The 57,073-nt window shown below is 49.0% G+C and carries 55 protein-coding genes and 1 tRNA gene (1 of these 56 cut by a window edge); 29 read left to right on the top strand and 27 right to left on the bottom strand.

The features are described 5' to 3' along the window. From ACYVFD_RS17945 to ACYVFD_RS17930, 4 genes are all read left to right on the top strand, one after another. Positions 1–333 carry the 3' end of a RagB/SusD family nutrient uptake outer membrane protein gene (locus tag ACYVFD_RS17945; protein ID WP_461091733.1) on the top strand. The gene continues 1,236 nt to the left of window position 1, outside the view, so 333 of the gene's 1,569 nt are visible here — the last part of the coding sequence; the start codon falls outside the window, past its left edge; its stop codon occupies positions 331–333. A gap of 45 nt (positions 334–378) precedes the next feature. Next, positions 379–1,545, top strand: coding sequence for an IPT/TIG domain-containing protein (locus ACYVFD_RS17940; protein WP_461091731.1), 1,167 nt, complete (start codon positions 379–381; stop codon positions 1,543–1,545). Between the two features lie 134 nt (positions 1,546–1,679). Then, a complete protein-coding gene (locus ACYVFD_RS17935; RefSeq protein ID WP_461091730.1) occupies positions 1,680–2,807 on the top strand; it encodes a glycosyl hydrolase in 1,128 nt (375 codons plus the stop codon). A 183-nt stretch (positions 2,808–2,990) separates the two neighbouring features. Beyond that, positions 2,991–3,716 carry a DUF3891 family protein gene (locus ACYVFD_RS17930; protein ID WP_461091729.1) on the top strand — a complete coding sequence of 242 codons (726 nt, stop codon included), beginning with the start codon at positions 2,991–2,993 and terminating at the stop codon, positions 3,714–3,716. A 118-nt stretch (positions 3,717–3,834) separates the two neighbouring features. On the opposite strand, the gene ACYVFD_RS17925 is transcribed toward ACYVFD_RS17930, so the two are convergent. From ACYVFD_RS17925 to ACYVFD_RS17905, 5 genes are all read right to left on the bottom strand, one after another. Next, positions 3,835–5,190 (bottom strand): DUF3748 domain-containing protein, encoded by a 1,356-nt coding sequence (locus ACYVFD_RS17925; RefSeq protein ID WP_461091728.1) that lies wholly within the window; start codon positions 5,188–5,190, stop codon positions 3,835–3,837. 42 nt (positions 5,191–5,232) lie between these two features. Then, positions 5,233–5,880, bottom strand: a complete 648-nt coding sequence (locus ACYVFD_RS17920; RefSeq protein WP_461091727.1) for a gluconate 2-dehydrogenase subunit 3 family protein — start codon at positions 5,878–5,880, stop codon at positions 5,233–5,235. Then, on the bottom strand, positions 5,877–7,622 hold the full coding sequence (locus tag ACYVFD_RS17915; protein WP_461091725.1) for a GMC family oxidoreductase: 1,746 nt from the start codon (positions 7,620–7,622) through the stop codon (positions 5,877–5,879). Before ACYVFD_RS17915 ends, ACYVFD_RS17920 begins: the two co-directional genes overlap by 4 nt. A 227-nt stretch (positions 7,623–7,849) precedes the next feature. After that, positions 7,850–8,467 (bottom strand): DedA family protein, encoded by a 618-nt coding sequence (locus ACYVFD_RS17910; RefSeq protein WP_461091724.1) that lies wholly within the window; start codon positions 8,465–8,467, stop codon positions 7,850–7,852. Positions 8,468–8,618: 151 nt separating this feature from the next. Continuing rightward, positions 8,619–8,816: a hypothetical protein gene (locus ACYVFD_RS17905; protein WP_461091723.1), complete on the bottom strand. Its 198-nt coding sequence runs from the start codon at positions 8,814–8,816 to the stop codon at positions 8,619–8,621. 458 nt (positions 8,817–9,274) lie between these two features. On the opposite strand from ACYVFD_RS17905, the gene egtB reads away from it, so the two are divergent. The 5 genes from egtB (at position 9,275) to ACYVFD_RS17880 (ending at position 15,278) form a co-directional block, all read left to right on the top strand. After that, positions 9,275–10,453 (top strand): ergothioneine biosynthesis protein EgtB, encoded by a 1,179-nt coding sequence (gene egtB, locus ACYVFD_RS17900; protein WP_461091722.1) that lies wholly within the window; start codon positions 9,275–9,277, stop codon positions 10,451–10,453. Between the two features lie 7 nt (positions 10,454–10,460). Next, positions 10,461–11,429, top strand: a complete 969-nt coding sequence (gene egtD, locus ACYVFD_RS17895; protein WP_461091721.1) for an L-histidine N(alpha)-methyltransferase — start codon at positions 10,461–10,463, stop codon at positions 11,427–11,429. 137 nt (positions 11,430–11,566) lie between these two features. Continuing rightward, positions 11,567–13,426: a patatin-like phospholipase family protein gene (locus ACYVFD_RS17890; protein WP_461091720.1), complete on the top strand. Its 1,860-nt coding sequence runs from the start codon at positions 11,567–11,569 to the stop codon at positions 13,424–13,426. A gap of 593 nt (positions 13,427–14,019) precedes the next feature. Then, on the top strand, positions 14,020–14,574 hold the full coding sequence (locus ACYVFD_RS17885; protein ID WP_461091719.1) for an RNA polymerase sigma factor: 555 nt from the start codon (positions 14,020–14,022) through the stop codon (positions 14,572–14,574). A gap of 314 nt (positions 14,575–14,888) precedes the next feature. Then, positions 14,889–15,278 (top strand): DoxX family protein, encoded by a 390-nt coding sequence (locus ACYVFD_RS17880; protein WP_461091718.1) that lies wholly within the window; start codon positions 14,889–14,891, stop codon positions 15,276–15,278. A 51-nt stretch (positions 15,279–15,329) separates the two neighbouring features. Here ACYVFD_RS17880 and ACYVFD_RS17875 read toward each other — a convergent pair whose 3' ends face one another. Both ACYVFD_RS17875 and pdxH read right to left on the bottom strand, forming a co-directional pair. Then, positions 15,330–16,892: an MFS transporter gene (locus ACYVFD_RS17875; protein WP_461091716.1), complete on the bottom strand. Its 1,563-nt coding sequence runs from the start codon at positions 16,890–16,892 to the stop codon at positions 15,330–15,332. Between the two features lie 151 nt (positions 16,893–17,043). Continuing rightward, positions 17,044–17,685 carry a pyridoxamine 5'-phosphate oxidase gene (gene pdxH, locus ACYVFD_RS17870; RefSeq protein WP_461091714.1) on the bottom strand — a complete coding sequence of 214 codons (642 nt, stop codon included), beginning with the start codon at positions 17,683–17,685 and terminating at the stop codon, positions 17,044–17,046. A gap of 94 nt (positions 17,686–17,779) precedes the next feature. Here pdxH and ACYVFD_RS17865 point away from each other — a divergent pair, with 94 nt between their 5' ends. Both ACYVFD_RS17865 and ACYVFD_RS17860 read left to right on the top strand, forming a co-directional pair. Continuing rightward, positions 17,780–20,086 carry a DUF349 domain-containing protein gene (locus ACYVFD_RS17865; protein WP_461091712.1) on the top strand — a complete coding sequence of 769 codons (2,307 nt, stop codon included), beginning with the start codon at positions 17,780–17,782 and terminating at the stop codon, positions 20,084–20,086. 147 nt (positions 20,087–20,233) lie between these two features. Then, positions 20,234–20,317, top strand: a tRNA-Thr gene (locus ACYVFD_RS17860). A gap of 338 nt (positions 20,318–20,655) precedes the next feature. Here the strand turns inward: ACYVFD_RS17860 and ACYVFD_RS17855 are convergent. Further along, positions 20,656–20,952, bottom strand: coding sequence for a hypothetical protein (locus ACYVFD_RS17855; RefSeq protein ID WP_461091710.1), 297 nt, complete (start codon positions 20,950–20,952; stop codon positions 20,656–20,658). Between the two features lie 91 nt (positions 20,953–21,043). On the opposite strand from ACYVFD_RS17855, the gene ACYVFD_RS17850 reads away from it, so the two are divergent. Then, a complete protein-coding gene (locus ACYVFD_RS17850; RefSeq protein WP_461091708.1) occupies positions 21,044–21,964 on the top strand; it encodes a LysR family transcriptional regulator in 921 nt (306 codons plus the stop codon). Here ACYVFD_RS17850 and ACYVFD_RS17845 read toward each other — a convergent pair. The 5 genes from ACYVFD_RS17845 to ACYVFD_RS17825 all read right to left on the bottom strand — a co-directional run bounded on the left by ACYVFD_RS17845 (position 21,930) and on the right by ACYVFD_RS17825 (position 26,873). Beyond that, positions 21,930–22,109, bottom strand: a complete 180-nt coding sequence (locus ACYVFD_RS17845) for a hypothetical protein (RefSeq protein WP_461091706.1) — start codon at positions 22,107–22,109, stop codon at positions 21,930–21,932. The two genes, ACYVFD_RS17850 and ACYVFD_RS17845, sit on opposite strands and share 35 nt — an antisense overlap. A 9-nt stretch (positions 22,110–22,118) precedes the next feature. Beyond that, complete coding sequence (locus ACYVFD_RS17840) at positions 22,119–22,361, bottom strand: hypothetical protein (RefSeq protein WP_461091705.1); 243 nt, start codon at positions 22,359–22,361, stop codon at positions 22,119–22,121. A 73-nt stretch (positions 22,362–22,434) separates the two neighbouring features. Beyond that, positions 22,435–23,313 (bottom strand): DUF6671 family protein, encoded by an 879-nt coding sequence (locus ACYVFD_RS17835; RefSeq protein WP_461091704.1) that lies wholly within the window; start codon positions 23,311–23,313, stop codon positions 22,435–22,437. Beyond that, positions 23,262–25,529: a DUF2309 domain-containing protein gene (locus ACYVFD_RS17830; protein WP_461091702.1), complete on the bottom strand. Its 2,268-nt coding sequence runs from the start codon at positions 25,527–25,529 to the stop codon at positions 23,262–23,264. Before ACYVFD_RS17830 ends, ACYVFD_RS17835 begins: the two co-directional genes overlap by 52 nt. A 9-nt stretch (positions 25,530–25,538) precedes the next feature. Next, positions 25,539–26,873, bottom strand: coding sequence for a proton-conducting transporter transmembrane domain-containing protein (locus ACYVFD_RS17825; protein ID WP_461091700.1), 1,335 nt, complete (start codon positions 26,871–26,873; stop codon positions 25,539–25,541). Positions 26,874–26,976: 103 nt separating this feature from the next. Here ACYVFD_RS17825 and ACYVFD_RS17820 point away from each other — a divergent pair, with 103 nt between their 5' ends. Both ACYVFD_RS17820 and ACYVFD_RS17815 read left to right on the top strand, forming a co-directional pair. Then, on the top strand, positions 26,977–27,819 hold the full coding sequence (locus tag ACYVFD_RS17820) for a LysR substrate-binding domain-containing protein (protein ID WP_461091699.1): 843 nt from the start codon (positions 26,977–26,979) through the stop codon (positions 27,817–27,819). A gap of 71 nt (positions 27,820–27,890) precedes the next feature. Next, positions 27,891–28,112 carry a hypothetical protein gene (locus tag ACYVFD_RS17815; protein WP_461091698.1) on the top strand — a complete coding sequence of 74 codons (222 nt, stop codon included), beginning with the start codon at positions 27,891–27,893 and terminating at the stop codon, positions 28,110–28,112. Between the two features lie 84 nt (positions 28,113–28,196). Here ACYVFD_RS17815 and ACYVFD_RS17810 read toward each other — a convergent pair whose 3' ends face one another. The 4 genes from ACYVFD_RS17810 to ACYVFD_RS17795 all read right to left on the bottom strand — a co-directional run bounded on the left by ACYVFD_RS17810 (position 28,197) and on the right by ACYVFD_RS17795 (position 32,396). After that, on the bottom strand, positions 28,197–29,417 hold the full coding sequence (locus ACYVFD_RS17810) for a DUF1624 domain-containing protein (protein WP_461091697.1): 1,221 nt from the start codon (positions 29,415–29,417) through the stop codon (positions 28,197–28,199). 342 nt (positions 29,418–29,759) lie between these two features. After that, the gene (locus tag ACYVFD_RS17805; protein WP_461091696.1) at positions 29,760–30,134 is read right to left on the bottom strand and encodes a DUF3244 domain-containing protein; all 375 of its coding nucleotides are present in this window, start codon (positions 30,132–30,134) and stop codon (positions 29,760–29,762) included. A gap of 181 nt (positions 30,135–30,315) precedes the next feature. Then, on the bottom strand, positions 30,316–30,654 hold the full coding sequence (locus tag ACYVFD_RS17800; protein ID WP_461091695.1) for a hypothetical protein: 339 nt from the start codon (positions 30,652–30,654) through the stop codon (positions 30,316–30,318). Between the two features lie 152 nt (positions 30,655–30,806). Then, the gene (locus ACYVFD_RS17795) at positions 30,807–32,396 is read right to left on the bottom strand and encodes a glycoside hydrolase (protein WP_461091694.1); all 1,590 of its coding nucleotides are present in this window, start codon (positions 32,394–32,396) and stop codon (positions 30,807–30,809) included. 91 nt (positions 32,397–32,487) lie between these two features. Between ACYVFD_RS17795 and ACYVFD_RS17790 the strand changes: the two genes are divergently transcribed. Then, entirely contained in the window at positions 32,488–32,982 is a 495-nt protein-coding gene (locus ACYVFD_RS17790) for an OmpA family protein (RefSeq protein WP_461091693.1), read from the top strand. 57 nt (positions 32,983–33,039) lie between these two features. Here ACYVFD_RS17790 and ACYVFD_RS17785 read toward each other — a convergent pair whose 3' ends face one another. The 5 genes from ACYVFD_RS17785 to ACYVFD_RS17765 all read right to left on the bottom strand — a co-directional run bounded on the left by ACYVFD_RS17785 (position 33,040) and on the right by ACYVFD_RS17765 (position 38,436). Then, a complete protein-coding gene (locus tag ACYVFD_RS17785; RefSeq protein ID WP_461091692.1) occupies positions 33,040–33,258 on the bottom strand; it encodes a response regulator transcription factor in 219 nt (72 codons plus the stop codon). 110 nt (positions 33,259–33,368) lie between these two features. Next, positions 33,369–34,346, bottom strand: coding sequence for a tryptophan--tRNA ligase (gene trpS / locus ACYVFD_RS17780; RefSeq protein ID WP_461091690.1), 978 nt, complete (start codon positions 34,344–34,346; stop codon positions 33,369–33,371). A 108-nt stretch (positions 34,347–34,454) separates the two neighbouring features. Continuing rightward, positions 34,455–36,722, bottom strand: a complete 2,268-nt coding sequence (locus ACYVFD_RS17775) for an NADP-dependent malic enzyme (protein ID WP_461091688.1) — start codon at positions 36,720–36,722, stop codon at positions 34,455–34,457. 75 nt (positions 36,723–36,797) lie between these two features. Continuing rightward, positions 36,798–37,829 carry a hypothetical protein gene (locus tag ACYVFD_RS17770; RefSeq protein ID WP_461091686.1) on the bottom strand — a complete coding sequence of 344 codons (1,032 nt, stop codon included), beginning with the start codon at positions 37,827–37,829 and terminating at the stop codon, positions 36,798–36,800. Positions 37,830–38,019: 190 nt separating this feature from the next. Beyond that, the gene (locus tag ACYVFD_RS17765) at positions 38,020–38,436 is read right to left on the bottom strand and encodes a hotdog fold thioesterase (RefSeq protein WP_461091684.1); all 417 of its coding nucleotides are present in this window, start codon (positions 38,434–38,436) and stop codon (positions 38,020–38,022) included. A gap of 149 nt (positions 38,437–38,585) precedes the next feature. Between ACYVFD_RS17765 and ACYVFD_RS17760 the strand changes: the two genes are divergently transcribed. The 6 genes from ACYVFD_RS17760 (at position 38,586) to ACYVFD_RS17735 (ending at position 44,154) form a co-directional block, all read left to right on the top strand. Continuing rightward, positions 38,586–39,224: a histidine phosphatase family protein gene (locus tag ACYVFD_RS17760; protein ID WP_461091682.1), complete on the top strand. Its 639-nt coding sequence runs from the start codon at positions 38,586–38,588 to the stop codon at positions 39,222–39,224. A gap of 149 nt (positions 39,225–39,373) precedes the next feature. Further along, entirely contained in the window at positions 39,374–40,462 is a 1,089-nt protein-coding gene (locus ACYVFD_RS17755) for a sensor histidine kinase (protein ID WP_461091680.1), read from the top strand. A 104-nt stretch (positions 40,463–40,566) separates the two neighbouring features. Beyond that, positions 40,567–41,301 (top strand): LytR/AlgR family response regulator transcription factor, encoded by a 735-nt coding sequence (locus ACYVFD_RS17750; protein ID WP_461091678.1) that lies wholly within the window; start codon positions 40,567–40,569, stop codon positions 41,299–41,301. Positions 41,302–41,384: 83 nt separating this feature from the next. Beyond that, positions 41,385–42,182, top strand: a complete 798-nt coding sequence (locus ACYVFD_RS17745; RefSeq protein ID WP_461091676.1) for a DUF3298 and DUF4163 domain-containing protein — start codon at positions 41,385–41,387, stop codon at positions 42,180–42,182. A gap of 143 nt (positions 42,183–42,325) precedes the next feature. Further along, a complete protein-coding gene (locus ACYVFD_RS17740; RefSeq protein ID WP_461091674.1) occupies positions 42,326–43,864 on the top strand; it encodes a hypothetical protein in 1,539 nt (512 codons plus the stop codon). Further along, positions 43,861–44,154: a hypothetical protein gene (locus tag ACYVFD_RS17735; RefSeq protein ID WP_461091672.1), complete on the top strand. Its 294-nt coding sequence runs from the start codon at positions 43,861–43,863 to the stop codon at positions 44,152–44,154. The genes ACYVFD_RS17740 and ACYVFD_RS17735 overlap by 4 nt, the downstream gene beginning before the upstream one ends. Positions 44,155–44,164: 10 nt before the next feature. On the opposite strand, the gene ACYVFD_RS17730 is transcribed toward ACYVFD_RS17735, so the two are convergent. Both ACYVFD_RS17730 and ald read right to left on the bottom strand, forming a co-directional pair. After that, positions 44,165–44,647, bottom strand: coding sequence for a group II truncated hemoglobin (locus ACYVFD_RS17730; protein WP_461091670.1), 483 nt, complete (start codon positions 44,645–44,647; stop codon positions 44,165–44,167). Positions 44,648–44,795: 148 nt separating this feature from the next. Next, positions 44,796–45,929, bottom strand: a complete 1,134-nt coding sequence (gene ald / locus ACYVFD_RS17725; RefSeq protein ID WP_461091668.1) for an alanine dehydrogenase — start codon at positions 45,927–45,929, stop codon at positions 44,796–44,798. A 171-nt stretch (positions 45,930–46,100) separates the two neighbouring features. Between ald and ACYVFD_RS17720 the strand changes: the two genes are divergently transcribed. The 7 genes from ACYVFD_RS17720 (at position 46,101) to ACYVFD_RS17690 (ending at position 52,837) form a co-directional block, all read left to right on the top strand. Beyond that, complete coding sequence (locus ACYVFD_RS17720) at positions 46,101–46,562, top strand: Lrp/AsnC family transcriptional regulator (RefSeq protein WP_461091666.1); 462 nt, start codon at positions 46,101–46,103, stop codon at positions 46,560–46,562. 90 nt (positions 46,563–46,652) lie between these two features. Next, a complete protein-coding gene (locus tag ACYVFD_RS17715; RefSeq protein WP_461091665.1) occupies positions 46,653–47,369 on the top strand; it encodes a DsbA family oxidoreductase in 717 nt (238 codons plus the stop codon). Between the two features lie 177 nt (positions 47,370–47,546). Further along, positions 47,547–48,443, top strand: a complete 897-nt coding sequence (locus ACYVFD_RS17710) for a 3-keto-disaccharide hydrolase (protein ID WP_461091664.1) — start codon at positions 47,547–47,549, stop codon at positions 48,441–48,443. Positions 48,444–48,537: 94 nt separating this feature from the next. Beyond that, positions 48,538–49,704 (top strand): DUF1624 domain-containing protein, encoded by a 1,167-nt coding sequence (locus ACYVFD_RS17705; RefSeq protein ID WP_461091663.1) that lies wholly within the window; start codon positions 48,538–48,540, stop codon positions 49,702–49,704. Positions 49,705–49,839: 135 nt separating this feature from the next. Then, positions 49,840–50,595, top strand: a complete 756-nt coding sequence (locus ACYVFD_RS17700) for an SDR family NAD(P)-dependent oxidoreductase (protein ID WP_461091662.1) — start codon at positions 49,840–49,842, stop codon at positions 50,593–50,595. A gap of 195 nt (positions 50,596–50,790) precedes the next feature. Beyond that, complete coding sequence (locus ACYVFD_RS17695) at positions 50,791–51,984, top strand: sensor histidine kinase (RefSeq protein WP_461091661.1); 1,194 nt, start codon at positions 50,791–50,793, stop codon at positions 51,982–51,984. Between the two features lie 79 nt (positions 51,985–52,063). Beyond that, a complete protein-coding gene (locus ACYVFD_RS17690; RefSeq protein ID WP_461091660.1) occupies positions 52,064–52,837 on the top strand; it encodes a LytR/AlgR family response regulator transcription factor in 774 nt (257 codons plus the stop codon). A 306-nt stretch (positions 52,838–53,143) separates the two neighbouring features. Here ACYVFD_RS17690 and ACYVFD_RS17685 read toward each other — a convergent pair whose 3' ends face one another. Beyond that, a complete protein-coding gene (locus tag ACYVFD_RS17685) occupies positions 53,144–53,416 on the bottom strand; it encodes a hypothetical protein (RefSeq protein ID WP_461091658.1) in 273 nt (90 codons plus the stop codon). A gap of 26 nt (positions 53,417–53,442) precedes the next feature. Then, a complete protein-coding gene (locus tag ACYVFD_RS17680) occupies positions 53,443–53,646 on the bottom strand; it encodes a hypothetical protein (protein WP_461091656.1) in 204 nt (67 codons plus the stop codon). A 212-nt stretch (positions 53,647–53,858) separates the two neighbouring features. Between ACYVFD_RS17680 and ACYVFD_RS17675 the strand changes: the two genes are divergently transcribed. After that, positions 53,859–54,200 carry a hypothetical protein gene (locus ACYVFD_RS17675; protein WP_461091655.1) on the top strand — a complete coding sequence of 114 codons (342 nt, stop codon included), beginning with the start codon at positions 53,859–53,861 and terminating at the stop codon, positions 54,198–54,200. A 638-nt stretch (positions 54,201–54,838) separates the two neighbouring features. On the opposite strand, the gene ACYVFD_RS17670 is transcribed toward ACYVFD_RS17675, so the two are convergent. Continuing rightward, the gene (locus ACYVFD_RS17670; protein WP_461091654.1) at positions 54,839–56,881 is read right to left on the bottom strand and encodes a tetratricopeptide repeat-containing sensor histidine kinase; all 2,043 of its coding nucleotides are present in this window, start codon (positions 56,879–56,881) and stop codon (positions 54,839–54,841) included. Positions 56,882–57,073: the final 192 nt, after the last annotated feature.

Raw genomic sequence — 57,073 nt, 5'->3', positions numbered from 1 at the left:
GGTGGCGCTTCGACCTCCGATGCGAAAGCGCTGGAAGCGTTGAATAAAGTCAGAAACCGGGCGGGTCTGTCGCCGAAAACGTCGATTACGAACGATGACATTCTACACGAACGGCGCGTTGAGTTTGCCTTCGAGGGCGATTACTGGTACGACATTCAGCGACAGGGTTTTGCAAAAGCAAAAGCCATTATTGAGAAGCAGAATCGCGGAACGGTGACGGGCGCTACCTACCTGACCAATTTCACCGAGGACAAACTATTTCTACCGATCCCGGCTGGCGAGATTGTGCAGGACCCTGAACTGGGCAAAGACCCCGTGCCGTATTACAACTAAGTAGTTGGTCTGTTTGTATCCACGGGCTTCAGCCCGTGCGTGTTTATGCGAATCCAGACACGGGCTGAAGCCCGTGGATACAAACAGACCACAATGACCTTTATGAGTAGCAAGCCAATGAAATTAACGAACATACATCGAATAGCAGGCATAGCCCTTCTGACCGTAGCAACGGGTCTGGGCATGAGTTCCTGCACAAAAGACACGGACGGTAGCCCGCAGATTGCGCCCGGCAACCCCGTTGCGACGAAAATTATGCCGGATTCGGCGGCTGGCGGTGCCCTTGTCACCCTGACCGGGACCGGCCTGGGCGACATTCGGGCTATCGTCTTCGAGAAACAAAATGTACCGGCGGGTTTCCAGCCCACGCTCAATACCGATAACGTCTTGATTTTCCGGGTTCCGACCGAGGTATTAGGTGGCAAACAGAACATTACCTTTACCAACAGTGCGGGCAAAACGCTGACGGTGCCTTTTAAAGCGCTGGCCTATCCTACAGTCACCTCGGCGTCGAACTATAACTTTACGAAGGGAACCGTCATCACGCTTACCGGCAATAACTTCGACGATGTAACAGCGGTCGCTATTGCCGACTCCGTGAAGGGGATTTCGGATGCAGCTACCGTAGTATCGAAATCAAAAACGCAGTTGGTTGTCCAGATGCCGACCACGACGCTTACCCGTGGTACACTCAGTATTACGAACAGCACCGGGCGCATGCGAACCAGGCAGGAGTTCATAAACGTCGACAAAGCGTATCAGATCTTTACGGATGCCTACGGCACTGGCTTCCAGGATGGTTCCTGGGGTGATGCTGCCTCTATCTCGACTAAGGAGTTTTCTTCGGGAACGGCATCAATTGGCAAGAATTACCAGAAAGGAAACTGGCACCTGATTGGGTTTGCCAACTGGTCTGCCTCGGCTATCCCTTACTCGGCGGATTACACCTATGTAACGGGCTGGATCAAAGGCGCTTCGGCTGATTATTCGCTGTACCTGACTACGGATGCGGGCAAAGCTGCTTTTGGCGACTATGTAGAAGCGAATAAGATCGACGTGAAAGCAGGTGTTTGGAACTACTTCAAAATCAAGCTGTCGGACATGGATTTCTGGGTAGCGGGTAAAACCCTAAAGCAGATAGGCTTCCGCATCAAAGGCCCCGACAAGCAGGATGAGACATTCTATTTTGATGACATCATGCTGGTGAAATAACAGGCAGATTCTTAGATACCGAATTCTAGTAAAACCAACCTATAAAGTGAGTAGTCGCGTGGTGACGGGATGTTGTCAATGACGCCCGTTAGTACGCGGCTTTTTTATGAGTCAAGCCGAATAACCGATTTAGTATGACAACCAATAATCTGACTAGCCTTGGTCGATTTGCTGGTCTGCACCAGTATGTATGTACTTTTTTGCTGTGTTTATCGCTGGTTAACAATCTTTTAGCCTGTAAGGCGACTGAGTCGATTACAGCAACAGACACCTCTCAAAAAACACAACCATCAGGAACACTACTCAAACCAGCCGCTCAACTCATCGATACCAAAGCCACTGCATCCACAAACGGTTTATATTCTTATCTGATCGATCAGTATGGCCGCAAAATGATTTCGGGTCAGCAGGATGACGTGGAGTACATTCTCGAAAAAACCGGCAAAGAACCGGCCATCGGGGCTTTCGATTTAATGGACTACTCGCCCAGCCGGGTTCCGTTTGGCAGTAAACCATTACGAACCGCTGAGGACTGCATTCAATGGGCCAGGAAAGGCGAAGGTCGAGGCATTATCAGTCTATGCTGGCACTGGAACGCGCCTACCGATCTAATCAATCAGGGACCCGACAAATTTTGGTGGAGTGGCTTTTATACCCGAGCCACTACGTTCGATCTGGCGGCTACACTAGCGGATAAAAACAGCGAACGGTACAAACTCCTACTGCGCGACATTGACGCCATCGCAGAACAGCTCAAAAAGTTTCAGGCAGCCGATGTTCCCGTCCTCTGGCGCCCTCTGCACGAAGCATCTGGCGGCTGGTTCTGGTGGGGAGCTAAAGGGCCTACTCCTTTCAAAGAGCTCTGGCAAATCCTATATAACCGCCTGATGAATGACCACCAACTGCATAACCTGATCTGGGTTTATACCGGCACCGATACCATCAACACCGACTGGTATCCGGGCGATCAGTACGTCGATATTGTTGGTATGGACATTTACACGGACCCAAATGCCAGTCTAAATACCAACTGGACAACCGCGCAGACCCTTTTCAACGGAAAAAAGCTAGTAACACTGTCTGAAGTTGGCCACCTTCCGAATGTAGCCAACGTCCGCACAATCAATACGTGGTGGTCCTGGTTTGCCGTCTGGACCGGTGCTGACTGGATCAAAAAGCAACCGCTCGAGCGACTAAAATCGGTTTATACAGACACGGATGTGATCACCCGCGACGAATTACCGGATTGGCGTAACTATTGACTGCACCTCAACAGGCTGACCGGTTAGCCAAAATGTAAAAGGCGGGAGAGAGACCGTTTGCCTACTTATTGATCGAATCAATGGCTTCTGCCTGACATTTGTGTCTTCAGTTTCGTTGTTAGTAGGTCGTACTATTCCCAACAGGAATCTGTAGACATACGCTTCATTGCTAGTATATGGAATATGCTTATTACCCAAACTGAATCTGGCTGGCAACTCATTCACCAGCCCGCCCATGGCTTACTTGCTTTACAACTCGCCTTAGCCTGGACGATTGACAAACGCCCAGCCCATTGGGCCGAAACACTAATTGCCGTTGCTGAGCACGACGACGGGCAAGTCCCCTGGGAAGGCCGGAATCATCTGACGTCCTCAGGGGCTCCTCTTCATTTTCAATTAGTTGATTATTCTCTGGAGCAGTGTCAGAATCTCATTCAGATTGGCCTGCAAAAAAGTCGCTGGAATGCCTTACTGATGTCGATGCATACAGTTTTTCTGTATGAACCCAAACGGGGAAGTAGCCAACAGCTAGACGCATTTTTAGAGCAGCAACGGGTCAATCAGGCGCTTTGGCGAAAAGAAACAAAAACGACGAAAGCCGAAGCAACCTATGCCTATGAATTCCTGCAGTGGTGCGATGCCCTATCCTTAATTTTGTGTCTGCAACAAATACCACCTGAGGAACGGCGACTCGAAGTGAGCAAAGGGCCAGATGGAGTGTCGTATTATCTGCATCAGCGAGTCGATGGTTCATTAGTTCTCGATCCCTGGCCCTATGAACAATCAACTGTTGAGGTTCATGCGGAAACATTCCAACTAAATCAACTCGTTTTCAAATCCGACCAGCAGCTTTACAAAGCCATTCAGGAGGCTCCTGTGGAGGTCAAGCGGTGGACGTTCCGGCAGTAACTACCGCGTAAACTAAGTTATTTAATAGTTTTCTGTCATTCCTCCTTCGACTACGCGTCCCGGTCGGAATGACAGAAAACTTCTATTACAGTGTAATAACTAGCCTAGAAGTAACGGGTCAAAATCCTGTTAGCTGAAACACCTGTATATAACGCCCGGCAGCGGTTGAAACATACCGGTTGTACGCGATTCGATCTCCTTTATTGGACCACACTACGCCATTGATCGGTCGCTGCTCATCGGCCGAACGGGGAGTAAGCCGCCGGAATTCCCCACTCGTCAGATCACTCACAAAGATGCTGTTATCAGCCGCATAAGCAACCTGTTTCCCATCCGGACTGAAGTTGAACGTTGTCTGGATGGAGAACGGTTGGTGGGTCAGTTGACGAATGGGACCACCGTTGGGCGAAACCCCGAAGAGCTGGATCAGACCAGCAGCATCTTTCGCTAAGAAACCAATGAGGGTACCGTCGGGCAAGCTTCGCAACCAGTGCCGAGGACCTTCAATCCCGTGTTTGGTGAACGTAATCCGACGCTGCCTGACACCGGCGGGTGGATTGGGGCGGGTTGTTGCGGTGCCTTCCAGCGGTTTTCCGGGAACAGCCTTAGTCAGATCGTCGGGTAGATCAGCCACAAATACTTCCGTTACAAGTTGATTTTCCTTATTCCGAATATTACCCTGAAACGCTATGGTTCGTTTTTGCCAGCTACCATCGGCTTTACGGTATCCGTCATTACCAATCCAGGTTTCATCAAAAGCTCGCTCAATCTCGTCACTACCTGGCTTCGGCTGCTCAGTCACCTGAGCAATAACAGCAGCAAACCACTCTCCATCAAAACAGTCCGCATCATTCGAATCATGCACCTTTACAGAATGAGCTGGCACTAAAACTCCCACCGTCCGAAGATCCTTTACGGCTGGGTTGGTTTGGGAAAGCCGCTCCATGACTTCATCATTATACGTAAAGCTAATCCAATGTCCGTCTCCACTCCACTGATGCGCGTGCGTTCCCCCGCGTAGAGCACCCGGTACAAACGGAGCCGTAAGGCATCGGCCATCCAAAAAATGGGGTTTCTGCGGTTGATCGACAGCGACCAGCACACCGGTTCGCCGACTCATTGCATACGGGTAGCGGGCATCCGCGTTTCTAAGCCCATGTAAAAACAGAACCTTTGATTCGTTGGGCGAAAAAGCGACAGCACCCGCTCCTGGCCCATTTTCGGTTTGGCTGGGCGTTCGGTAAAGCTGGCGTATTTCTTTCGTGTTCACATCAACCAACTCAATGGAACTGGTCTGGCCTAAACCCGTATCGATGTTGCGCGTATCATACACAATCCAGTGATCGTCGGGCGAAAAAACCTGGTTATTATTCAGCGTATGACCTTTGGCCTCGAAAGTCAGTTGCGTTTCAATTGGCATTGTCGATTGTTCCCCTTCCAGTAAAAGTCCTAAAAGAAGGACCCAAGCGGGCATCAAGTTTGGTAAAAAAGACATGCAATTCCTGGTTTTCAGCCGTTAGCCCATATCCGCATAGTGGACATCGGAGTCAAAGCTTAGCCCAAACTGATCCAATACATCCTTCGGAGGGCCAGCCCACTGATGAGGAGTATTCCCCATATAGCCAAGATTGGCGATACCGGCTTTGCTGGTGAAGTACCCGGCTGCTGTCAGGTTGCGCATGCGTGAAAAGAAGGCTACGCCTGGCGACATCTCAGGCCTGGCTTTAGCCGGATAGGCGATATCATCCACTAAGGCAATGCGTTGGGGTGCTGTACAGTCTGTAAATGGCTTTCCAAAGCGGTGGCGGCATTCATGATCCAGCCAGCTCAGCCCACCGCGAACAGGCGTCTGCATATCGGGCTGGTCTTTGAGCATAAACTCAATAAACAGCGGCACACCTACCTGGGAAGCGCTAGGTGAATGGGCATCGGCTGGCAGAATAATATCGCATAGTAACGCAACCGTGGCCAGTTCATGAGCTGTCAGAAATTTTGCCGTTTGTAAAGAGCTGTCTCTGCGTTGCTCATCGGGCGACTTACCACCCTTAAATTCGGTTACCACTGGCTTAGGCAACGGGGCTGTTGGTGAAGCCTCTGAAGTTGTAGCAGCCGGTAAACTCAGCGTAGAAAGAGGAATTGCTTTTAGAATGTCCCGGCGGTTCATAGCGCTTTCGTTTTGATTTGATCGATGATATAGTCGGAAGTCCGCATGGAAGAGGCCAGAATGGTCCAGGTCAGGTTTTTATCGCCCTGTGATGGGAACGCAGCCGCATCGACGACAAACAGGTTTTTCACCTCATGCGCCTGCTGAAATGGGTTGAGTGCCGAGGTTTTGGGGTCTTTCCCCATTCGAATCGTTCCGGCTTCGTGAATGATCCGGCCGGGAGCTTCCAGCCCATAGTTCCGGTCGGCACCGGGAGCCGGGCCAATTCGCTGTCCACCCATCGCGTGAATAATTTCATCGAAGGTTTGCTGCATATGACGGGCCTGCTTTACCTCATAGTCCGACCATTTATAATGAAACCGCAAGGTCGGAATGCCGTATTGATCAACCCGATTTGGGTCAATTTCGCAATAGTTGCTTTCCAGCGGCACCGGCTCTCCCCGACCTGCCATCGAGACAAAAGCCCCATAGTATCGATGGTAATCTTCCTTCAAACTGGCACCATACCCACCGGCTTCTTTCTTTTTACCGCTCTTGTCAGTCATAAGACCATTGTAGGCTTCAATACCACTCATGAAGTTGTAATCGGGCATGCGCATCCCTCCCCCATATTCGATGTGGTACCCACGTGGGAAATCCAGCTTTTTGTTATCGAGCCACCAGGGAGTATAAATATGACAGCTCTGAGCCCCATCTTCATTGTATCGTTTGCGGTTCATCAGGGCGGGCACGAAGCCAGACATGGACGCTCCCGTTGAATCGTTCAGGTATTTACCGACCACCCCCGACCCATTGGCCAGGCCCTGCTGAAATTGGGAGGACTTCGAGTTTAACAGAAGTCGGGCCGACTGGCAGGTGCTGGCCGCCAATACGACTATCTTACCCTTAACGGTTCGTTCCTGTAAACTCGTTTTGTCGACATACGAGACACCCGTACACAAGCCGCTTTGTGGGTCCGTCAACACCTCACGGGCCATGGCATTATTGATGAGCGTAAGCTTACCGGTTTTCAGGGCCGGAATAACCAATGCCGACGACGATGAAAAATCGGCATAAGCCGAACAGGCCCGCCCGCACTGGGCGCAATAAAAGCAGGTTCCTCGTTCCTGATTGATGGGCTTGGTCAGTACCGCCAAGCGGGACGGGAAGACCGGGACACCAACGCTGCGAGCTGCTTTGGTAATCATCATTTCGTGCAGTCGAGGTTTCGGGGGCGGCAGAAAAAAGCCATCGGGCTCATTTGGCAACCCAACATTGGTACCAAACACCCCAATCAGTTTATCGACCCAGTCGTAGTAGGGCTTCATGTCGTCGTAGCCAATGGGCCAGTCGACACCAATTCCGGAAAGACTATAGCGACGGAAATCATCGGGTCCAAATCGCAACGAAATCCGCCCCCAGTGATTGGTTCGCCCCCCCAGCATTTGGGATCGGAACCAATGGAATTCGGTACCAGATTGAGCCGAATAGGGCTCACCCTCGATTTGCCATCCACCCCAGGCCGCGTCGAAATCACCGAACGGCCGAACGGTATTGGCCCCTCGCCGGGGTGATTCATAAGGCCATTTAAGTTGCGTAATATACTTGGGGTCGGCGGGGTCGAAATAGCCTCCTGCTTCCAGCAGACAGACCGTGGCACCGGCTTTGGTAAGTTGATAGGCGGCCATGCCTCCGCCAGCTCCAGAGCCTATGATTATTACATCATAAGCCGATAGCTCCTTTCCATTCAGATTACAAGACATATACTAGTTAGTGGCCTGACGAGATAAGGCCCTATACTGTATACTACTGACCTATGGGTTAATCGTACCTTTCTTTTGCCAAAAAAATTATCAACCCACAGCTGGGAGAGCTGGAGAGTATTCGTGTGGGCTTTAATCAGGCACGAAGGATCATACCCGTTGATCTTGACAAGGAGCGTCAATGGTACTGGGAAAGACCCAGCAGCACAAATAGGATCTTATTCAATTCAACTCTGCTCTAGCTGACTGGATGGGTACTCAACCATAGCGTTACCAATAGTTTGTTTTTTTAAGCGAGATCGTCTGGCTAGTTGAAAAATAAGACAGCCTCCCCCTACTACCACCAACACAGACAGGGCCATCATTTCGGAGGGTTGAAGACTATTGTAGAGTTGCTTAAGTCCCTGGACCAGGCTGTCTCCTAAAAGAGCCACTGTGATTGCCCAGACCAGCGCCCCCAGTGCGTTGTAGACCATAAACCGGCCCGACGAAAAGCCCGCCAGTCCCACAGCAGCGGGTATAGCTCCCCGTAAGCCATAGAGCGCCCGAAAGCCTACCACTAGACCCGTACCATAGCGATTCATTAGTCGCTCAATTCGCTGGTAACGATTCTGCCAACGAGGTCGTGAGCTGATAAATGTACTGCCGTAGCGATAGCCCAGCAAAAAACAGAGCTGCGTGACACAAAACGAAGAGAGAGCAGCCAGGCCAATGACGGCGGGCAGCGAAAAATATCCCTGGTGAGCCAAATAAACTCCGACCAATAAAAAGGCTTCACTTTCCAGTAGCACCCCAAGAAACAGAATGGGATAGCCATAAGTGAGCATGAGTTCCTGGAAATCCATAGTTCATTAGAAAGTTGTTCTCTAATAAAACCGACTAGATGTCAAATGGTTATTTCCAGGATGACTTTGCCTGCTATAGACTTTTCACTGGAAAAAATCCAGTATACTAAAACGCCGAATACTACTTACAAACGCGTACTTATAAAACGCGTCAAATTCCAACACGCACTCGTGAAAGCCGAATATCTGGCCGCTTGAACTGGCGCTGCATTTCGGCGAAGACCCAATCAATCGCTTCGTCTGGGTCCGTAGCCGCAATGGACACATCGCCATTTTGGCAGATCTGTTGATTCGTCCCATCCAGGACGTCAAATACAATGCGAAATAACTGTTTCTTCTTCGATCCCATACTATAATAATGGCTAAATGGACAGCTCAACCAATTACATCTGACCCTAAAAACATAGTGTTTAGTAAGGCTAGCGTACTATCGATCCTGATCCTGAAAACTACCGCTTGACAAACATACGAATCATATATTTCAAATAAAACATATAGCAAAATAATATCATAAAGTAAGAATCAGTATGAATTACTTATTTCCTAGACAAACTGGTGGCACTTATGCCAGTTAATAGTACCATGCGAGATATATTATGGCCTGACAGGCATCTCGCTAAGCGATTTGCTGGCCACACCCTTGTATGTATTTGTTACCTTTGAGAACAACACCTTTAGTTTAACGAATCAGTCCAAAGTACCGGATTGATCCATCAGTAGAGAACTGAAGCAGGCTGTTTTATGCCATTCAGCATTCAGGCTAGCGACTGACTGGGTTAGCCTATAGATTTAAGAAAAAAGAAGCAGATGGAGTTAGTACAACAATACAAACAAGTAAGAGCACGTAGTGAAGCGATTTGTCGGGGACTTCAGGCCGAAGATTTTGTAGTTCAGCCGGTAGTCGATGTTAGCCCACCCAAATGGCACTTAGGCCATACCACCTGGTTTTTTGAAACGTTTGTCCTGGTGCCCCATGCTGCCGGTTATCGGGTGTTTAATGAGCAGTATAATTACGTCTTCAACAGCTATTACGAAACAGTAGGCGCACGGGTAGTACGTACAGATCGAGGCAACCTCTCCAGACCCTCAGTGTCCGATGTGATGGCCTACCGGGCCTACGTCGATGCGGCTATGCAGGAGTTTCTGGCGGAAGAAAGTCAAATTTCAGAAGCCTTAAAAGCCATTATTGTATTGGGCTTTAATCATGAAGAGCAGCATCAGGAGTTGCTGATCACCGATATTAAATACATTTTGGGTAATAATCCGCTGTTACCCGCGTACCCAACCAGTTATCCCAAACCGGCTGTCCCCGACATCACTGGAGAGCAATGGATCAGCTTGCCGGAGGGTGTTTACACAATAGGTGCTGAAGGAACCGACTTCTGCTTCGACAATGAGTTGGGGCGGCATAAGGTGTACCTGGCCCCGTATCAAATCCGGCAACAGCTCGTCAGCAATGGTGAGTACCTGGCTTTTATGGAGGCTGGAGGTTATCAGGATTTCCGTTACTGGCACGCCGAAGGCTGGGATTGGGTCAAAACACAGCGGGTGCAGGCACCAATGTATTGGTTTCTGGTCGATGGCGTATGGCATCAGTATACAGCCGAGGGTCTCAAACCCCTCCCACTCGATCAGCCGGTCTGTCATGTGAGTTATTTTGAGGCCTGGGCTTATGCCGGATGGCGGGGTTTCAGGCTACCTACCGAAGCTGAATGGGAAACGGCCCAGGAACAGTTTGAGTGGGGTTCTCGTTGGGAATGGACCGAAAGTGCTTATCTGCCCTACCCAGGCTTTACCAAAGCCGAGGGTGCTATCGGGGAGTATAATGGTAAATTCATGGTCAATCAGATGGTGCTTCGTGGTGCCTCCGAAGCGACCACACCCGGCCACAGCCGCCCAACCTATCGGAACTTTTTCCATGCTCCCTTACGCTGGCAATTTACTGGTATACGACTAGCCCAATCGCTTTCATCAACACCTTTTTAAAACAGTAATGAATCAAACGCTTGTAGAAAGTCCTTTTCGAACCGATGTGCTAAAGGGGCTATCGGCTTCCCCTAAATACCTGTTGCCAAAATACTTTTATGATGCCACGGGTGACGAGCTATTTCAGCAAATCATGCACTGCCCGGAGTATTACCTGACGCGGGCTGAGGCCGAAATTCTTATGCTGCAAAGTGGGGCTATTCTCGAACGATGCGGCAAATCGATTCAAGGTCTGTTCGACATCGTTGAACTGGGGGCGGGTGATGGTTTCAAAACGGTTCATCTGCTGAGAGAAGCCCTGAGAATGGGGTACAGTCAACGGTATTATCCCATTGATATTTCCACAAGCATTGTAGACTATCTGAGCCATACCCTGAGAACCAAACTGCCCGACTTAGAGGTGATCGGAATGGCTGGTGAGTATATTGAGATGCTAGAGCAGGTACAAGCCCAGACAGAACTACCCAAACTTGTTTTGTTTCTGGGCGCTACCATCGGCAATATGCTGCCCCACGAAGCAGTTCAGTTTCTTCAGCAGGTAAAGGGAGTCTTACGGCCAGATGACTACCTGTTGATAGGCTTTGACTTAAAAAAGAACCCACAAACGATTCTGAACGCCTATCATGATAAAGGTGGCCTTACCAAAGCCTTTAATCTGAATCTACTGCACCGCATCAATCGGGAATTAGGGGCCGATTTTAAAACCCATCAGTTTGAACACTTTCCAGTGTATGACCCAATATCGGGTAGTTGTAAAAGCTACCTCATAAGTCGTTGCGCTCAACAAGTAACCTTTGATGACGGCACGGCGATTACCTTTGCGCAGGACGAACCGCTCTATATGGAAGTGTCTCAGAAATACAGCCAGGCGGAAATCCAGGACCTGGCTATAGAGGCAGGCTACGAACCGATCGACGCCTTTCTGGATTGTCGACACCAATTTACTGACGTACTCTGGCGTGTTGGCGATTACTGAAAAAGGGCTTATTTGGGTATCTACGAGGCAACATTAGACGAGATTTGTAACCTGCATCATGAAGGATTGATCGTTCAGGTTTGATTTTTGAGTTGGTAGTGCTTTCATAAATCTACTCACGTTACTACTTACAAAAAATGCGACAAGATGGGTTTCTGTATACCGCTTTGACCAGTGTTTTTGGCGAATTTGATGATCGTTATTTTGCGTTAATTGAACCTAAACTTGAATGGGTTCAGATCAGTGGGGGCGATGTGCTGTTTAACCAAAATGACCCCGGCGACGCTATGTATTTTGTCAGTAGCGGTCGATTGCAGGTTTTTGTGAATGATCGCGAAGGAAACCCAAGGATCATCGGCGAGGTGGTGCGGGGTGGTATTGTGGGTGAAATGAGTATTTTGGCCAATGAACCCCTTTGGGCTACGGTCGTGGCCTTACGTGATAGTGTCCTGATAAAGCTCTCGAAAGAGGTTTTTGAGCTACTCATTGCCACCTATCCAAAGGCGATGATTAATATCAACAAACTACTAATTGAGCGGCTTAAGTATGCGAATAGCCCCCATAAATCCCTGGCGAAGCGGGCAAACATTTGCCTGCTTGCCCTTCACGAAGGTATTAACCTTGAGCAGATAGGACACGATTTAGGGCAGTTACTCCAGCAGAAAAGTAGCGTTTACACCGCATCCAGTAAAATTGCGAACCAGGTGTTTCAGAACGATATAGCCCAGACGGCTAAAATAGACTGCGAAGAACACTGGCAACTTACCTACTGGCTTGAGGACCAGGAATTACAGCATAATTTTTTGATTTTGCTGGCCGATAAACCGATACCACACGCCGGGTTTAGCGAATGGACACGGCGGTGCTTACGGGAAGCGGATGAGATTGTGCTGATTGCCGATACACAACAATCTCCCCAGCTTACCCATGCTGAAAATCACCACCAGTTGGCGGAATTGGCTACTGATCGCAGGCAGACCTTGGTACTGGTACACCCCGCCCACACCATTATCCCCCACCATACAGCTGATTGGTTGCGGCACCGGCCATTGGTAAAACAGCATTATCATGTTCGACAGGGTTTGTCGCGTGATATAAGTCGTCTGGCCCGAATACTGAGTGGAACAGCCATCGGCCTTGTACTGGCTGGGGGTGGCGCTAAAGGATTCGCTCATCTGGGCGTCTTCAAAGCACTTCGGGAGTTTGATATTCCGGTTGATTTTGTAGGGGGCACCAGTGTAGGGGGCCTTCTGGCAGCTACTATCTCGTTCGATCAACCGCTGGATATCACACAGCAGTATTTACAGAAAGCAGCGTTTTTTAACCCTACCAAAGATTACAACCTGCTCCCATTGATTTCGCTTATTCAGGGAAAGCGAATCGACCAGATGATTCAGGACACGGTCAGGGCTTTTATAGGAACCACCGAAGCAGATATTGAAGATACATGGTTGCCCTTATTCACCATATCGAGTAATTACTCGTTAGCCCGCGAAGAAATCCACACACGAGGGCCGCTGGTTAAATACCTGAAAGCGACGACAGCTATTCCAGGCGTATTTCCCCCAATTATCGATGGCGATAATCTGCTGGTCGATGGGGGCATGTTCAATAATTTCCCGGTAGATGTAATGAGTCGAATGCCCATTGGCAAAGTAATTGGCGTTGATTTGAGTATCGATAAACCCCGTAAGATGACTATCGATGCCATACCAAGCTCAACCGAACTGCTGCGCGACCGGCTCCGCCCTAAAAAGCAGCGAAAATACCGACTCCCTTCGCTACTCTCGATCATGTTCAATGCGACCCTATTAAGTAGTCTGGCCCGGCGCAACGAAACCAAACAACACCTGGATCTCTACTTTAATCCTGACGTAACTCAGTTCGGGCTATTACAGTGGACATCATTCGATAACGTGGTCGAAATGGGCTATGAGCACGCCATAAATCTGTTGCGGCTAATGGACGAAGCAGAACTGGCCACCTTTCGGGGATAAATTCACCCGGAAGATGTGCTGTTCTTCCTGCCTGATCTTAAACCTGATTAGACTTTTGGTTCTGTAGAACCTGTAAGAATCTTTTTTGTCATTCCGAGGAACGAGGAATCTTCGGTTGAGGAGATGTTTGGTTTTCACCGAAGATTCCTCGTTCCTCGGAATGACAAAAATGGCTATTCCAGGAAAGTTTAAACCGCTTTCTTATCAAAATGACTGCAACAGCCCAAGCGATGAGGAATTTAATGTTTCAAAAAGCTCGATCAATCACAAAACAACCACACAAATTAACACACTGTTCAGGTAATTTTGTATACTAATTCTAATTATAGAGAGCTACAAATATCGTTTATCACCCCACTCCCGCTATTAGCTTCTCAATTTTCATTTTATCTAATAGAATATAAAAATAATAACCTTATTCATGTATTAATATACTATTATAAATTATCGTTACACAAAATGTGCTAATAATTAGATTAATGGGACACAAGTACCGGTTTTTGAGATAAAATTACCGGCCTTTTTACCATGGAAAATGGAGTTTTGTACATCGGTTTTTACTACCGTATCCCCGTAACTCCATTCATACTACCATGAATCATTTATCACGTATTGTAAGTTACAATCATCCTTTGCCCTGTACCACATTAACTCATGAACATTTCGAAACCATTTACATCCGCTATGCCAGCAAAGTCTACCAGAAATGCCTGGCAATGACAGCCGACCCTGACATATCCCAGGACTACACGCAGGATATTTTCATTAAAGTATTTCATAAGTTAGACACCTTTCAGCATCGATCAAACCTGTCGACCTGGCTTTATTCGGTAACTCATAATTATTGCCTGGACCAATTACGCAGTCGCCAACGTCGGCAAGTGCGGTCGCTCTCAGAAGAGGATGACTATACGAATGATCAGGAAGACGAAATCTCTCTAGAACAGCAGTTTTATCAACTACACCAGATCATTGAAACCCTGCCCAAACTTGAACAACGATTAATTCGCATGCGCTATGAGCAGGGGATGGATTTACAGTCGATCGCCAATCAACTGAAATTGAAACTGAGCGCGGTAAAAATGCGGCTGATGCGCAACCGCAGAAAGATCCAAAAGCTTTATAATGAGTTAAACCCGCAGAATTAATATATTTACTTACCCATTAAAGTTACTTAATAGAATTCTATTCGTCTAACTGGCTGAATGGAGTATGACTTGTGGCGCTCATTTATCAAACGATAATAAAGTAGTGTATCCACATAGTCATCACCTTAAAAACGGAACAAAGAGCTGCCAATTGGTGGCTCTTTGTCTTTTCCCTACGGATACAGAATCGCTTTCTTAAACCTATGCCGGTAAAACAGGTTAATCATTTTACCAGCATAAAGTTGTTGACATCAGCAGTACTGCTAAAAACAGCTCAACGGCTCTGATCACCAGACTCGATAACCAGAAAGGCGATGACCGATAAAACCCTAAAAAAAATAGCGAGAATTGCTTTAGGAAGCAGTTTAGTAGCGGCTGGCATCAGCCACCTCACCGTTGCCCGAAAGGAATTCCAGGCTCAGGTGCCCGATCCCATTCCTTTACCAAAGGATGATACCGTTGTGTATTCAGGCATTGCCGAAATCGCTTTGGGTAGCAGCCTGATTTTAACCGACAACGCCTATCAAGGGCCGGTTGGAAAAATTGCCGCCACTTTCTTCACTGCTGTTTTTCCCGGCAATATTTCCCAATACGTACACAAGCGCAATGCATTTGGCCTTAACACGGATACTAAACGATTTGTCCGCTTATTCTTTCAGCCTGTACTGGTTTATTGGGCACTGAAGAGTACCGACAATATCTAATCGTAGCGGTTGCGGCCCCTGTCCCAACAAAGCGCTGCGTTAGCCACTCGTTCACTCGTCCACTCGTTTATTCTTTAAGTAAATAACCCCAATCACCAGACAAACACTGGCAACCAGAATAGGATACCAGAGCCCTTCCAGATAAGGCTTAGGTACAGAGCCTGGCACTGCTTCGTTGGCTTTGGTAGCCGAAGCCACCAGGGCTGTTGCAATAAATGGGGTCAGCCCCCCGAAAATTCCGTTGCCAACATGGTAGGGTAACGACATTGACGTGTAGCGTATTCGGGTGGGAAACAGTTCGACCAGGAACGCAGCAATCGGCCCATACACCATGGTCACATACATCACCTGCACGAAAACCAGCAGGACCATTAGCCAGAAGCTATTATTGGGCAAAACAACCGATTTAGAAAGCTCGGACTTAGACGTTGCTGTGGTCGCATCAGGGCGGGTAACGGTCCGTTCGATATCTTTGGCAACGAGACCATCCGAATAAAAATGGGTGGTCGTCATCGTTGTAACCAGGTTCCCGTTGTCCTGCTTGGCCAGTTTCCGATCGATAGTACGGGCGTCCGTAAACTCTTCCCGCTGACTAAGATCAGCCAGATTAAACATTTTTTCGTAGATAGGCCGGTATGTCAGAACGCCCAGCGCCATGCCCGTCAGCATAATTGCCTTCCGGCCAATCCGATCGGATAGACGCCCGAAAATGACAAAGAATGGGGTAGCTCCCAGCAACGCAATGGCCACAATTACATTCGACTGAACGAACTCGACATTGCAGGCTTTTTGAAGAAACGACAACGCATAAAACTGCCCTGTGTACCAGATAACGCCCTGACCCGCCGTAGCGCCAAACAATGCCAGCAGCACCATTTTCAGGTTTTGCTTTCTACCAAAGCTTTCGGCCAATGGGTTTTTCGAGACTTTACCTTCGGTTTTCAATTTGGCAAATAGGGGTGATTCGGCCATACGCATCCGAATAACAATGGATACACCGACCAGCACAATCGATAGCAGAAACGGCACCCGCCAGCCCCAATCCGAAAATTTATCAACACCCAGCGATTCGCGGGTAAGCAAAATCACACCCAACGACACAAACAGGCCCAGTGTAGCGGTTGTCTGAATAAAACTGGTGTAATAGCCACGTCGTCCTTCGGGCGCATACTCGGCTACAAACGTGGCGGCCCCGCCATATTCTCCCCCCAGCGCCAGCCCTTGTATTAGCCGCAATAACAGCACTAACAGTGGAGCCCAGAATCCAATGGTAGCGTATCCAGGAATCAGTCCAATGGCGAAGGTTGACCCACCCATCAGCACCAGCGTGACCAGAAAGGTGTATTTACGACCGACCAGATCGCCCAGTCGCCCAAACACCAGCGCGCCAAACGGACGCACCACAAAACCAGCCGCAAATGTCGCCAAAGTCGATAAAAGCGCAGCCGTCGGGTTAGCGGTCGGGAAAAACTGAGTAGACAGAATAGCGGCTAAACTGCCAAAAATGTAAAAATCGTACCATTCGATCAGCGTTCCGACCGAAGAAGCCGAAATAACGCTGAATAAGGTCCGATTATCAACCGCCTTTTTGCTGTTGGCTTTCTTCGAATTCATGGAAGGAGTCTTTTGCCGAAAAGCAACCAATGGGTGGATTTTACCGTACTACTGATTGAATGATTGAATGATAGAATTGTTGAATGATTGAATTGCTGGAGCAGGTATTATTCAATCATTCAACAATTCTATCATTCAATCATTCAATCATTCATGGTGACAGCCGCTCAATGACCCATGCCCCATCTGCTTTTCGATACCGAATACGGTCGTGTAATCGGCTGGGGCGTCCCTGCCAGAACTCGATGGCGTCGGGTACTACCCGAAAGCCTCCCCAATAGGGCGGGCGCGGTACAGTCTGACCGGCAAATTGCGCTTCGAGTTCACGCTGACGGCTTTCCAGCACCGCGCGACTGTCTATCACCTCCGATTGGTGTGAAACCCACGCACCAATCTGACTGCCGCGAGGGCGAATGCTGAAATACGCGTCCGATTCCTCACTACTTACTTTTTCAACCCACCCTTCAATACGAATCTGGCGTTCGAGTTCGGGGTAAAAAAACGTAAGGCAGGCAAATGGGTGCCCGGTCAGTTCACGTCCTTTTCGGCTTTCGTAGTTTGTGTAAAAGGTAAATCCAGCGTCCGAAACGTCTTTTAACAGCACAATTCGCCCGTCGGGTCTCCCTTCATTGGTCACCGTGCTAATGTGCATAGCGTTCGGTTCGGGCACCTTCGCTTGTAAGGCCGCATCGAACCAAACGCGAAACTGAGCAACCGGATCAGGTAAAACATCCGCTATGTCCAACCCGTTCAGGGTGTATTCATTTCGTAAATCACTAATTGCTGAGGGCATTATATAAAGGTCATTAACGGCTTTTCAATGTCTGTACTACAAGAAAATCCGTATATTATCGTACTTTTGCAAAAGTAATCGGTACGTTCCCAACATGGCAAACCAAGAACAGGAAATTAACCAGCAACCAGAAACCACTAACCAGGCCACTGGATCGCTGGAAGTGAATACTCCCGAAGATACCAACTCTACCCCCGAAACCACCGTCGAGGGCCAGGAAACTACGCCCGAGAAGGCAGAAAATTCAACTACACCAACTGCTGAAAACCAATCAGAAACTGGAGTTGATAGTACGTCTGGTGCTGAACCAACAGCCGTAGCTACCACCGAAGATTCAGTAGAAGCTACGGATGAAACTCCATCTCCTTCTGCGTCAGTTGACGATACGCCCGCTGTGGAACCTCCTGTTTCAGAAACGGAATCGGTAGACGAGCCCGTTGTGGAATCGCCCGCTGTCACAGCCAGCGAAGTCCCCACTATTGATGAATTGCCGGCTGAAACCCTAGCAGCCCCGGTAGCCGAAACGGACGGAGCCCCGGTTGATCAAGAGCAACTCGCCAATGAGTATGCTGATGTGCCTGAGACCGATGAGGAAACCGTCGCTGCGCCAGAGGCCGATTATAGCCATTTCTCGAAACTGGATTTTGTTAACCTGCTCGAAACCCAACTGGCCACTGTTAGCCTGGCTTCGGTGACCCCTGGCGATTTCAAGAAGGCCGATCAGGTTCTTAAAGAGGTGAAACCGCTGTTCGATCAGATGAAACGGGCCGAGCGCGAAGCCGCTTTGCAAGCTTATATCACCGAAACAGGGGCAGATGAAGGATTTGAGTACAAATATGACGACGCGGTTTCGCGGTTCGACGAACTGTATAAGCAAATCAAGAGTCTGAAAAATACGTACTTCCAGAATCTCGATAAAGCAAAAGAAACCAACTTTGCCTCGAAAACGGACTTGCTTACCCGGCTTCGCGAACTGGTAGAAACCGACGAGAATAACGCGGGCGACCCTAAAGCTAGCTGGAATGAGTTCAAGAAAATCCAGGACGAATGGAAAGCGGCCGGGAATATGAACTCTCCGCATAATGCTACCCTCTGGGCTACTTACCACGCATTGGTTGATCGGTACTACAGCAACCGGAATATTTATTTCGAGCTGAAAGAGCTGGATCGGAAACGCAATGCAAGCCTGAAAGCGGAAGTTATTGAGAAGGTCGAAGCAATGGCTAAAGCTTCGGAAGAAACCCCCGTTACCCGGCAAACCATCGACGAGGCTAATGCCTTGTTCGAAGAATATAAACACATAGGGCCAGCCCCAAAGGCTGAGCAGGAAGTGCTGTGGGGCCGGATGAAGACTGCCCTCGATGTTCTCTACGAAAAACGCCGGGGACAAACCAACGAGCAACGGAAAGAGTCGGCGCAATTGTACGAAGAGAAGTCGGCCATCTATGAAGAGCTGGTCCCAATTACCTCCTTCACATCGAACAGCATTAACGACTGGAACGATAAAACGAAGGTCGTTATGGCGTTGCAGGATCGCTGGAATGCCATTAAGGGACCCATGCCCCGCGAAGAAGGTAAGGAACTTAGCAAGAAATTCTGGGCAGCCCTAAAAACATTTTTCCATAATAAAGGCGAATTTTTCCGGCAACTCGAAAGCAAGCGTGAAGAAAACCTTCGGGCTAAAACGCAGCTTTGCGAGCAGGTAGAAGCCATTCTGGCATCGGGCGAAGAATCACCCGAAATCACGCAAACGGTTATCGAACTCCAACGCCAGTGGAAAGCCATTGGTCAGGTACCTGAGAAGCAGAAAAATACCATTTTCGATCGATTCAAAGCGGCCTGCGATGCCTTCTTCAATAAGAAACGGTCGAAAAATCAGGAAACAGAGCGTGAATTTGAAGAGAATTTAGCGCAGAAAGTTGCCCTGATCGAACGAATCGAAGCGGCTGCCAGCGCCAATGCCGATCTTTCTGAGTTGAACGAGTTCAAAAAAGAGTGGAATTCGATTGGCTTTGTTCCGAAAAAGGACATGCAGGCGACCCAGAAACGCTATATCAACGCCATCAACGCGCTGGTTGGGGCCACTGGTAAGATTCCGGCCAAAGATAAAGAACGCATTATGCTTCAAAGCGAAGCTGAGGCTACCCGGTCGGGAAGTTCGCGTGGTGGACGTGATTTCAACCGTGGCGATCGCGATGGAGGGGGTAACAAACGAGAAAACGATATCCGACGAAAAATTACGGCGATCGAAAACGACATTGCTACCTATCGGAACAACATCGAATTCTTCGCCCGCTCGAAGAATGCCGATAAACTCCGGGCCGACATTGATAAGAAAATCTCCGAGGCCGAAAAGCAATTGGACGACCTTCGTCATCAGCTACGTGTAGCCCAGGCGTAAAAGAAGTTTCAAGTTTGAGATGTCAACTTTCAGGATGCTGGTTCATAATCTCTTTCGCGTCAGCAACCTGAAACTTGAAACTAAAAAATAAACTTGGGCTTGCATTAAATAGAAAATAACTCTATTTTTGCACCACAATTCAGGATCGCCAGTGTCGGATAGCGGTCGATTCCGCCTGATTTGTAATCAGGATGCGCAAGCGCGTCGGGGGTTCGAATCCCTCCACTGGCTCTCTCAAAATCAAGCACTTACGTTTTTAGCGTAAGTGCTTTTTTATTTCTGTTGCAAAACATATTTGCAGGTAAGGCCAAAGCTAATTATTCCCTTAACAGCTATTTGAAATCCAATCAAACTTCCGAGTACTTTGAGACTTATTGGTAGAAATGGTCTTTACTATAGGCAAGTCTTTGAATTGCGAAAGTAAACAGTAAGGATAGACCAAGCTCTTTTTATAATTTTTTGAATGTAATTGCTATTTTGATACATTCATATTGTTTGCCCTTATGCTACAGATACCGTATTGCATTAAGAATGATGGCCCTGAAGGTAATCCCCATCATAAAAAGTGCTTAGTAACTAAAGGCCAATTGCTCATTGCCTACGTATATCTTTATCTCGGACTGAATACGGATCGTTTCCCCACTTTCAATTCCTTTTAACCAGGCTAATACTCTGGCTTTATCAGCTTTTAAGACCTCCAATCGTTTTAAGGAATCGGTATGTTCTTTCCCTTTCCTTTCCATGTGTGAAAAGTTTTTCAAATCATGGAAGTTAATCTTATAGGTCAGTAAGCCGCATAAGATTTCTCGGGCATCCTCAGGTGTAAATACCCCCTCAATTAGTTTCAGATCAATTTTATGTTCCATAGTAAACGTTACATTAGGTATGGTACAAAGGTGGCTAGTTTATAATATAAATGAAAATTTATATTTTTGATAGAATCCATAAATTATTTTTATGAATTACACCTTACACCAACTACAGGTATTTCTCAAAATCGCACAAACGCAAAGTATCACTAAAGCGGCTGACGAGTTATACCTAACCCAACCGGCCGTTTCGATTCAGCTTAAAAACTTTCAGGATCAGTTTGATATTCCTCTGACAGAGATAATCGGCCGCAAACTGTATCTGACCGATTTTGGCCGGGAGATTGCCCAGGCCGCCGAAAAAATCGTGAACGAAGTCTATGCTATCAATTATAAAACCTTGTCCTATAAAGGTCTGCTGTTTGGCCGACTTCGCATCTCCGTGGTATCGACGGGCAAATATGTGATGCCTTATTTTTTGGCGGGCTTTATGCAGGCCCACGAAGGGATTGATCTGAAAATGGACGTAACCAACAAGCAGAAGGTATTGGAAAGTCTGGCCAGTAATGAAGTTGACTTTGCGCTTGTCTCGATAGTACCCCAGCAATTAGCCGTTCAACGCATCGAATTAATGCCCAATAAGTTGTATTTCGTGGGGGGAGCCAATAGCATTCAGCAAACCCAGGTGCTGGAGCCTCAAGCGTTAAAAAACCTCCCGTTAATTTACCGGGAGGCTGGTTCGGGAACGCGCTACATGATGGAAAAATTTATTGCCGACAACCAGATTCAGGTTCGTAAAAAGCTGGAACTGACATCAAACGAAGCGGTGAAACAGGCAATTATGGCTGGGCTGGGCTACTCCATCATGCCCCTGATTGGTATCCGGAGTGAAATTCAGCGCGGTGATTTGACAATTATACCGGTCAGCGGGCTACCACTGCAAACCTCGTGGAACCTTATCTGGCTGAAAGATAAACCGTTTTCACCCGTTTCACAGGCGTTTATGAACTATCTGGAACTGAATAAAGCGCTAATCATATCCGAACGGTTTGCTGGTTATGATCGGTAATAACGATGTCGATAGATATAGCGGCCGGAATAAACAGAGCGGATGGCTGCCCTGTATCGGACGACTGGCGGCTGATCACCTGCTTCGGGCAACTACAGACGGACCGCCTTAGGTCAATCAGGGCCCAACGAATACAGATTTTCATTCCGTTTGTTTAGGAATCAGAAACAAGCTTTATCCAGCCATGGCTAATCAAATCGTCAATGAAATGCTCACCGGTGTCGGTACGCAGGGGTAATCCATGGGTGGTTTCCCTGAAACGAGCGGCAAACAAAGCCATAAATTCAGCTTGGGAACCTGTCACCGGTAGCCGACTCAACTTCATAAGTTGATCAAGGAGTTCGCTGGATGAACTGACCCGTAAATAAATTGGGGTACTGTCTGGCAAGTTGGGCATAAGCATTTTTTTATTTTTCAGGTGAGGTCTGACTCGTTTCCTGAAGTGATCAGTATGGCTCAGTGTAGCCTACCTATGGATTGCATACCGGGCACTGACCGGGATCAGCCACGCTAAGACCATCTGAACGGCCGCGACGCTGCGCATAGGCACAGCGGACGCAGCCCTCAACTTCCGTCTGGATCAGGGCGGTGGGGGTTCCGCAGTTTCCACAGGGTAGGCCAGCTTCAACCCGGATGCGTCCCCAGCCGGGTAGGCGACAAGCAGGACACTCCTGAGCCAGCCGCTGGGCCAAATGGGTGGCCAATTCACCAATCACCTCCCTGCGCGTAGGGTTGAATGGCGCCCGCATGTCGGTTTCGACCCATAAAGTTCCGTGTGGAGAATACCACCGACACTCTCGAAAGGCCGCTTCCAGATCTGGCAGTGACTGGATACCCTTTACGACAGGTAATTGGGTAGCCCGGTTATTCGGCCGAACAATGAGCGCATGAGAAGGAAATCCGGCCAGCTCAGCGAATGCCAGCAGCGCTTCCCAAGAGTTTACCTGACTCATTCCATAATTGGTCTTCTCACTGAGCAGGGAAACAGACAGGTGAAACCCTCGTTTTCGGTCGATGAAATATAGAATTTCCTCGTCGCCAGCCAGAAAGGGCAGAAACGGATGAGGGCCGAAACTCCCTTCGCTAGCCAGGACATAGTCTACTTTGTCGCCGAGTTTTTCCAGCCCCCACTCGCATTTGCGCCGGGCACAATCGAGCGCGCTGCCTTTGCGCTCCACCTCCCCGGAAAATGTTCCCCACTGGTCCGTATCGACCACGTATTCCACCATACTCGCACCCAGATGCTTCCAAAAGGGGGGAGCAATGGAAATGGACTTGGCATGCTTGGTGAGTAGGATTATGCAGCTTCCGGCATAAACGGATGCGTGCGTTGGCTTACAGACTGCCATACAAAATCACGGGTTAACAGATAGCTTTGATTCGTTTCCGGGTCCAGACAGGCGAGCTGCACCCAGCCGTTGCCAAACAGCTTTTGCAGGACCGGCTGGGTCTGAACAATCGTATCCAGCAACGGGCGGGGGGCATACACTACTGTCATCAACCGCTGGGGCTGGTGATAAGCCTGTTCGTCGGTGGCGTATACCGACTGCAACGGCAGTCCCGTCATCAGGTCACTGCCATTGCCCTGCATGATCCCAATTTTGCCGGTAACGTTTTGGGTTACCTTGCTCCCCCCGCCGTAAGCTACATTATCCAGGGTCGAAAATAGGTATTGTGTGTTGATCCACTGGGCTACCACCATCGGCGCCGTCAGTATGGTCGTCAGGGCGGTTCCCTGTGGGTCCTGTTCATAGTCGTAGGAGTGCAGAAAGCAGCGACCTTCCAGATGTAAAGGGGCCGTTAGCGCCCGGGGAGCTACGATAAAAGCCGCATTGCGGGCCAGCCCCCATTCCGGACGGACCTGCGCCCAATCCACCGACCGCAGCCGGGCCTGCTCGGCGACATCTCCCATCTGTGGTTGGCGGGCCAACTGGCGGAGCCGCTCCTGCGTATTGAGTTGCCGGGCTTTGGCCAGGTTTTGGTTGAGTGGCTCAAGCTTCCCGGCGGGCAGATCGCCAAAGAGCGTAACTTCATCAGTGGTTGTATTGTGCTCAGCGGCCAAAAACTGCGTGGTGTCGGGAATCGCGATGCCCTGTTGGCGAAGATACCGCCTTACCTGTGGTTCGTTGAGCATATCGGCCAATACCCGGGCGTTGCTGCCCCCGTGCCGACCACCACAGGCCCCACAATCGAGGGCGGTGGCATAGGCATTATTCTGGGTTGAACTACCGTGTCCACAAAACACAATCAGAGGAGCGAAATGGCCGGTAAGTCCCATGGTCCGCAGCGCTCCTTCGGCATAGCGGCATTGATCCGTCAGAGCAATCGTGTCTTGCGAAGAGCAGACCGCCACCGGGTTTCGAATCGAGTCGACAAGCCGGGTTTCCAGCCGGGACGCCAGGCCGGGTGTGAGGCTGCGCATTCCCATCCAGAAACCACTCCCAATACCCAGGCTCTCGACCAGGGCAAAGGGCGTGGTAAAGGTATACTTCAGCGACTGATAGAGCTGCCGCAGGGTTTTCAGTCGGCCATAGCCTTTGCGATCCTGTTGCTGCTGGACCGTACTGCCGCAGGGCGACTCGTAGACCGTATGGCTTGGAGAAAGCAAAACCGGGCAGGACGCATACGATTCGCCCGTCACCGTATCATTGACCTGAATGGGAACGCCGAAGAAGCCTGCGAAGCCCAATGTCTGATAATCACCGGTTGCTTCCAGTGCCCGGCGAAAAGGCTCCGAGCGGACATCGATGCAGAAAACAAACTGCGCTTTGGGTACGCGTTTGGGAGGCAGGGTCTGAGCCGCTAATTGCGCCAGTAGGGGCTGACGAAACGCCCGTTCCGCTTGCTGCAAAGGCTCCAGAGGATTGTGGCTGGCCTGTGCTTGTTTCAGCACCTGCTGGTGCCAGGCTAGTAGGGTTCGGGCCTGGGGCCACAGCAACCGGGCGATAGTCACACGGAGAGCCAGGTACTCCAACTGAGTGACCGGATGGGGATGATGGGCATCCAGCCCGGCCCAGTCGGTACGGTAGCGGATAAAGGAAGCCCAGCCCGGCAACGTGGTCAGCATCAGCGTCAGAAAGGTCTCCTGCTCGCCCGGCTGGATGGCTAACTCGCGCAGTGACGCCAGCAGAGCCTGGGCCGGGTCCTCGGTCAGGCGGGCCAGCACCTGCTGTTTCCGGGCATCCTGGCCATGTAAGCAGGCATCATGAAGGGCGAGTTGGCGCCAGGCGGCATACAACCCTTGCTGTCGCATGGGCATGGGGATTGTCGCCTGTCCCTCGTCGAAAAAGAGCGCCAGCCATTTGATGGTTTGTTGGTTGACAGCGTCCATGCCGTGTGGCAAGGTAGCTTGCTGAAAATAGGCGCATCCCAGCGCCAGGGCTTCTTCAATGGGAAGCTCTTCAAATCCCTGAAGGGGGTTAACCGCAATCAGGTTCTTGAGTGGCCAGAAGGGCGCTATTTTTTGAAAGCTTCGGGCCACTTGTTCACCTAGCTGATCGGTAATCTGATTTTCGAGGGGAGCCATCGCGGTTTTGGATGGCGGGGTTAACAGATTGGTTTCCATAGTCGATTTTTAGTGATAGTGGTACTGGTTGCGGTGCGTGGTAATGGTGGCTGGATGGGGCTGACTGGCGTTTAAAGCCCACATGTAGCCTTTCAGCATCCAGCCCGGTAATGACCGGGGTTGTCGAAACAGTAGCCTACCTAACCAGGCCAGCGTGAGTACGCCCAGCCCAGCGACATGAATACCCGTCAGCGGCTGCGGTTTCATCAATCCCAGAGGGGCCAGGTACCCCGTGATGAGTTGCACACTGCTTCCATAAGCCAGACCTGCCAGTACAGTACCGATGAGGGCTATGGGTAGGGTTCGTAGGGAATTGGCCTGCAGCAGCGGCAGGGCAAATTGGATACCCGCTAGAAAAGCCACTCCGATCAATACCAGGGTCGTATCGCCCGCCAGCCAGGTTTTTCCGCTGGCCTGCGCAAAGCTGACGCTACCCGCCAGGCCGCAGAGCAGGGCCGCTAATAAAGCCCCCGGGCGGGGTGGGTAGCCGGGGGCCATGCGCTTTTCCTGAGCGGCACTCCCACTCGAGAGGAACAGGTAGGCTTTGAAAAGCCCATGGCAGACCAGATGAGCCACCGCAGCCGGAAACAGCCCCAGCCCACACTGGAGTACCATAAACCCCATTTGTCCCATGGTTGAGCAGGCCAGCATCCGTTTCACATCCGGTTGCATGAGCTTCCAAAGCGTACCCAGCCCAGCGGTCAGTAGCCCCACCACGGTTAGCAACGTCATCAGGAAAGGACTTTGCCCGTAGAGGGGGGCAAAGCGGACCAGTAAAAATCCCCCTCCGTTAATGAGTCCCGCGTGCATGATGGCCGAAACAGGCGTTGGCGATGTAAGCGAACTGAGCAGCCAGCGGTGAAAGGGCCAAATGGCCGACTGCGTCATAACGCCTACCAGCACGAATCCTAAAGCGAGTTCTACCTGAGGAGCGAGTGTAGGCTGACGAAGGAGTGCCTGGAGACTGGTTTCACCCGTAGTCAGGTAAAACAGGCTGAAACCTATGGCGATGCTAACGGCTCCCCCGGCAAAGTTTTTAGCCGCCAGCCACCCGGCCGTCTTTGCCGCTTTCCAGCCGGGCTTATGGATCATCAGCCTGACCAATAACGCGTTACTCACGCACCAGCAGACCAACAGCAGAGCCAGATGATTCGCACTGACCATCAACATGAGGGAGCCGATCAGGAAGCTAAGCCGGACAAAAAACGCCCGGTATTGCGTATCGCCTTTCAGGTACCGGTAGGCAAAGCTGCCTACGCATAAGCCAATAAATCCGACCAGCGCCATCATCAGAATTGCCAGCCGATCAAGCAGGAATAGACTACCAGGTGTAAAAAGAGTCATTTGGTATGTATTTATAAGTTATCTTTGTTTTAACGCTCAAATGTATTAGCTTTTCTAATATTAGAAAAACTCGAAATTCTAATAGTTTCTATTAGAAAACCTTATGAATATCGATACCATTGCTCTTCAGTGCTTTATTGCCGTGGCCGAAACAGGGAGTTTCACCAAAGCGGCTGATCGGGTAGGCCGAACGCAGTCGGCCATTAGCCAGCAGATGACCAAGTTGGAGTCTTTACTGGGAAAGTTGCTGTTGGTGCGGGGCAAAGCGTTCACGCTGACCCCGGAAGGAGAGATTTTTCTGGGGTACGCCCGCCAGATTTTCGCGCTGCACCGCGAAGCGTTGGACCGCTTTAAAGAACCCGAGCTCGAAGGCGAAGTACGATTTGGACTACCGGAGAATTTCGCTACGGTGTATCTGTCGGATGTACTGGCCGACTTTTCCCGGATTCATCCGCGTATCCTGCTCAAGATCGAATGTGATCTGACGCTCAATCTGTTTGACCGCTTTAAGCAGAAGGAGTTCGACTTGGTTCTGGTGAAAATGAATCGACCGGAGGATTTTCCCAACGGGTTGGAGGTATGGTCGGAGCCGCTGAAGTGGGTAGGCGATACCAACCTGATCGATCCAAACAAGCCCGTTCCGCTGGTGCTGGCTCCCCAGCCCTGCGTGTACCGGGCTTCGGCCATTCAGTCGCTGGAGAAGTCAGGTCGTAGCTGGCGGCTGGTTTTATCGAGCCCCAGTTACGCCGGGGCGGTGGCGGCTGTACGGGCCGGGATGGGGATTACGGTCATGCCCCAGACCATGATTCCGGGCGATTTGCAAGCCGTGGAGTCGTCGCTATTGCCCAAATTGGCCGATACCCATGTATCACTGATCAAGCATACGGCGACGAGCGCGGCTATCAATACGCTGGAAGAGTTTGTGCTGCGACGACTGAACCATTGAGGTTAACAAAGTAGCCCTGAACCGCTCACGACTAGCAGTTCAGGGCATACGAGCCTTATTTGGCCCCGTACATGATTCGGAGTAAATACCTGATAGAAGCTACGTTTCGAACCGATGGCTCTTCACGGTTTGGGCCTGGGCGAAAGTACGCTTCTTGCCCGGGGATTTCGGCAGGCTGGGTGCTGAGTGAAGAACCATTTATCCGGGATAACCTAAAAGACTTGTCTTTCCTGGAAGTACGGGCGTTGTATGGGTTGACGGGTAAGGCGGAAATCGGCAACTTCTCCTGGTAAAAATCATTTACCTATGTCGGTTATAATGCGGCCATTTATGGGGGTGTTCAGAGTGGCTAGTTTACCAACCCCGGCAATCAGGACTTAAAGATAACTAAGCCACCATTTTTCTTTATGCGCTAGTTTGTAGGCTCCAAATCGCTGACAGAACGGATATAAGACAGCGATTAAACCGAGCCACAACAAGTAAACGCCCCCCAGGTTTACTCCGAATCCCTTTAAAGCCACCACTTCATTGATCCAGACCGTTGAGCTCATACTATGCCAGTCGTAGCCCATGAGCGTAGCCATCAGCATGGCCAGTCCATGAATAAGGTATAGATGCAATAGATAAAAGAAGAAAGGAACCCGGCCAAAGGTCTGAAAAAAAGTTACCACACGACCGGTTAGCCGTTCTGTATGGGCCAGAAAAACGAAGCAGACACCCAGCGTTACCAGCAAAAACAGAAATGAGGGTGGGTATTTAAAAACGTTTAAAAACGACATGATCGTCACCTGCACCGAACCAGTTGATACCCATCGAACCGGATCGCCATACCCATTTATCGCCCGCAAGACGAAAAACAACGCAATCATCAGCAATCCGATTCGACTTAGTAACGCTGTTCGTCGGGAAGCCTCTATCGTTGGGCGGTATAACGATCCTAAACCATAGCCCAGGGCCATAACACCAACCCAGGGTACTATTGGGTAGCCTACATCCAGAAGGATTCCATCTCCGATTAGGAACATCTGTTGCTCATGCAATAGCGCCCAGAGGATGCTGCCTTTCCAATGAATAGCATCCAGTCTATTATGGGCCATAATGACAATCAGCCCAATAGCGCCGATCAAATAGGAAGGCAAGTAGATCAGCGCAGCCAGACAAATCATACTCACACCCAGCGCCCAGATCACCTGTAATTCAATAATGTGGAACGTCGGATCAAAAAACCAGGCGAAGGAAACCAGACTGACCTCCAGCCCAATCAGCCATAGCCCTCGTTTTAACAGGAAGCCCGACAAAGTCCGTTTGCCCTTTTTCTGACCAATCAGATACGCCGAAACACCAGCCAACAGGCTGAACGCTGGAGCGCAGAAGTTGGTAATAAACCGCGTCAGAAATAAGAGCAAGTTGGTCCGTTCCAGATCGGTCGGGTAGTAAAAATAGGCTTCAGTATGTATGAAATCGCGGATGTGATCCAGGGCCATGATCACCATGACCAGCCCCTTCAGTAGATCGATGGATTCGACTCGGGAAGTCTGACTCGTTCGGCTTGTCTCAATAGCACCCAGCAAGCGCAGGGAAGTTGAACTAGCAACCATACTAATACAGGTAATAGATATTCATTTGAGCAGGCCAAACACGAATCGATAGTTAACAAGCGCTGTTCATGGCCTTTTTATTTACTGGCCACAAAACTCGTTGTTGGAGTACTGGCAAAGTAGTAGGAATGAATACGAGGCTGGATTGGCTTACTAATAGGCTGGACAATGACAATAACTTACTACCCGAAACCGACTTATGATGATACCGGTTGGTGGCATAAACTGGCACGAAATTGCGTGAATCGGGGCAGTATCCGGAACTCTAGCATGATTAAACAACAAAGCCCGGCAAATGCCAGGCTTGTTGCAGCTTTTCTTAACTTAACCTATCTAATTCGTTTATTGCATTGCAATCGTTCGGCTGGTTTGCTGGACGGGCTGTGTCGATACGTTGACTTGTTTGGTAATGCTCCCCTCAGCCGATTTAATTTCCAGTTCGTATTCGCCATCGGCCAGATCATTGATATTCAGCTTCACAGCGTATTTGCTTTCCTTTTTACCCATCGTACGCTGATAGAGCACTTCCTTGTTTTTGTTACGAAGAAATACTTCGACGGGTTGATCGCTGGACTTTTGAACGGCCAGTCGAATTTGATGATCAGCCGTTACATACGCACTGGCATCGAAAGAAAGCGTTTTGGGAGTCGTTGGGTTGAAAAGAGTAGAAGCGCTCAACAGAAAAGCAGCAGTCAGATTGGTCATTAGTGGTAACATGGTAGTATTGTGTTTAATGTTTATGATGTTGTTTACTGGTATGCCATCTTAAATCCAAACCTTGTGCCAACTAATTTCACATGCTGACTATCAACGTATTAACCTCTATGCCATTTTTCACTTCTGTCCGTTAGTGGACGAATGCTGTTCGCTGACGGACAAAGTGGACAGATTGAAGGTCTTATTTTCGCATGCCCAATACACCCATTAATCTATGCCAAAGACTTACGTTCGATTGGGTCGCTTCCCCGATTGGGGTGTATACATAGTCTGCCTTGCCTGAAGGTTCATCCGTTAATTGTCTTTTGATAGACTCAACCACCAAAAGGTCTGGTTTCTGAAATTGAATCCGCTGAACGGCTGCTATAGGAATGGCGATTTGCCTATTACCTGTTCTGGTTTTTACCCAAACCCAATAGGTTCCGTCATCCTTAGGCGTATGTTCCAGGTATTGAACAGCACCAGCCAGCCCCAATAACATTTCAATAGGCTCCTTGTCCATTTTTTGTCGAAGATCCATAGTCGTCCTTACGAGTAAGCGTTCTGATCAAAATTCGGTTTAATGACGCATTGCGATCAGAAAAAGCTGCATAGCAGGCGCTACAACCAACACTAAGTATTGGAGAATCAGCGACTTTGTGAAGTAGATGTGATCTGGCCGTACTTTCTCTTCTACCGATAATATCCGACCAGGGTAGTAACCGACTTGGGTTCGAGCTGAATGCGCTTAGCCGAAACGATAGATTTGGCCAGGGATTTATGTTGCGTTGTTTCGTACCGGACAAAATGGCCACCCTTTATTGTCACTCCCTTCAGCGGCAAGTCAGTCGTATTGGCCGTCATATTGACACAGACCAGCACAAGCTGCCTGCGACCCGAATCTGTATAGGCAGACACCATGTATCGACTAGCCTCAGCAACCGGATTAGTCTTTTCTCCAATTTTTACAGCAATCCGCTTCATACCCGGCCGAATAAATCGGGAAAAATTACCAAATGCCCAAAGCTGTCTGGAGTCGACCACCTGCCCATCGTGCCGGGCTTTATCGTGTGCGTTAAAACTTCCATCTGGTGCGTTGATATAGACCAGGCCATCACTGTAATTGTACGGATTAATGGCCAGCCACCATTGCCATGAAGTAGCGTTTGCCAGAGTCAGGTCGTGGTGAATAACTTTGGCGACATACAACCCATACTCCATATCCGTGTGGCGGGGGCTTCCATTGTACTGCCCACAGATGTCGCCCAAAACCCCAAATTCACTTTGCCAGAGGGGCGGATTCCCAACCAACTTAGCCCGCTGGGCCACTCGTTGACGGGAGGCCACTAGAGCCGAATCCCGGCAGGTGGTAAAATAGCTGTGGTACGTCCAGATAGGCTCAACATTAGGCAACTTAGCGAATGAGCCTGATTGGGTCGAACCAAAAAAATAGTCGAGCTGAGTTCCTCGCCCGCTTTGGGCTTGCTCATATAAGTAGTTCAGTTGGCCAGCCTCTCCTATCACAACCGTGGTTTTGGACCTTTTGGCGGCTAATTGGCTGGTTACGGCCTTAGCGACAGCCAGTATATCGGCGTTTTCGGCGGGTGATCCTTCCTGATTGGCTTTCCCATTTTTACCGGCTGCCCAATCCCATTGCGGTTCGTTGATGGGGCTTAGGTAATCGAATTTAAAGTGATCGGCCACCGTCGTCAGAAAATCGGCAAAGGCGTACTGTGCGTTGGTCTTTAGATTAAATGCCTTACCCCCAGGCGAAAACGCTTTTCCATTACGAGTCATCTGGACCGGTGGTGAGTTCGTAAACCCAAGTGTGTACCGGACGCCCCGCTGCCGGGCTTCGGCCAAAAACCATTGATTACCAGCCTGTTTGCTCCAGTCGTATCGACCGTCGGGCGTTAGAAAGCACTCTTCCCTCCGCCATTCATCCCGGATGTAGCTACTATCCTGCTGTTCGAAACTCCCAGCACCAATATTCATGCGCCATAACGATAAGCCGATCCCTTTAGGTTGTCCATTCGTCAGCGTATCCTGGCTAAATAATAGATCGGCAATTTGATTCTTTTTAGGCTCATCTTGCCATTTTCCGATAAACTTAGCCGACCAGCAGTCAGATGCTCCAAAGCTATGGATGGTCTGAAATTCCTGCTGTACATTAATGGTTATTGGTTGATTGAGTGGTTCATCCGCTCCAGATACTGCCGGAAGAAGGCTTGTGCTACTTAACAGGCTAAGCAGGAGAAGCGCTACTATGGAAAGAATTTTCATTGAAAAAAGAGGAATCGCTGACGTTCGGGACTTAGAATGAAATTGTCCGGTAAATTAACCTCGTTATTAGATACGAACATATTCATCAACGATGGTAACCCAATTAATTTACGACGTATCGATCAGGAGATTATTTTTCTGGGCCATGCCTGCTATGCTGTTTATCCAGCTTGCCGCCGTGGCCCAGTCGAACAGTCAAGCTACAGTTAGCGATTTAAACACCAAGGTTATTCTGCAGGAACTTCCTTTGCATATTTCCATCCTCTACTTCGATCAAAGTAGCAAACAGTTACGACCGGGCGTAAAAACTGCATTAGATTCAATAGCCCGAGTCTTATTCCAGCAGCCAACATTGATGGCAACGATAACAGGTTATACCGACAACATTGGCAAGCCCGAATTGAATCGGATTTTAGCCCGGGAACGAGCCCAGGCTGTTGAACAATATCTTAAGCATCGGGATGTATCGAAGGTACAATTAACTATTCGGTGGGAAGGTCCTCAATCCATTCAGGCAAGCCAAAAGTCGGAAGCAAGCGAAACAATTAGCCGACGGGTAGTCATCCAGCTTTACCCGAAGCCGTAAACGCAAAAAAACTCCCTCTGCTGGCAGAGGGAGTTTTTTCAGAGTAATTACCTTTTCTCATAGCGGAACTATTCCCGTACGAACAGCCCATAGGGCAAGACCAACTCGGCTTTTCACCTGTAGCCGATCAAACAGACTTTCGCGATAGCCATCAACAGTACGAGGACTGACACACATTCGGTCAGCGATTTGAACGTACGTGAGTTCAGAGCAGGCCAGGTGAATAAATTGGGTTTCGCGTTGGTTTAGTTTTACAGAATCGAGTCGAACATTCATAGTATGGAGTGAGCTTAATTAACGGTTTGTCTAATTAGTCGATTGAATGTAAACAAACAGAAACACTTACTCCAAATCACATGAGTTAACGGTATATTTTTTGGCGATTTTTAACTAAATCCCAATTTTTCTCGCACACGGGTAATCGTTCGATGAGCGATGGCCCTAGCTTTCTCTTCACCAGCCTTCAGCTCGGCCTCAAGGGCTTCGTTGTTGGTCATGTAATAGTTGAACCGTTCCCGTTCTGTAGCAAACTGGCTCAGAACCAACTCATAAAACGCTTTTTTCGCCATTCCATAGCCATAATTCCCACCTTCGTAGAGGCTCCGCATGTCGGCAACCTGTGTATCTGAAGCCAGGAGTGAGTACAACTGAAACGTAATATCGGTATCCGGATTTTTAGGATCTTCCAATGGTGTCGAGTCCGACTTGATCTTCTTGATCACCTTCCACAACTCATTTTCGGGCAGGAAAATATCGATGTAATTGTTGTAGGATTTACTCATTTTCGCTCCGTCGATACCCGGTATAGTCATTAGCCGGTCATCAATGCGCGCTTCGGGCAGTACAAACACATCCTCGCCATACTGATGATTAAAGGCACTGGCAATGTCGCGGGTCATTTCGATGTGCTGGCGCTGGTCCTTTCCGACCGGAATAATTTCCGCATCATAGAGCAGAATATCCGCAGCCTGCAAAACCGGATACACAAACAATCCCGCATTTACCCCTGACAACGCCCGATCCGATTTTTCTTTGAACGAAGTAGCATTGTTGAGCATCGGAAAAGGCGTAAAGCAACTCAGATGCCAGGCCAGCTCCGTATGTTCAGCCACCCGCGACTGCCGCCAGAACGTATTTTTCTCCGTATCCAGCCCGAATGCCAGCCAGGTAGCGGCCACGGCACGGGTAAACTCCCGACGCATATCGCCATCTTTGATACTCGTTAGCGAATGAAGGTCGGCTATAAACAAAAATGATTCGTTATCAGGAAGTTTCGATAACTCAATGGCGGGTTTGATAGCCCCCAGAATATTACCCAAATGCGGTCGCCCGCTCGATTGAATACCGGTTAAGATACGTGACATAGTTATGAGTATTAGGAGCGAGGAGTGAGGAGTGAGAATGCTGGCGCGACAACAATAAGACGCGCCAGCATTCTCACTCCTCACTCCTCGCTCCTCGCTTCTATTACTTTACTTTCCCTGTGCTTCGACTACGGCGATGGCGACCATATTGACGATCTCGCGTTCGGATGAGCCCAACTGCAATACGTAAACGGGCTTACGAATACCCAACAGAATTGGTCCAATGGCATCAAAACCAGCGGCCTCACTCATCAGGTTATAGGCGATGTTAGCCGCCGACAGGTTCGGGAAGATGAGCGTGTTGGCCCCCTCTCCTGCCAGTTTGCTGAACGGATGATTCTGCTGAAGCAACTCTGTATTGAACGCTAAGTGGGCCTGAATTTCGCCATCCACGATTAAATCAGGATGTTTTATTTGCAAAATTTCGACAGCCCGATTCATTTTCTCCGCATCCTCGCCCTTCGCACTCCCAAAATTGGAGTAGGTGACCAGGGCAATACGCGGTTTAATGTTGAATCGCTCTACTGAACGGGCCGTCAATTCGGTGATTTCAACAATTTCTTCGGCCGTAGGATTGAAATTAACAGTCGTGTCTGAGAAAAACAACGGGCCACGCTTGGTAAGCAGAATATACATCCCCGCTACTTTCTGTACACCCGATTCTTTGCCAATGATCTGCAAAGCAGGACGGATCGTGTCGGGGTATGAACGGGTCAGGCCTGAAATCAGCGCGTCGGCTTCGCCGGTTTCAACCATCATAGCTCCGAAGTAGTTGCGGATATTCATCGCCTTCCGTGCTTCCGTAAGGTTCACGCCTTTCCGCTTCCGTTTTTCAAAGAACAGATCGCCAAAACGCTGAATGAGTGGTTCCTGCTCGGGCGATCGGGGGTCAAGGATGGGAATACCTCCCAAGTCCAGACTATTATCACGTATTAGCTGTTCAATTTTGGCCTTTTCACCCAGCAAAATCGGATAGGCAATGCCTTCGTCCCGTACCTGTTGGGCAGCTTTTAATACTTTCAGGTTCTCAGCATCTGCAAAAACAACCCGCTTCGGATTTGCCTTAGCCTTACTCAGAATCACTCGGGAAATCTGATTATCCTGCCCCAATCGACGAGCCAACTGCTGCTCATAGCCTTCCCAATCGGTAATGGGCAGACGCGCCACGCCCGAATCCATAGCCGCTTTGGCTACAGCCGGGGCTACCGTCGACAGCAATCGAGGGTCAACGGGTTTAGGCAGGATGTAATTTCGTCCGAAAATCAGGTTCGACTCCCCATAGGCCAGGTTGACCAGATCCGGTACAGGTTTCTTAGCCAGTTCGGCCAGCGCGTAGGTAGCAGCCAGTTTCATGGCCTCATTGATCTCGGTAGCCCGTACGTCCAGCGCTCCCCGGAAAATGTAGGGAAACCCGAGCACATTGTTTACCTGATTGGGGTAATCCGAACGGCCCGTTGCCATAATGATGTCGGGTCGGGCGGCCATGGCATCGTCGTAGCTGATTTCGGGATTGGGATTCGCCATCGCGAACACAATCGCATCACTGGCCATTTTGCGAATCAAATCCTGGCTGACGATATTGCCTTTGGACAAGCCTACAAATACATCGGCCCCGGCAAACGCATCGGCCAGCGATTGAATCGGGCGCGATGTAGCAAATGGGCGCATAATGTCGCTTAGATCGGTTCGATCGACGGTTAAAGGACCGTTTACATCGAACATGACCATATTCTCGTGTTTTGCCCCTAGCGCAATGTATTGACGGGCACATGATATAGCTGCTGCTCCGGCTCCCAGTATGACGAACTTTGCTGTGTCGATGGATTTATGAACGAGTTCCAGCGCATTTAGTAACGCAGCCCCGCTCACGATGGCCGTACCGTGCTGGTCGTCGTGCATAACAGGAATGTTCATCTCCCGCTTCAGCCGCTCTTCGATCTCAAAACACTCGGGGGCCTTGATATCTTCCAGATTGACCCCGCCAAACGTTGGTTCCAGAATCTTTACCGTACGAACAAATTCGTCGATATTCTTGGTATTCAACTCAATGTCGAATACGTCGATGTCAGCATAAATCTTGAACAGCAGCCCTTTACCTTCCATAACGGGTTTACTGGCCGCTGCACCAATATCGCCCAGCCCCAATACGGCGGTTCCGTTACTGATAACGGCTACCAGATTCCCTTTGGTCGTGTATTTGAAGGCATCATCGGGGTTGGCTTCAATCGCCAGACACGGTTCGGCTACCCCTGGTGAATAAGCCAGCGAGAGGTCGCGCTGGGTGTTATATTCTTTACTCGGAATCACCTCCAGTTTACCAGGGCGCCCTTTGGCGTGGTAATCGAGCGCATCTTCGCGACGAATTTTTTGCTGCATACAGATTGTGTAGTTGATGAGCTTTGTTGTACTCTTTGGGACCGCGAAGGTACGGAAACTAACCCGAGTGGTGTATCACGATGGGTCTAATACTTTCTGCCGATCGACATAGGCCCAGCCAGTCCAGCAAAAAAGCAGCAAAATACCCAACAGAATCGTTCGCTGCACAGGATTGGTATGAGTCGGCTCCAGAGCGGGGACGGTTGCCCGAAGTCGCAGCCCATTCAGTTGATCGACGCCAAAAACAGAAATCTGGTTGAAATTATCATACTTGTCACCGATGGTCAGAGGGTCAGTTTTTAGCAATTTCTTCCGGTAATCACTTTCCCGAATCAGCACCCGAATTGATCGATTCATAGTTACCTCCTGCTCTAACGTGCGTAGGTCTTCTGCATAGGCTTTTCGGCTTATGTAAAACTCAAAATCAGGCCAGTCACGAAGCTGTACCGTAAATCCCTTTAACCCACTCCGATTGCTTACCAATCTGATCCGGTCAAGGGTACTGGTCAATGATACAAGCTGAGCGGGCTGTTTGCTTTTGGGGTTATATGCCACATAACCAAACACGATATTGGCGATAATGACCATAATAAGCCCAGCAATTAGCCATCGTAGCCGATTGCGTTCTGCTCTGGTAATCACCTGCTGCCGGGGAACAGCAGCGCGATGTTCCGTTAGCCGGGTTTTCAATACCTCATAGGCTTCAAAATCCGTCGACTTAATGCTGAAGTAGTAATCTTTTAAGTAAACGGACAAGACCCGATAGGAGCCGTTTCTGTCTACCTCTGTATGCTCATGAAATCCTTCGATCGACTCATAGTTGAACTGCCGGGCAGCCTGTGCCCATTTTTTTACTGTAAACTGATGGGCGCCCAAGCTGATAACTGTAGTTTGTCGCCAGGCTTCAGCCAGCCAACCAATCCAGACAAACCCTACTAGTACGCAAACGATTGGCGCCTGGCTTAAATTGGGATAGACTTGCCCATGCGTCGCTATTTTATATGAGATATACAGTACAGCGGTAAGTAGACCTATAATGACCCAATTGAAAACCAGCCAACGCGTCCTGATGTTGAACGTCTCTTCTTGTTGAGTAAGTGTCTCCATTATTTTTCGACTAAAATCTGAACCCGTTATAACTCCACAACCGACCCGCTAAACCAGGCACGACCTTCTTACTCCTCTTTTGTACAGACGTGTTAGTTACCTATAAGTACTTAGTTGGTCAGTACGCCAGTTTCCAGATCGTCCGCGATTGCGTTGCGGACGAGCAATTGAACAAAGAGCGGCCTACATCCTACCCTCCAATTACTGCTACGGTCAATCGGCTTATGCAGACTAGTTTACCCTGCTCGTCGACAATGCGGATGTCCCAAACGTGGGTAGTGCGGCCGGTATGAATGGGTGTGCAACGGCCATATACCCATCCATCACGTACGGAGCGGATATGGTTGGCATTGATTTCCAGGCCAACTGCCCGTTGCTTTGCCGGATCGTCCAGAAGTATAAAGGACGCTACACTGCCCAGGGTTTCGGCCAGCACAACGGATGCACCACCGTGCAGAATGCCAAAGGGCTGATGCGTCCGTTTATCGACGGGCATGCGGGCAGTCAGGTAGCCCTCGCCAGCTTCGAGAAACTCTATACCGAGATGCTTGGCGATGGAATCGTTATGGATAAAATCAAGTGCGTTCAGATCAAAGCCTGCTTTCATGTCAATTTGTTTCTGGTTTCAGGATTCAAGTTTCAGGTACACGAAGCCAGGTGAACCCGAAACTTGAATCCTGAAACATTTTATAACCTCTTTTTTCGTAATTTTGCGGCTCAATTTTGACAAAAATTGCCAATAGGCAAGGGGGCAGCTTGACACAAAAAACAATTTATCTGATTCGCCACGGCGAAACGGACTTTAACCGGCGTGGTATAGTCCAGGGAAGTGGCGTTGATTCGGACCTCAACGAGATGGGACAGGCCCAGGCAATGGCCTTTTTTCTGGCGTATCAACATGTGCCGTTTAGCAAAATTTACATTTCCGGCCTGAAACGTACCTACCAGACCGCCGAATCATTTATCGAGCTGGGAATTCCGTATGAGAAGCTTACGGGTCTCAACGAAATTAGCTGGGGCATTATGGAGGGGAAAGCCCCCGGCAATCTGGACAACGAATATTACCGCGCCCTCATCGAAGCCTGGGAAGCAGGCCATACCGACCAGCCTACCGAAGGTGGCGAAAGCCCGGATCAGGTAGTGGCCCGGCAAAAAGAAGCCATCGACGTTATCCTTTCGCATCCTGAAGAAGAGACCATTCTGGTAACGATGCATGGTCGTGCCATGCGCATATTGCTTAGCTGGCTCACCAATCAGCCACTGGCTCAGATGGATCAGTTTGAGCACAGCAACGTCTGCCTGTACAAACTACACTATGATTACGACTCGGCTACGTTTACCATTGACTTGGCCAACGATACTGCCCACCTGCTGTCGCTGGCGCTGACGCAGTAACCTGTTGACCTGCTTTCCGATTCCCCGTTAACAAGTATCATTAGCCGATAATCCACCTATATTTCCATTAATAATTGCCAGATACCAATTCTGTCCTGAAACACGTATATTCGTTTATAGTCCGGTAAGTAGTGGATAATGAAGTGAGCATGTCAAAGCAGAAAATATATTGGTATTGCCAAATTGCCGGCTGGACATTGGTAATCCTTGTCGAGTGGATTGGCTTATGGTTACAAGATCTTTTCAGCGAAGAAGTATTTTGGTTAGGGATCGCGAATATCATTTTAGGCATTTCGTTAACGCACCTCTATCGATTAATCATAAAACGATGGAACTGGGTTAAACTTCCGTTAATACGTTTAGTGCCACGAGTCGCTATTTCGGTGATTGTACTCGCTGCTATTATGAGTGCGGTCAACATTCCGTTCGATAAAGAATTATATGCCGATATATTTGTCAACGAACCTAATTACATTTTTGGGTACCTGGTCATATGGGGTAAAACGATGCTAGCCTGGGTACTTTCGTACACCGCCTACCATTACGTTGAGCAAAATCGGAACGACGAGATCGAAAAGCTCCTGCTTAAAAGCAGTATGCGCGAAACCGAAGCTAAAGTGCTGCGCTCTCAGTTGAATCCCCACTTTGTTTTCAATGCCCTCAACAGCATCCGGGCGCTGGTTTTCGAAAACCCGACCAAAGCCCAGCAGGGCATTACCCAACTGTCGAATCTGCTCCGAAACTCATTACTCGCCGACCGCCGAAAAACGGTTGAGCTGCGCGAAGAAATTAAAACGGTAGAGGATTATCTATCGCTCGAAAAAGTTCGCTATGAAGATCGGCTGACCTCCCACATCGAACTCGACAGTCGGACGCTTTTCTGGCAGGTTCCGCCGATGATGCTGCAAACGCTGGTCGAAAACGCCATCAAACACGGCGTATCAAAAGAGATCGGAGGTGGATTCATTGAAGTTCAGTCGGGACTTATAGCCGACAAACTGCATATTACCATCCGCAATACCGGTGTGCTGGGCGACAAAGCAGCATCGGGTGGGTTCGGACTGGCCAATACTGCGCAGCGACTTGATTTATTATATGGCCCCGAAGCCAAGTTCCAGATTTATCAGGAAGACGACAACCGTGGCGACGGACCGATTGTCTGTGCCGAAATCACCATCCCTGCCCAGTCGGAGGGCATGTTCCGACGTGAAAAACAGTCCCTGGGAGCAAGGAGCTAGAAGCGAGGGGCAGGGAGTAAGATGCCAGGCGTAAGAAATTTCTGATTCCCGGCACCCTGCTCCTGGCTCCTCGCACCAAACTCCTCACTCCTACCCTCGAAACTATGAAAACCCTTATTATTGACGACGAACGCTTAGCCCGCAACGAACTCCGTAGGCTTCTCGAAAATTTCCCAAAAATTCAGGTGATCGGCGAGGCTGCCAACGCCGACGAAGCTTTGCCCATGATCGAAGAACTGGAACCCGAACTGCTGTTTCTGGATATTCAGATGCCCGGCAAAAATGGGTTTGAACTGCTTCAATCCATCGAAGGTAAAACCCCCGAAGTGATCTTCACGACAGCCTACGACGAGTACGCCATCAAAGCCTTCGAATTCAATGCCCTCGACTACCTGCTCAAACCAGTTGAGTTGTCCCGACTATCGGAAGCGATTCACCGGGTAGAAGAAGAACAGCATATTCCTGAGGCCTCGGGCCATACAATCGGAAGCTCAACTAAAATTTTGGGCGAAAACGATCAGGTGTTTGTCAAAGACGGCGAAAAATGCTGGTTCGTCAAACTGGGCAAAGTGCGGCTGTTCGAATCTATGGGTAACTACGTCCGCCTTTACTTCGACGATCAGAAGCCGCTGGTCCTCAAGTCGTTGAACGCCCTCGAAGATCGACTGAACCCAGCTACATTTTTCCGCGCCAACCGCAAGCACATTATCAATCTTCAATGGATTGAAAAGATCGAACCCTGGTTTAGTGGTGGCTTGCTGGTGACATTACGTGGGGGCGATAAAATCGAAATTAGCCGTCGGCAGGCTATTCGGTTTAAAGATTTGTTAAGTTTGTAATAGCGATTGATTGAACGTGAATGGCTTTTCGACAAACCAGGTACGGATTCACGACCGCTCCCTCGATTAGCCATTGACGCTTCATGAAGTTGATATATATAGCCTTTCTGGCGGCTTTAGCCAGTACGTTTGCTGCTTGCCACACCTCCCCAAGCGACCCTCCGGTCTTAAATCGTCAGCAATATACCCTAGGCGGCAACAACCCCTGCGACACGACGACAAATACGGGTGTTGATGTATCGGTGTCGTATATTCAATTAAAAGATGATACGGATGGTGCTCGTAAAATTAATGACAGCCTACGACTGCTGGCCGTAAACAGTGTGGTAAACTGGCTCGACAGTGCTACCATTGCCAGTCATCCCGACGTTCATAGCAATCTGGAAAAAGCCGCATCGCTTTTTGCTAAGGATTATGAAGTGATGCGAAAAGACATGGGTAGCCTTGGTGGTTGCTGGGAGTTGGAAACCCGAGCCGATACGATGCATGTTGGCCCTAAAGCGCTGACCGTTAAAGTTGAAACAACAGCGTATACAGGTGGAGCCCACCCAAACTCGAACCTCACCTTTTACACGTTTGATCGGGGAACGGGCCGGATACTCACCCTGAACGATATGATTGAGGACACAACTGCCCTGCTCGGTGTTCTGGAATCGGCCTTTAGGCAACAACAACACCTGTTACCCAAAACAAATCTGGAAGAACAGGGCTACTTTTTGCGGGAGGGTCGTTTTTTTCTGCCGGCCAATGTCGGAACCAGTCGCGTTGGGTTAGTCTTCTATTATAACCCTTATGAGATTGCTGCCTACGCTGTCGGCCCCATTCAGGTGACGGTGCCCTACGAAAAGCTAAACGGAATTTTGCGCGACGACTGGCAGTAGTCAATCACGCTGTGTAGAAGACCTATTAAACCATTTTTTAGGGTTCCGGCAAGTAAGTGAACGAACTGATTCCTGCCGTTATTCCGTAAGTTTGCCCTGTTTTACGGGTCATACCCACCGCTGGAGATTCGCTTCCGTTCTGTATGAGATCAAATTGGATTGGCCCAGTAGCCATTAGCAGCCTCCTGTTGCTCCTGTTTTTCTGTTTTAAAGTGATTCGGTTCCAGGCGTTGTATTACACCTACAACGATATGTACATCTTCCTACAGGCATCGTGTAGCTGGATGAACGGCCGGCCTATTCTGTACGAAAATATCTGGGGTTACGACGATCGAATCCATAACAATTATGCCATGTTGCTGTGGGGACCGCTTATTTATATATGGGGGGCCTATGGCGCTTTTGCCGTTCAATTTGGGCTGACATTACTTAGTTACACACTGCTCTTACGGCATCTGGCGATTCGACTGGCGAATTGGGCGGTATGGATGATACTGGCAGTACTCCTGCTGGGGCCGGTCTGGTTTTGGCTCTACGACCATCCCGACATCGGCTGGCATCCCGAATTGACGTATTTTCCACTATCGCTGTTGTTTCTGCTAGCCTTGCATTACGGACATAGAGGCTGGTTTTTCGTAACGGCTCTCCTACTGGTTTTGGTAAAGGAAGACGGGGCTTTACTGGCGGGTGCCATTCATCTGGCATTTCTGTGCCTTCAGTATCTGGTTTCCGACCGGCAGCGTTCTATTTTCGGAATTCTAACCAAATCCCGGTTTTGGATTGTACTCGGCAGTTGGGCATTGGTCTTTATTGCGGGGATGGCTTTTTTATCGTTTAAAAACCATGCTGCCGAACCTGAACCTCGTCTACAGCAAGCCCTTAATGCTATTCAGTCGGGCCTACATTCGCGCGAGTTCCTGAAAACAAATCTACTGCTACTCCTAAAAACCATGCTGCTGTTGGTAGCCCCGATTGGTTTATTAAAATACGGGCTGTATCGGTTGGGCTGGCCCCAGGCTGGTAGTGTTTTATTGGTGTATATCGTTGCGTTACTGGCGCTTCTACTATCAAATTGGGTGCAGGGAGCGACCTATTACGGGTCCAATGCACTATTTGATCTGGTATCCCTAACCTGGCCTCCCCGCTTTATGCTGGTCTATGCCTTTTCAACGGTGTATGCCATTGTGTTCTGGCTATTGTACAAAGCCGACCTCCCCCCCGTTACTAGCTGGCAACCACTGATCATTGGCGGGTTACTAGTTGTTCTTCAGTTACCGATTGTTCAGTACGCTCGTCCGGATTTTCGGTTAGCCCCGATTCTATACTATAGCTTGACGCACCGTTTCGACCCTCAAAAAGAGCAACTGCTTCCAAAGTCGGATGTAGCTGTTGTCGAGAAACTGGCGCATACCATTCCATCGCATTCCAACGTATTTATCTTCGATTACCTGATTCCCTTTTTCCACAAACATTACAACATCTGGCCAACTAAAAATCAGTGGGAAAATGCCGATCTGGCCATTATTCCTAACAATGACTTTCAGAAATTGGGCAAGCTTCTGCCAACGGTGATGAAACGCCCTTACAAACCCGTTCGGCTGAGTACGTACACGATCTATGTGACGCCCGCGTATGAGACATACGTCAACGAAGCACTGACCACTAATTCCAACTCAAAATGACCTTCGATCAATTTTCAGCAACCCTCACCCAGCCACAGCCCCCAACGGATTTGCATCCAGTATTGCAGGGCCTTTGGTACGACGCCAACGATAATTGGGAACGCGCGCATGAAATCGCCCAAAGTCGTGAAGGCACCCAACCATACGACCGCCTGCATGCGTACCTTCACCGGAAAGAAGGCGACCGGTTCAACGCCAATTACTGGTATCGACGGGCTGGCGCTTCATTCTTCTCGGGTTCACTGGACGACGAGTGGACGGCATTAGTTAAGCAAATGCTGGCCGTATAGAATCAGCTGATCAGGGAAGGTACGGTCCGCCGGTTTCGCCCCAGCCCCAGGTCGGCATAGGCGCATCTACCGGTTCATTCACTGATTCAGCCTTTGAGTTGATGACCGCCAGCCGGGAGCCCCATTCCAGATACCCAACCAAGGCCGACCGAAACTCGGGATCGTCGGGCATACCAATCGAATCGGCCGTATCCAGGATCAATTCAATCCAGCGTCGGCGCTGGGCTTCGGTCAGGTATCGGCCCAAATGCTTGTGAATCATCTGGTAATGGCTGCCTTCTTCAGTGCTGTATTGAGCAGGGCCACGAAACACTTCGGCAATAAAATGGGCCACATGCCGGGAGTGCTCAGGCGCCATGTTTCGAAACACCGGTTCGAGGACTGAATCCTGCCGAACGCGCTGGTAAAACAAATGAGTCCAGGCTTCAAAGTTTTCCATACCACCCACCCATTCGTATAAAGTTGGGACAGGGGCTTTCGGTTGAGTTTCCATACAGAATTTTCTATTTGTTGTCCGTGCGTAGTAGTCGAACGTAGCGGATGTTTTAGCATCATGCCGTCGACCTACGAACAGCAAACTAATAAAAAAAGGCCACACTCCGAAGAGTGCGGCCTGCGTCTGTCGATGAATAAGTAATATCTTAATGTGTTAGTTCTTCTTCAGTAAGGATCGAGTTCACATCGGTCATAGGCAGCCCGAAGGCATCCGCTACACCTTTGTATACCACTTTACCTTCTACCACGTTTAGCCCCAGTTTGAGATCCGCATTGTCGCGGCAGGCTTGTTGCCAGCCTTTATCGGCCAGTTGAAGGGCATACGGTAAGGTTGCATTGGTCAGTGCTACCGTGCTTGTGTACGGAACAGCGCCCGGCATATTCGCCACGCAGTAATGTACAACGCCGTCGATCACATAAGTCGGATTTTCGTGCGTAGTGGGGTGACAGGTTTCTATACATCCGCCCTGGTCAACAGCTACATCCACCAGCACCGTACCTGGCCGCATTTGCTTCAGCATTTCGCGGGTAATCAGGTGTGGCGCTTTCGCACCTGGAATCAGAACGGCGCCAACAATCAGATCACAGACTTTAATCATCTCCCGAATGTTGTATTCGTTCGACATCATCGTCTGCACGTTTGGCGGCATAATGTCTGACAGATACCGTAGTCGGGGCAGACTTACATCCATAATGGTTACGTGTGCGCCCAGACCAGCCGCCATTTTAGCCGCTTGTGTTCCTACAATACCGCCACCCAGAATCAAGACGTTGGCAGGTTTTACGCCCGGTACGCCACCGAGCAGGATTCCCCGGCCTTTCATGGGTTTTTCGAGGTATTTAGCGCCTTCCTGAATCGCCATACGACCCGCTACTTCCGACATAGGAACCAGCAGAGGAAGGCTACGGTCAGGACGCTCAACGGTTTCGTAGGCCAGACAAACCGCCCCTTTTGCCAGCATTGCCTGAGTCAGCTCTTCTGACGACGCAAAGTGGAAGTAGGTAAACAGCAGTTGATTTTCCTTGATCAGGTCATACTCAGGAGCAATTGGCTCTTTAACCTTCATGATCATCTCAGCCACACCGTACACCTCTTCGATGGTCGGCAACATGATCGCTCCAGCCGCTATGTATTCCTCATCGTTAAAACCACTACCCTCGCCCGCATTTACCTGTACATAAACGGTATGTCCATGCTTACGGAGTTCAGTAACACCAGCAGGAGTGAGCGCAACGCGATTCTCGTTGTTTTTGATTTCTTTAGGAACACCAATGACCATAGCGGCTTAACGACTGTTTGTTGTACTTCGATAGAGCAAAGGTAAAGGGGCTGTAAATGTTTTCTATGAGTTTCTATTTATTCAGGAAATCAGGCATTACTTTTAACAACGAGTAGAAAATATTCCTATTTAGAAAATAAATCAGGAAGTGTACCCGTAAAAATTCCGCTTATGGCTATTGTGGATGCGACCGACCGGAAAATTCTGGACTTACTGCAACAGGATGCTCACCTGACCATTCAGGATATTGGCCGGAAGATCAATCTCTCCAAAACCCCCGTTCACGAACGCATCAAACGGCTCGAACGCGAAGGGGTCATTGAACGCTATGTAACGCTGGTCGACAAAAAGAAACTGGGCAATTCACTGATGGTCTATTGTCAGGTTACCCTTGATCGGCAAACCCGCGATGCCTTTACAGCTTTTGAAGTCGATGTGCGTGAACTGCCCGAAGTGCTCGAATGCAATCGGGTCTCGGGCACGTTCGATTACCTGATCAAAATTATCAGCCAGGACATGGATACGTATAACCATTTCTATCAGGAGAAATTATCGGTCATTCCGGGCACACTGCACATTAGTAGTTTTTTTGTGATGTCGGAGATCAAAAACTCGACTGTAGTCCCCATTTGACTACTTGACCCTACCAGGCAGAAATTAACACTTTCAGGAAGGAATTCGGGTTTACTGGTGTTCTGAGACCATACCAGAATACCCCACGATATGGAAATTGAAATTTGGAGTGATGTCATGTGTCCGTTCTGCTACATCGGCAAACGGAAATTTGAAGCCGGTTTGGCACAGTTTGGCCATAAAGAGGACGTAAAGGTCGTCTGGAAAAGTTTTCAACTCAATCCGGGTCTAAAAACCGATCCCAGTAAAAATGTCAATCAATACCTGGCCGACATTAAAGGCTGGAGCCTTCAGCAAGCCGAGCAGATGAACGATCGGGTGACCGACATGGCTCGCGAAGTTGGTCTGGAGTATCATTTCGACAAGGCTATTGTTGCTAACTCCTGGGATGCTCACCGACTGGTTCAGTTAGCGAAGAAACATGGCCTGGGCGACGCGGCCGAAGAGCGCCTGTTTCGGGCGTATTTTACGGAAGGGAAAAATACGTCGGATCATACAACCCTGATCGAATTGGGAACCGACATTGGTCTGGATGCGTCGGAGGTTCGTGATATGTTAAACTCAAAGGCGTTTACGGATGAAGTAAGCCACGACCTATACGAAGCGCAGCAACTGGGCATCCGTGGCGTTCCATTTTTTGTCCTGAATCGGAAATATGCTGTTTCTGGGGCACAAGCTCCTGAAACCTTTCTGGGTGCCCTGGAAACAGCCTGGGCCGAGTGGGACCAGCAGCAACCCAAACTCACCGAAGTAGCGGGCAGTGAAGCAACCTGCACACCCGAAGAAGGATGCGTGCTACCTGAATAGTTGATTAAACACGGAGGCACGGAGAACACAGAGAAATTTGCTTAAAAACTCTGTGATCTCCGTGCCTCCGTGTTTAAACCCATTTAGAGTAGGAGAAAATTGATGTTTTGGCCTTTTAAGAGGGGTTATCAGTCGTGTACATTCACTTACATTTCTTGAAACAGGGAACAGCTACTTATGAAACAAACTTTATTCACTTTAACCGGCCTGTTTATCACGATTGTAACCTTTGCGCAACCAGCGGCAAAACGGGAGGAATGGGTTCGGATTTTCAACGGCAAAGACCTCACCGGCTGGGACATTAAGATTGCCGGACAGCCGTTGAACGACAATTATAAAAATACCTTTCGCGTCGAAAATGGCATGCTGCGGGTCATGTACGACCAGTACCAAACCTTCGATGGTAAATACGGCCATATCTACTACAATAAACCCTATTCGTATTACCGCATTCGCTTCTCCTACCGGTTCCTGGGAAAACAAACTCCCGGTGGCGATCCCTGGAACGTGCGAAACAGTGGTATCATGCTCCATTCTCAACCAGCAGAGAGTTTATCGCTCAATCAGACATTTCCGGTATCGCTGGAAATGCAGTTGCTTGGCGGTCTGGGCGATGGTCCACGTCATACGGGCAATCTCTGCACACCCGGTACGCAGGTCTATATGAGTGGGAAACTTCGGCCGGAGCATTGTACAGACTCCGACTCCAAAACGTACGACGGCGATCGCTGGATAACAGCCGAAGCTATTGTATTAGGTGACTCAATCGTACATCACATCATCGAAGGCGATACGGTACTAACCTACGAACGAACACAGGTCGGCGGAGGATTTGTCAGCAAAGACCATGACTGGGATGCCGGGCGATTCGGAAGCCCTGCCGCTAAACACTGGATGAGCCTGGCCAATACGCCCCTTAGTGAAGGATTCATTGCGTTACAGGCCGAGAGCCACGCCATCGATTTTCGAACTATCGAAGTACTTGAGCTGAAAGGCTGTACCGATCCCAAAGCGCTCAACTACAAATCCTATTTTGTCAAGTCAGATAATAGGTTGTGCCGATATAAAAAATGATGTTTTTGTCTGTTTCAAGTTGGCAAACGCATTAACTCATCTTGCGTCCGCAAACTTGAAACATGAAACCTGAAACAATCCTAACCGTTCTTGAATGAAACGAATCGCTACAATTGATGTAACGCGCGGTTTAGTGATGGTCATTATGGCGCTGGATCATGTTCGGGATCTGCTCCACATGCCAGCCTTGGCCCAGAACCCAACCGACCTGACTACGACTACACCCGCTATTTTCATGACGCGCTGGATCACCCATCTATGTGCGCCTACCTTTGTTTTTTTGTCGGGTACGTCGGCTTACTTATCGCTTAAAAGACGGAAAGCCGATGAACAAGCCAGTGCTCTCCGGTTTTTACGAAGCCGAGGGGCCGTTTTACTTCTTCTTGAACTAACGGTCATCAACTTCGCCTTCTGGTTCGATATTCACTTCCAGTCACTAATGTTACAGGTGATTTATGCCATCGGTTTCGGGTTGATCATGCTGTCGTTTCTGGCAAAACTCCCCGCCCGAACGGTTGGCATTATCGGGCTCGTCATTATACTTGGCCATAATATCCTGCAACTTGTTCCCACTTTTACGAATCCGGCGGCCCGATTACTCTGGGCGTTATTCTTCCGAACCGATTTTTTTCCGGTAAGCCCCACTTTTGCGCTATTAGCGGCCTATCCGGTCATTCCCTGGCTGGGAATCATGCTGGTCGGTTTTGCCTGTGGACAGTTGATGGAACGACCTATTCAGGAACGTAAACTACTCCTTCTACGCATGGGGCTCGGCGCGCTGGTCTTATTTATCGTCCTGCGTTTTCTCAACCTTTACGGCGATCCGGCACCCTGGTCGTCCCAGAAAGACGCGTTGTTTACGTTCTTTTCCTTCATCAACGTTACAAAGTATCCTCCATCGCTACTCTATGATCTGGTAACACTCGGCCTGATGCTGGTATTTCTGTCGACCATTGACGGAGCTAATACGGCGTTGACCCGATGGTTGGCCGTATACGGCAAGGTGCCGATGTTTTATTACATCCTGCACTGGTATCTGGTCCATCTTTCCATGATTGGAATGGCTTTATTACAAGGGTATTCGCTGGCCGATCTGCCATCAGGGCCTATGAACTTTGGCCGTCCCAGTGGGGCAGGCATTTCGCTGGGGCCTGTTTATCTGGTCTGGATTGGTATTGTACTGTTTCTGTATCCACTATGCCGCTGGTATGGTCGATACAAATCGGAGCATCCTGAAATCGGCTGGCTTCGTTATATCTGAGGAAGCAGGACAGATTAAGTTACGATTAAAATAGTCTTTGTTGGCTGGTCTGTCCAGTATTCCTACGCTTGAATTTGATTTCCTGGTAAACGTCTAGTAGAATCGCGATCATAGTATCCTAAATCCACGAATAGCATGTCAGATCGGTTTATAAAACAGGTGGCCATCGTTACAGGAGGAGCCGATGGCATTGGAAAAGGTATAGCCAAACGGCTGGCTTCGGAGGGCGCTACTATCGCCCTGTTCGATATCAATCACGTAACGCTCGAACGCACTGTAGCCGAATTTGCCAAGCAAGGGCATAGAGTGTCGGGGCATGTGGTCGATGTGTCGCAGGAGAGTTCGGTTGAAAAAGCAGTTCAGGCCGTCGAAGAGTCTTTCGGGCGATTAGATATTATGGTCAATTCGGCGGGTATTGTGGGACCTACCAACACTAAGATCACCGATTTTTCAGTGGCCGATTATGACCGAGTGTACCATACTAACCTGCGAGGGGCGTTTCTGATGACCAAATTCGCCCTAAAGGCAATGGAAAAAGCCAACTACGGTCGAATTTTACACCTGGCTTCCATTGCCGGAAAAGAAGGCAACCCTTATATGACAGGCTATTCATCGATGAAAGCGGGTGTAATTGGCCTGGTAAAGGGAATCGGAAAAGAATATGCCGAGACGGGTATTACGGTCAATGGTATTGCGCCTGCTGTTATCAAAACGGCCTTAAACAACGATACAGCGCCAGAACAGCTTGCCTACATGACCGCCAAAATTCCCATGAAACGCCTGGGTACGGTCGATGAAGTGGCTGCGCTGGCAGCCTGGATAGTATCTGAAGAAGCCAGCTTCACGACCGGATTCATCTATGATTTGTCGGGTGGGCGGGCAACCTACTGATCAGCAGGAAGGCGTTTTGACCGCTTCCGAGCTTATCTTATCCTGATTTTAAGCATGGATTAACCAGTTTTTAATAAAGTACACCCTACTCACCAACCCAATTGGGTCACTCGCCTACCTGAAATTGGCATTCCGCCGGTTTCTTTTTTGTCGGCTGATCAGAATTAGTAGCTTTGTTTATAAACCAACTAAGCTATGACCTACCGTCTGACGAATTCGCAAAAGTGGCAGCTCGCCTTCAGCGTGTTCGTTATCTATTGGCCTATCCGAATGTATGCCAATGGAGCAAGCTTCAATTGGATCTTTTCGGCGCGCCAAATGCCCTTCTGGGCACTCGAATTCCTCGTGTCGGTCCTGTTCTTCTACGCCTGGATTACGGTAACCGAATGGCTACAGCAACGCGTTTTCCGGAATTTCGGCGAAGGCTTTCTGATTGAGTTCAAGATTCCGGCCCAGATCGCCACCTTACTTATCGCTTGCGCTTTAGCCGTGGGATTCAACAGTGCTTTTGCCATATTATGGCATAATCTGGACGATGTTATGGAACAGCGGTTTGGTGTATCACGCGATCCCGACCCTCGCCAGCAACGTCTCCCAACGCCCCCTCGCTCACCTGAAGAACGGCAACGAATTCGGGAACGGCGTCAGCGTACTAATAACTCGCTGATGGTGATGGCCATGCTTTCGGCCTTTTATCTGTCAGCCAACCGGCGCGCTTTTCGAAGACTGGAAGATGTACAGCTTCGGGCCGAGCGTCTGGAGAAAGAGAACGTACAGGCCCAGTTTGCCGCCTTGAAAAGCCAGGTTAATCCTCACTTTTTGTTCAATAGTCTGAGCATTCTGTCGTCGCTGGTACATGCCGATGCCGACCTGTCGGAGAAATTCATCGACCAGTTGTCACGGGCGTATCGGTATATACTGGAGCAAAAAGATAACGAACGTGTTTTATTGAAGACCGAGCTGGAATTTATCCAGGCGTATCGTTTTTTGCTTAATATCCGCTTCGAAAACAAATTCGACGTGTTTATCGATGTACCCGAGTGGTCACAGAGCCGATACAGCATTGCGCCACTCACGCTGCAATTGCTGGTCGAAAACGCAGTGAAACACAATCGAATGTCAACCAAAGAACCGCTCCGGGTGCATATTTTGCTCGATGGCGATTATCTGGTGGTCAGCAATAACTTACAACCCCGCCCGAAATCAGAACATTCGACCGGTGTTGGCTTAGAGAATATCATTACCCGCTATGCTCTACTGACCGACCAGTCGGTTTGGGTTGGCGAGAGTAATGGGGATTTTGTCGTAAAAATACCGCTTCTGGTCAGTGAAAAAGTTTTAGTGAGCGAGGTAGAAAAAGATCGAAAGAGCGAAAGAGTGAAAGAGTGAAAAAGCGTCGCTACGACAATTTTCACTCTTCCATCCCTTTACTCTCGCACTCTTTCACGCTTTCGCTCTTTCGCTCTTTATGAACGTAGTTATTATTGAAGATGAGAGCCTGACCGCTAAACGGCTCGAAAGTCTACTCCAAAAATACGATCCAACGATAACCGTACTGGCCAAGCTTCCTTCTGTAGCCGATGCAGTAGCCTGGTTTGATGAGTCACATCCGCCTGTCGAACTGGTTTTTATGGATATTCACCTCGAAGATGATCTGGGATTCCGCATTTTCGAGCAAACGTCGCTGACTACACCCGTTATTTTCACCACGGCCTACGACGAATACATGATCCAGGCGTTTAAAGTCAATAGCATCGACTATCTGCTCAAGCCCATCAACTACAATGAGCTGGTAGCGGCTGTTGAGAAGTTCAAGGCTTTAAAAAAACAGTTTGGTCAGGCCAGTTCTGCTCCCGACATCGAAACCCTGCTCGATCTGATCGGTAGATCGCGGCAGACAGAGTATAAGGATCGGTTTATGATTACTGTGGGTACTAAGATTCGCAGCATCGAAACCACTGAAATCGCCTATTTTTTTCTGGAGGAGAAAGTGGTGTTTCTGGTCACGAAAGATGGGTTGACCTTACCTGTCGACTATAGCCTGGATAAGCTTACTCAACTGCTCAATCCACGTCAGTTTTTCCGCATCAGCCGTCAGTTTCTGATATCGCTGCCTGCCATCCAGAATATCCATACGTTTTCGGCTGGCAAACTCAAACTCGATTTGCAACCTAGATCCCGTCAGGAAGTCTTCGTCAGTGGCGACCGCATGACTGAATTCAAAGAGTGGCTGGGCAAATAGACTTGCGCCTTCCGAAGAATCAATCACAAATAGAGAAAGCCCGGTTGGCAGGCCGGGCTTCATACCAGAGTCACTCCGGCTCTAGTGGGAGAAAAGAAGGTTTTTCATTTTTTCACTGAACAACAAAGGTATAGTAAGTCTATAGGTACAGCAATGGGCGTTTCCCCGTACTTTAACCCGTCTTTTCCCCGTTGTCATTAAGTAAATTTATATACCTGCCAGTCATCGCAAATGAGTATTTTTCCTCTCTACGTGCAGATGGTGGCAGAAAAGAATCGATTTTGGCTACAGAAAATTGGCTCTTCACTACTGAATCAAAGACTGAGGAGTAGCGATTGGTTGATAGTCTTTCCAGTGACCGCTTATTCGGGTTAGGCGTTGAAAGGCGTCCCGACGCCCAGCTACATCTGGTCCATCGAAGCGCTTATAGGTTACCCAGTCTACAAAAGCTGTATTTGTTTCCTGCTCCAGAAACCCGCCTGTTGACTGCTGTTGCCCATCCAGTTCGGGCACATAAATTACTGTCAGTGTCACCGACTGTAATGCGCCTTTGGGGTAGAACGTCCAGGTTAGTTTCATAATAGTCTCAATAAGGCGCTATCTCCTTACGCTTCGTCATAGGCGACAACATCCTGGACAGTGCGTTTTTTGCAGGTAGAACAATCGTATTGACGGGGATGTTTGACCAGATCCTGAAAATGTCGAATGGCTTCAACGGCTGTAAATTGAACCCGATCAATACCTACCCATTCCCTTAACGTACCACATCTTCGGCATTTAGTTTCATATTGGTAGGTTAGCTTTTCCATATTCTTCAGTTCAATATATATACTTGCAAGTTAGTCTAATTTCATTTGTTACTATATATAATAAATTATTCCATATATGTTAATAGATTATTCTGGCAGTAGTCTGCTCGGTATATGTCAAATTTCGGGTAGTAGCCTTCATATGTATGATATTTTTACCCTAAAAAGCGTTTATATCATAATCCCATTGGGTAGTAAACAACGTTATAGATATGAACGCATCCTTAATCATCAACAATCTCCTTTACCCCTGGCCATCTCCAGGACATACCTGCTACACACGACCTGCTAGTTCAACAGGCTCACTTTGGAAAGGCTATGGCGGCTGGTTATTTCGAATTTGTACGTTTGCTCTTCTGAAAAGAGATCCCAATCGAAAAACGCATCGCATCCGAAAAGCCTGCTACGCCATGCGGGTCGATGAAAACACGTATTTGAGTCAACCTATGGTCTCCCGACGCATTCGCTCCCGTAATCCATTCTGGCACTGGGATCGAATTGACGAAACCCTGCATATTGATTCAATTGGTCGATGGCCGCAACGGGCGGCTTAAATTTACTGCTATCGCTCAGTTTACGAGTGGCATCGATAGTAGTAAAAATTTCATCATATGGCGTTTTGTATATTTATCACTAGTACCCGTCAAATGCCCAATCCAGCTTCCGCTACGCTTACCTTCAAACGTCGTTGTCCACAATGTCACTCCACAAAATTGTACCGTGTTCATCGGGAAGGGTGGCTTCGATGGGTGCCTTTCACCAAACTCTACTCATGCCAACGGTGTCGGACGCGCTTTTTCACCTTATCTCTCTCTACAACTTCCTCAAAGTCAGAAGCTGACTGATTATTCCGAATAATCAATTCACTCAAATTTAATTCAGTTTAGTTACGTCCATTACCTATCTTGCTCTGGTCTGTCGTAACTTAACTAATCATGCCCATTCGCCTGTTTCTACTGGGATTATTCGGGTTTGCTTTTTATACACTGTTTATAAGGCGTAAACTTGCTTTAAATAAGTCTTGCCCCCGTTGTCGTAATCGATACACCGATCGCACAACTCGCCCTCGCTGGCTTAAAAAGAACTTTGGCTTCCTGCCCCTCAAAGCCTACCATTGCAATAACTGCAACCATTATTTCTACCTGGCTAATTGAGTCTTTTCAAGTAGTCTCAAACGATTGCCCCTATCTACTCAGGCGGGAACGTCAATACGGATGCTGGTTCCATGGCTGGGCGCACTTTGCAGCCTATAAACTCCTTGTAATGTCTCTACGCGAGTGGTGATGTTACGCATCCCGATTCCATTAGTTTGTGATTCAGGTGAAAAACCTACACCATTGTCCCGTACGGTTAAACTAATTTTCTTCGCGTGTTGATCCAGGTCGATAACCACCTGGTTAGCGTGCGAATGCTTGATACTGTTATTGACCAGTTCGAGGGCAATGTAGTATAATTCCGATTCGATTTTGGCGGTCGGCCGTTTACCAGTGCCCTTGATATTCAGCAGAAACTGCATACTGGGATTGAAATTGAGCTTATCGATCAACTTCTGTAAAGCAGAAGCTAGCCCATGCGTTTGTAATTCGGTGGGCAACAGGTTATGTGAAATCAGCCGGACATCCGAATACACATCTTCGAGCATCCTGACCATACCCTCGTGCATGACCCGATCTTCCTCACTATATTCCGACACGTCCCAGGCTTCCATACGCCAGCGCAAAGCCGCTAGTTTGGTATTTAAGTTATCGTGCAACTCGGAGGCTACCCGTTTTCGCTCGATATACTGTCCTTTAAACAAGGCGTCCTCAATCTCCTGGTTCTTAACGACCAGTTCCTCATTTTTAGCCTTCAGTTTCCGATTCGACCAGAAGATCAGTCCGGCCAGGAGCGTAGTCAGCACCGATATGGCAATCAGAAAATTACGAGCCTGAGTAAGTTTTTCATTGGCTAGTGTTTGCAGGTTTAGTTGTGCCTGTTGGCGTTGCTTATCAAAGGTGTAATTTAGGGCCGAAGCCGTAGCTTTTTGAACAGATTCTTTGTTGAGCAGCGAATCGGAATCGAATTTGTATTTTTTGTAGTGAAACAAGGCATTATCTATCTGACCTACTCCTTCGTACGCCTGTGCCAGAATCGAATGGTACTCAGCCGTTTCGGCTAGTAATGGCGGATCAGATTCGTCGGCCCATTTCAGCCCTTCGGATGCATAAGCGATGGCCTTACGATACTGATGCTGAGCCAGGTAAATCTTCCCATAGTTGATCTGAACCAGGTGATCCAAAAAATCCTCCGACTCGGTCACATCCTGAAACATCTTATCACCCAGTTGGGTATAGGATAAGGCTTTATCAAACTGTTTCTGTTTAATGTACACCCTACCCATTCGGAGGTACGTCTTAGGTAGCCAGTAGGCGGCATGGGTCGCTTTATGGATCGCTACGGCTTTTGCCAGGACAGCTAGGGCGGCCTCATAATGGCCTTGTTTTTCCAATATTTCAGCCCGTTGGTTCAACAGAAAAGCTTCCAGAACTTTATCATTCCGCTTTTTAGCGACTCGTTCGGCTTCATCAAATATTGTCAAGGCTTCCTGATACAGCCCCAGAGCCGCATATGAAACGCCCAGATTTGGTAAGGTCGAACGAAGTGCCGCCAGATCGTTCGCTTCTTCCTGAAGTTGGCGGGCTTTCAGAAAAAATTCAATGGCCTTGCTGAAACTTCCACTCCGGGCAAAAAACTGCGCTTTTTCACCATACACGGTGCCTTGCCACGACTTCTCCCCCAACTGACTAAAAATAGCACCCGCTTTATCGAAAAGAGGCATAATTTCCCGCTGTCGGGTCAGGTTGGTTTCCAATAGTTGTGCTTTGCGGATGTAGGCCAACGCTTCCATGTGCCGGTCCTTCAGTTTGGCCGCTATCTGCAGAACGGTATCTACCTGGGCAAACCCCTCGTCGAAATCAACCATTCGGTCAGCCTCGATGCGAACCAATTGCAATCGGGCTCTGCCTTCGCCCGGTAAAAACGCAAGTTGTTTAGCCAGCTTTTCCGACTGGGTACAGTATACAATCGCCAGCGAGTCATTCCCACCAAGCCAGTAGGCATGTCCCAGATCATACAAAAGCCTTACCCGAAGGGTATCTGGTCGGGCGGTTCGAAGTAGCTTTTGTAAGGAATCAATCGATTGGGCCTGAAGGTGTAGCGTAAACCCCAGAAAAAAGAGAAGTAAACGGTTCGTCACGACGGTCTGAATAGCCAGGTTGAAGGAAAGGTCTGTGGATGTTTCTTTTATAATGAACTCCCATGCCGGTGTGGCAACAATTTACTGATAAAGCCTCAATAAATAATGAGCGTTTCGGCAATGGATAAGGTCTAAGGAAAGTCGATTCATTCAATGATGTGGATTTCTAACCAAAATGGTTTCCAAAGGCAG

This window comes from Spirosoma gilvum (assembly GCF_054776815.1).
The sequence above is the reverse complement of the archived record's forward strand: the minus strand, read 5'-3'. Positions and strand labels throughout refer to the sequence as shown.

Coding starts and splice junctions, on each gene's coding strand:
- ACYVFD_RS17940 (WP_461091731.1), top strand. CDS start 379: ATGCGAATCCAGACACGGGCTGAAGCCCGTGGATACAAACAGACCACA.
- ACYVFD_RS17935 (WP_461091730.1), top strand. CDS start 1,680: ATGACAACCAATAATCTGACTAGCCTTGGTCGATTTGCTGGTCTGCAC.
- ACYVFD_RS17930 (WP_461091729.1), top strand. CDS start 2,991: ATGCTTATTACCCAAACTGAATCTGGCTGGCAACTCATTCACCAGCCC.
- ACYVFD_RS17925 (WP_461091728.1), bottom strand. CDS start 5,190: ATGCCCGCTTGGGTCCTTCTTTTAGGACTTTTACTGGAAGGGGAACAA.
- ACYVFD_RS17920 (WP_461091727.1), bottom strand. CDS start 5,880: ATGAACCGCCGGGACATTCTAAAAGCAATTCCTCTTTCTACGCTGAGT.
- ACYVFD_RS17915 (WP_461091725.1), bottom strand. CDS start 7,622: ATGTCTTGTAATCTGAATGGAAAGGAGCTATCGGCTTATGATGTAATA.
- ACYVFD_RS17910 (WP_461091724.1), bottom strand. CDS start 8,467: ATGGATTTCCAGGAACTCATGCTCACTTATGGCTATCCCATTCTGTTT.
- ACYVFD_RS17905 (WP_461091723.1), bottom strand. CDS start 8,816: ATGGGATCGAAGAAGAAACAGTTATTTCGCATTGTATTTGACGTCCTG.
- egtB (WP_461091722.1), top strand. CDS start 9,275: ATGGAGTTAGTACAACAATACAAACAAGTAAGAGCACGTAGTGAAGCG.
- egtD (WP_461091721.1), top strand. CDS start 10,461: ATGAATCAAACGCTTGTAGAAAGTCCTTTTCGAACCGATGTGCTAAAG.
- ACYVFD_RS17890 (WP_461091720.1), top strand. CDS start 11,567: ATGCGACAAGATGGGTTTCTGTATACCGCTTTGACCAGTGTTTTTGGC.
- ACYVFD_RS17885 (WP_461091719.1), top strand. CDS start 14,020: ATGAATCATTTATCACGTATTGTAAGTTACAATCATCCTTTGCCCTGT.
- ACYVFD_RS17880 (WP_461091718.1), top strand. CDS start 14,889: ATGACCGATAAAACCCTAAAAAAAATAGCGAGAATTGCTTTAGGAAGC.
- ACYVFD_RS17875 (WP_461091716.1), bottom strand. CDS start 16,892: ATGAATTCGAAGAAAGCCAACAGCAAAAAGGCGGTTGATAATCGGACC.
- pdxH (WP_461091714.1), bottom strand. CDS start 17,685: ATGCCCTCAGCAATTAGTGATTTACGAAATGAATACACCCTGAACGGG.
- ACYVFD_RS17865 (WP_461091712.1), top strand. CDS start 17,780: ATGGCAAACCAAGAACAGGAAATTAACCAGCAACCAGAAACCACTAAC.
- ACYVFD_RS17855 (WP_461091710.1), bottom strand. CDS start 20,952: ATGGAACATAAAATTGATCTGAAACTAATTGAGGGGGTATTTACACCT.
- ACYVFD_RS17850 (WP_461091708.1), top strand. CDS start 21,044: ATGAATTACACCTTACACCAACTACAGGTATTTCTCAAAATCGCACAA.
- ACYVFD_RS17845 (WP_461091706.1), bottom strand. CDS start 22,109: ATGAAAATCTGTATTCGTTGGGCCCTGATTGACCTAAGGCGGTCCGTC.
- ACYVFD_RS17840 (WP_461091705.1), bottom strand. CDS start 22,361: ATGCCCAACTTGCCAGACAGTACCCCAATTTATTTACGGGTCAGTTCA.
- ACYVFD_RS17835 (WP_461091704.1), bottom strand. CDS start 23,313: ATGGCAGTCTGTAAGCCAACGCACGCATCCGTTTATGCCGGAAGCTGC.
- ACYVFD_RS17830 (WP_461091702.1), bottom strand. CDS start 25,529: ATGGAAACCAATCTGTTAACCCCGCCATCCAAAACCGCGATGGCTCCC.
- ACYVFD_RS17825 (WP_461091700.1), bottom strand. CDS start 26,873: ATGACTCTTTTTACACCTGGTAGTCTATTCCTGCTTGATCGGCTGGCA.
- ACYVFD_RS17820 (WP_461091699.1), top strand. CDS start 26,977: ATGAATATCGATACCATTGCTCTTCAGTGCTTTATTGCCGTGGCCGAA.
- ACYVFD_RS17815 (WP_461091698.1), top strand. CDS start 27,891: ATGATTCGGAGTAAATACCTGATAGAAGCTACGTTTCGAACCGATGGC.
- ACYVFD_RS17810 (WP_461091697.1), bottom strand. CDS start 29,417: ATGGTTGCTAGTTCAACTTCCCTGCGCTTGCTGGGTGCTATTGAGACA.
- ACYVFD_RS17805 (WP_461091696.1), bottom strand. CDS start 30,134: ATGTTACCACTAATGACCAATCTGACTGCTGCTTTTCTGTTGAGCGCT.
- ACYVFD_RS17800 (WP_461091695.1), bottom strand. CDS start 30,654: ATGGATCTTCGACAAAAAATGGACAAGGAGCCTATTGAAATGTTATTG.
- ACYVFD_RS17795 (WP_461091694.1), bottom strand. CDS start 32,396: ATGAAAATTCTTTCCATAGTAGCGCTTCTCCTGCTTAGCCTGTTAAGT.
- ACYVFD_RS17790 (WP_461091693.1), top strand. CDS start 32,488: ATGGTAACCCAATTAATTTACGACGTATCGATCAGGAGATTATTTTTC.
- ACYVFD_RS17785 (WP_461091692.1), bottom strand. CDS start 33,258: ATGAATGTTCGACTCGATTCTGTAAAACTAAACCAACGCGAAACCCAA.
- trpS (WP_461091690.1), bottom strand. CDS start 34,346: ATGTCACGTATCTTAACCGGTATTCAATCGAGCGGGCGACCGCATTTG.
- ACYVFD_RS17775 (WP_461091688.1), bottom strand. CDS start 36,722: ATGCAGCAAAAAATTCGTCGCGAAGATGCGCTCGATTACCACGCCAAA.
- ACYVFD_RS17770 (WP_461091686.1), bottom strand. CDS start 37,829: ATGGAGACACTTACTCAACAAGAAGAGACGTTCAACATCAGGACGCGT.
- ACYVFD_RS17765 (WP_461091684.1), bottom strand. CDS start 38,436: ATGAAAGCAGGCTTTGATCTGAACGCACTTGATTTTATCCATAACGAT.
- ACYVFD_RS17755 (WP_461091680.1), top strand. CDS start 39,374: ATGTCAAAGCAGAAAATATATTGGTATTGCCAAATTGCCGGCTGGACA.
- ACYVFD_RS17750 (WP_461091678.1), top strand. CDS start 40,567: ATGAAAACCCTTATTATTGACGACGAACGCTTAGCCCGCAACGAACTC.
- ACYVFD_RS17745 (WP_461091676.1), top strand. CDS start 41,385: ATGAAGTTGATATATATAGCCTTTCTGGCGGCTTTAGCCAGTACGTTT.
- ACYVFD_RS17740 (WP_461091674.1), top strand. CDS start 42,326: ATGAGATCAAATTGGATTGGCCCAGTAGCCATTAGCAGCCTCCTGTTG.
- ACYVFD_RS17735 (WP_461091672.1), top strand. CDS start 43,861: ATGACCTTCGATCAATTTTCAGCAACCCTCACCCAGCCACAGCCCCCA.
- ACYVFD_RS17730 (WP_461091670.1), bottom strand. CDS start 44,647: ATGGAAACTCAACCGAAAGCCCCTGTCCCAACTTTATACGAATGGGTG.
- ald (WP_461091668.1), bottom strand. CDS start 45,929: ATGGTCATTGGTGTTCCTAAAGAAATCAAAAACAACGAGAATCGCGTT.
- ACYVFD_RS17720 (WP_461091666.1), top strand. CDS start 46,101: ATGGCTATTGTGGATGCGACCGACCGGAAAATTCTGGACTTACTGCAA.
- ACYVFD_RS17715 (WP_461091665.1), top strand. CDS start 46,653: ATGGAAATTGAAATTTGGAGTGATGTCATGTGTCCGTTCTGCTACATC.
- ACYVFD_RS17710 (WP_461091664.1), top strand. CDS start 47,547: ATGAAACAAACTTTATTCACTTTAACCGGCCTGTTTATCACGATTGTA.
- ACYVFD_RS17705 (WP_461091663.1), top strand. CDS start 48,538: ATGAAACGAATCGCTACAATTGATGTAACGCGCGGTTTAGTGATGGTC.
- ACYVFD_RS17700 (WP_461091662.1), top strand. CDS start 49,840: ATGTCAGATCGGTTTATAAAACAGGTGGCCATCGTTACAGGAGGAGCC.
- ACYVFD_RS17695 (WP_461091661.1), top strand. CDS start 50,791: ATGACCTACCGTCTGACGAATTCGCAAAAGTGGCAGCTCGCCTTCAGC.
- ACYVFD_RS17690 (WP_461091660.1), top strand. CDS start 52,064: ATGAACGTAGTTATTATTGAAGATGAGAGCCTGACCGCTAAACGGCTC.
- ACYVFD_RS17685 (WP_461091658.1), bottom strand. CDS start 53,416: ATGAAACTAACCTGGACGTTCTACCCCAAAGGCGCATTACAGTCGGTG.
- ACYVFD_RS17680 (WP_461091656.1), bottom strand. CDS start 53,646: ATGGAAAAGCTAACCTACCAATATGAAACTAAATGCCGAAGATGTGGT.
- ACYVFD_RS17675 (WP_461091655.1), top strand. CDS start 53,859: ATGAACGCATCCTTAATCATCAACAATCTCCTTTACCCCTGGCCATCT.